Raw genomic sequence first — 54932 nt, 5'->3', positions numbered from 1 at the left:
CGCGCACTGGCGGCACGACCCGGAGGCCCTGGCGCCGCTGCTCCCCCGCGGCATCCGTCCCGACGTCGTGGACGGCAGCGCCTGGGCCGGGCTGTCCTCCTACGTCTTCCGGGAGACCGCGGTGCCGCCGTTCCCGCCGTCGCGTCGGCTCGGGTCGATGACCGAGGTGACGATCGAGGTCCTCACGGTCGACGACCGCGGTCGCCACGGCGTCGTCTACCGGACGGTCGACACGAACAACGTCCCGGCGATCGTCGCCGCGCACGCCCTGCTCGGCGTGCCGTACACGTTCTCCCGCGCCGGCGGTCGCCGCCGTGGCGACACGTTGGAGTACCGCTCGGTGCGGCACCCGGACCGGTGGCGCGGAGGCGTCCGGTCGGTCCAGTCGCTCGGCTCACTCCGGTCGCTCGGCTCGCTCGGCTCGCTCCGGTCGGGAGGCTCGGCACGGCCCCGTCTCGCCACCACCGTCCGTGTCGTGGCCGGAGAGGTCGACGACTCACCCCTCGCCACCGAGCTCACGACGCGTGCGGGCATCCACGCGAAGCTCCTCGCGCAGACGGTGTTCTGGCAGCGACAGCACCCGCCACTCGTCCTGCGCCGGGCCCGGCTCGAACGGCTCGAGGGCGACCTGCCTGACGCCGTCGGTCTGCCGGGGCTGTTCGACCGCGCGCCGGACTCGCTGCTCGTGCTCGACGACACGACGGTCCGGTACGGCTGGGGAGACGTGGTCCGGTGAGCGGCGCAGCCCGGCGCGACCCGTTCGACCTCGACCGCTTCGTGCAGGCGCAGGAGGGTGTGCACGAGGTCGCGCTGGCGGAGCTCCGTCGGGGCCGCAAGTCCTCGCACTGGATGTGGTTCGTGTTCCCGCAGCTCGCCGGGCTCGGGCGCAGCGCCACTGCCGAGCGCTACGCGGTCACCGGCATCGACGAGGCCCGCGCCTACCTCGCGCACCCCGTGCTGGGGATGCGGCTGCAGGAGGTCACCGACGCTGCCGCGACCGCACCGGCGTCGAGCGCGGTGGCCCTCATGGGCGGGATCGACGCGCTGAAGCTCCGCTCCTCCATGACGCTGTTCGCCGCCGTCGCGCCGGACCCCGAGCCCTTCCGCGCGGTGCTCGCGCGCTGGTGGGACGGGGCCGAGGACGACCGGACGCTGACACTGCTGCGCACCGCGACCTGACACTCCCGATCCGAGCGCAACGCCGTTCGCATATCAGGTATCGTGACCGATGCGTCCGCACAGATCCCTGGTCGAACCGGACGAACCCGACCCGAAGGAAACGACATGCCGGTCCCCACCAGCGCCCCGACCGAGCACCAGCTGCTCCGTGACACCGTCCGTCAGAAGATCCACGAGGCGATCATGGACGGCACGCTCGAGCCGGGTGAGCGACTCAACGACGACGAGCTCATCTCCTGGCTCGGTGTCTCCCGCACCCCGATCCGTGAAGCCCTCAGCCAGCTCGCCCGTGCCGGCCTGATCGAGATGGCGCCGAACCGCTACACGCGCGTGACGACGCCCGACCCGGCCGAGGTGATCGAGGCCATGCAGACCCTCGGCGTGCTGTTCGGCGGCGTCGTCCGGCTCGCGGTGCCCCGACTCACCGCGGCGTCCCGCAAGAAGATCCTCAGCGCGCTCGACCGCACCATCGGCGAGCTCGAGGCCCACGACGTCGCCGCGGTGAACACCGACGCCCTCGGGGTCTTCGCGCTCTACGTCGGCGAGTGCGGCAACCCGAACCTGCAGCGCGTGTGCATCGACACGATGGACGGCCTGGCGTTCCGGCTGCGCCTGCCGAACCTCGACCAGCTCGTCGACTGGGACCGGATGACCGAGGACTTCCGGGCACTCCGCGCCGCCACCGAGAGCGGGGACAACGTGGCCGCCGAGCTCGCGACCGAGGCCATCCACCAGCTGCCCGGTCAGAAGCGCTGAAGACGCTCGTTCCTGCGAACGCCTGAGCGTCCCCACAGGAACCGCCCGTCTCGAGCCGCGAGACGGGCGGTTCCTCGTTCCGCGCCGACGGCCTGACACCCCGCTCGAGGACTCCCAGCACGGCGCTGTGGGCAGCCGGTAGCATCGCGGGAACCCACCCGACGAGCACTCCCGGAGCAGCAGATGAGCACTCGGCAGACGGACCGCACCGAGGTCGCCGCACGCCTCGCCGGAGCGGTCGGACGGATCAACCGCCGCGCCCGCACCGACTCCGCCTCGCTGGGGTACGGCATCATCTCCGCACTCGCCACGGTCCAGGCCCACGGACCCCTGCGCCCCGGCGACCTGTCGCGGATCGAGGTGGTCACGAAGCCCACGATGACCCGCATCCTGACGGAGCTCGAGCAGCGCGGGTTCATCGCCCGGGAGGCCGACCCCACCGACGGCCGCGCGTTCATGGTGAGCGCCACCGACGCCGGCATCGCCGCGGTCGAGGAAGCCCGCTCCCGACGCACCGGACTGGTCGCCGAGCTGATCGAGGAACTGCCCGCCGAGGACGTCGCCGCGATCGCCCAGGCCCTCGACGCCCTCGAGCGCGTGGCGCAGGGTCGGACCGCTCAGGAGAGTGCCAGCTCGGACCGCTGATTCGGCCGTTACCGATCCGTTACCAGGCCTCCGAGAGCGTCCAGCGGGGGCCGGAACGGATCAACCGTTCAGGGTGACGAGTCATCGTTGCCGCTTCGCCACCGCGGCGGCCGCCCCACACGGCCACGCACCGGCGGACGGACGGGCCCCACACCACCGTCCGGTCTCCCCCGGCTCCCCGTGCCCGCGCGACGACGCAGCGCGCACGCACGGAGTCGCCTGACCACCGGAAACGATGACAGGACAGCACCCTCTCCCCCAGAGCACGAGCACGAGCACGAGCACCAGCACCAGCACCAGCACCAGCACGAGCACCACTCCCACCACCCGCCGGCAGGCGCTCGACACCCCGAGCCGCCGGTTCCGACGGGCCATGCGCCGTCGCGGGGTCCTCGCCGTCAGCGGCGCGGCGGTCCTCGCGGTCGCCGGCGGTGCCCTCGCGGTCGGCACGCAGCCGGCCATCGGTGAGGCACTCGGCGTCCCGACGGCCAGCGCCTCCGCGACCCCGGTGGCAGCACTCCACGGCACCGCCCTCGACCGGGCCCAGGCGGCGGCGACCATCGTCACCGCGCGCACGGTCGTCGCGGACGCCAACGACAAGACCGACACGACGGTGCTCGAGCGGCACATCTCGGCGCTGTCCGACTACCCGACGCTCTCGGGTGGCGCGCTGAGCGACCGGATCGAGTCGACCGTCGACACCGTGCAGGACGTCGCCCAGGCGAGCGCCGACCAGGACAAGCGCGACGCCGACGCTCGCGTCGCCGCTGCGAAGGCCCAGGCGGACGCCGCAGCAGCGAAGGCCGCGGCCGACGCAGCGGCAGCAGCAGCCGCGAAGGCCGCAGCACTCCAGGCGGCGGCGAACACCCCCGCCGGTGCCAAGGCGACCGCGAGCGCCATGGCGTCCTCGCGGTACGGCTGGGGTGCCGACCAGTTCCAGTGCCTGGACAATCTGTGGACCAAGGAGTCCGGCTGGAACTACCGCGCGTACAACGCGAACGGCGGTGCCACGGGGATCCCGCAGGCGCTGCCCGGGTCGAAGATGGGGACGGTCGCGGCCGACTGGCAGACCAACGCCACCACCCAGGTGACCTGGGGGCTGCAGTACATCGCCGCCGCGTACGGCACCCCGTGCGCCGCCTGGGGCCACTCGCAGGCGAACAACTTCTACTGAGCGAGCGACACGCACGGTCGACGGGTCCCGGGTTCCCCCGGGGCCCGTCGTCGTGTAAGCAGACCCCGTGACCCTCCTGACCGGACTGCGCCGCATGGCACCCCGCGACCCCGCCGAGGACCACCGCGCCGCGAGCCCGCTCGAGCTACTGTTCGACCTGGTGTTCGTCGTCGCGGTGGGCTTCGCCGCGATGAACCTGCACGAGATCGAGGCCGAGGGGCACGTCACCGCCGCGGTCCTCTCCTACGCGCTGGTCTTCTTCTCGATCTGGTGGGCCTGGATCAACTTCACGTGGTTCGCCACCTCGTTCGACACCGACGACTGGCTGTACCGCGTCACGACCTTCGTGCAGATGGCCGGCGTGCTGGTGCTCGCCGCAGGGGTCGGTCCGGCGATGCGGGACAACGACTTCACCGTCGTCGTCATCGGGTACGTGGTGATGCGCCTGGCCCTCGTCGCGCAGTGGATCCGCGCCGCCGCGTCCAGTCCGGCCTACCGGTCGAACGCGGTGCGCTACGCCGTGGGCATCGTCGTCGTGCAGGCCCTGTGGGTCCTGATGCTGATCCTGCCCGCCGGCGCCGTGCCGTTCGTGGCTCCGGTGCTCGTGCTGCTCGAGCTGGCCGTCCCGGTGTGGGCGGAGTCCGGCACCGCGACGACCCCCTGGCACCGACACCACATCGCCGAGCGCTACTCGCTGTTCACGCTGATCGTCCTCGGTGAGGGGCTCGTCGCCTCCGCGAACGCGGTCATCGACGGCCTGCACGACGCCGAACACCTGGCGCCGCTCCTGGTCCTCGCGGCCGGAGGGCTCGTCATCGTCGCCGGACTGTGGTGGATCTACTTCTCCCGCGAGCAGCACGAGCACATCCGCGGCCTGCCGAGTGCGCTCCTGTTCGGGTACGGGCACTACGTCGTGTTCGCAGCAGCTGCCGCCCTGCCCGCCGGCATCGAGGTCGCGGTGAGCGCCGACGCCGGCCACGCGGACCTGTCGCACGCCTCGGTCGCCGCCACCGTCGCGGTCCCCGTGGCGGTGTTCGTCACCGCCATCTGGGCGCTGGCCCTGCGGCCGTCGCTCACGGTCCGCGCGAACGTGACCGTCGTCGTCCTCACCGTCGCGATCGTCGCGAGCATCGCCGTGCCGGCTGCGTCACTCGTCGCGACGGCGCTGCTGGTGGCCGCGATCGTCGTGGTGCTCGAAGTCGCCGCCGTCCCCCTCCCCGCAGGCAGGACCCCGTGACTCCTGGCCCGGCCCGATGACGGACGGGAGGCTCGTGGCGGCGCCGCCACGAGCCTCCCGTCCGCTGCGGACGCCGTGTCCTGCGGTCAGACCGAACGGCCGTTGTGGTCGCGGTGGTCCTCGTCGTGGTCGGGCTTGCGCACGCCCGACTTCGCGATCCCGCGGCTGACGATGTAGGCGGCGGTCACGACGGCAACGTAGAGCCACGCGTGGTCCGCACCGAAGCGCTGTCCGTCGTCACCGTCGTCGGTCACGGCTGCCGCGATGAGGATCGCGATCGACACGACGAGCCAGGCGTAGAACTCCGTGGTCTTGAGGGCGGACTTGGTCTCGTTCCAGGTGCGACGGACGACGGTGTCGTGCCGTGCGGGGTTCCCTGAGGTGTTCGACATGGTCACTCCTTCTGATCTCCGCCACCGCGGGTCGGTGGCGTCGGGGAGTGACAGTTGTCTCACTCAGCTGATTACCAACCCAGTTCCGGGCCACAGGAGCATCATGGGACGTGCGTTTGTCCACATGACGAGGGGCTGAGACAGCATGAGCACCGACGAGACGATCCGCGAACGCTCTGACGGTGGCGGCCTGCAGCCGAGCACCCCGGAGGGCGCGGCCGCGATCGCGAGCCTGCAGGCTCTCAGCGACAGCGTCCACGACGCGGACGAACGAGCGCTGCGCGATCTGCAGATGCTGCCGGTCGACGCGCTCGCGCTCCGACACCTCGTGCAGGCCCACCAGGAGGGCCGCTCCGTGAACCCGACGGAGCTGGCGCGGACGCTCCGGCTCTCCACCGCGGGCATCACGAAGCTCGTCGACCGGCTCGTGCGGGACGGTCGGGCCGAGCGCCGACCGAACCCGAAGGACCGTCGCGGCATCGTCGTGCTCCCGTCGGGCACGGCCGTGGACGACCTGGCTCGCGCCTACGGACATCTGCGGTCGCCCGTCATCGCCGCGATCGACGCGCTCAGTGCGGCCGAAGCGGGGGCGGTCGAGCGGTTCGCGTCCCGTCTCGCGGCCGCGTTGCGGCACGAGCTCCTGGCATCGGGAGCAGACCCGGCTCCGTGAGTTCCACCGGCGGACAGGAGGCCCGTGGCGGCGCCGCCACGGGCCTCCCGTCCGCTCTGGGGTCGCGTCAGCCGATGCGGGCGATGCGGACGTCGACCCGCGAGAGCACGAGACGGTGTCGTGCAGCTTCGTCGAGGGCGGCGTCGTGCACGGCGCGGGCGACGGCCGGGGCCGGTGCGAAACCGTCGGTGCCGATCACGATGCGGAGCACGGCGCCGTCGAGCACCAGGCGGCTGACCGTCGGGGTGACGCCGACGCGGATCGCGGCGACGGCGCTCTGCACGGTCGGTCGGGCGCGGAAGACGTCGGCGACGCCGGGGACACCGAGGACGACGGCCTCGATCGCGGCGAGGGCCGTGGCCGACCACGTCGTGGGCTCGGTCGGGGTGGTGGCGGGGACCGGCGTGCCGGTGTCACGGGTGTCGTCGGTGTCGCTCATGCGTCGGCCTCCCCTGCGGTGCTGTCGGTGGTGTCGGTCGGGTCGACCGTGCGGGTGCGTCCGGAGGCGGCTTCGGTGACGGCTGCCGGGTCGACCAGGAGGTCGCGGACCAGCACGTCGACGGCCTCGACGACCAGGTCGGTCTGCTCCGCCAGCGCGACGCTCACGCCGGTGCGGACCAGCTCGGCCGTCGCGTGGATGGCGGGGCCGGCGATGATCGCGACCTCGACCGTCACGCGGACCGGTGCGGCGAAGACGGTGACGTCGCCGTCGATGGAGCACCGGGAGACGACGATGCCGGGGACGGCGTCACCGGCGCGACGGACGAGGGAGCGGATCGCACCCTCGGTCATCACGGGACGCTCGGTCTCGGACTCGGCGCGCAGGGGGACGTCGCGGCCGGCGCGGGCCTCGAGCGAGATGTTCGCCAGGACCCCGCCGATCCAGGACTCGTCCGCAGGGGCCTCGTGCTGGGCCGCCGTCTCGAGGGCGCTGAGCGAGGCGTTCCGCAGCCGGATGATGGCGGCGAGGGCGTTCTGGCAGGCCGGCGAGTCGTCGATGCTCGGGTCCGCCGGCTGCATGCCGGCGTCGAGGTAGTCGGCGAGCTCGTCGATCGAGTGCCCGTCGAGGTCCTCCGGTTCGAGGGCTGCGAGGACGCTCGGGTCCGTCTCGCGGGGGTCGGGTCCGGCGGTCATCGCCATCCCTCCATCAGACTGATCATGTTCTTCCGGGCTCGGGACAGCAGTCCCCGGACGGTGGAGAGCGGCACGTCGAGCTCCTCGGCGATCTCCTCGTACCGGTAGCCGAGGAGTTCCTTCATCACCCAGCACTGCCGCTGCGCCTCGGGCAGGGACGCCAGCGCGAGCTCGGCCGCGTGCTCCCGGTCCCGTGCCTCGGCGACCCGCTCGGGGGCGCCGTCGGTGGGGGCGGCGACCTCGAGTTCGGTGACGTCGTCGTGGTCCCGACGCGCACGGATGCGGTCGAGGCACTTCCGCGAGAGGATCCGCATCATCCACGCCCGGACGTGCGCGCGGTCCTCGAGGGCGTCGAGCTTGTCCCACGCGGTGATGAAGGTCTCCTGCACGACGTCGTCGAGCTCGTCGGTCGAGCCGAGCGTGCGCCGGGCGTAGGCCCTCAGCAGCGGCGTGTGCCGCCGGATCAGGACCTCGAACGCGCGGACGTCCCCGTCGGCCGATCGGCCGGCGAGGACGCCGTCGTCCAGGTCGACGAGGGCCGTCCCGGGAGGTTGGTGCTGCACCGTTACCTTCTACTGGTCAGTGATGGGGGAACGCCGTACGGGACGTCAGGCGACGCGGGTCGGCTGGTCGTCCTTCGCGTCGTCGTCCTCGCCCGGGATGAAGACGTCCTGCACCGTGACGTTCACCTCGGTGACGTCGAGCCCGACGAGCTGCTCGATCGCGCGGGTGACCGACGAGCGGACGGCTTCGGCGAGGTCCTGGAGCGCGACGGGGTACTCGGCGACGATGACGACGTCGGCGGCGACCTGGTGCTCGCCGACCTCGACCTTGACGCCCTGGCTGTGGTCGCGCTGGCCGATGGCGTCGCGGAGGGCGCCGATGGCACGGGCTGCGCCGCCGCCGAGGCCGTGGACGCCCGGGACCTCGCGCACGGCGATGCCGGCGACCTTCGAGACGACGGCGTCGTCGATGACGGTCGTGCCGGACGCGGTGGGGGTGGCGCTCGTGGCGCGGGTGATGTCGGTCATGGTCGTGCTCCTTCTGTCGCGGGTCGTGGTGTTCGTCGTTCACGGTGTTCGTCGTTCACGGATGGGACGGCGGGCCCGGGCGGATCGTCACGGGGTCCAGCCAACTGCCAGCTTCCGGTCGGGACCCGGGATGCGGCAGGGTGGACCCATGTCGACCGTGATCGCCGTCTGCCGCGTGGACCGCCTGCTGCCCGACTCCGGTGTCATCGGGGTCACGGCCATCGACAAACGTCCTGTCGACGGGCCCGTCCGCGTCCGCCCGCTCGGGTTGCACGCCGACGTGCAGGCCGACCGGAAGCACCACGGCGGCGAGGACCAGGCCGTGTACGCGTACGCCGACGAGGACGCCGAGCACTTCGCCGCGATGCTCGACCGCCCCGTGCCCGCCGGGCTCTTCGGCGAGAACCTCCGCACCTCCGGGGTCGAGGTCACCGGAGCGGTCATCGGGGAGCGCTGGCGCGTCGGCGAGACCCTGCTGCTCGAGGTGACGATCCCGCGCACACCCTGCGGCACCTTCGCCCGGCGGATGGGCGTCACGAAGTGGGTGAAGCGGTTCGCGGACGAGGGCCGCCCCGGCGCGTACCTCCGCGTGCTGAAGTCGGGACCGGTCGCCGCGGGTGACTCGATCACCGTCATCGACCGGCCCGCGCACGGCGTCACCATCGGCGACATGTTCGCCGGGCTCACGCAGGAGCAGGCGCAGGCCGTGCTCGACGTCGACCGGCCGGTCGCACCGAAGGTGGAGCGCGAGGCGCGCAAGGCGCTGGCGACGGGGCGGATCCGCGGGGGCGTCTAGGGGCGCTGGTCTGCTGGCCCTGGGGTCGGCGGGAGGACATCGCCCCGCGTGGGGTCGAGCGGCCGCCGCGCCCGCGGGAGACCGGCCACGACGAGGTCCCAGGCATTGGCGACCAGGTCCTCCACCAGGACCTCGTCGATGCCCGGCCCCGGCGACAGCGTGATCCAGTGCCGCTTGTCCATGTGCCACCCCGGCGTGACCTCGGCGAGGTCACGCACCAGCGCCGCACCGTGGGGCGGAGCGCACTTGAGGTTCACGATCGGGACGCCCCGCAGCTCGGTCGTCATCACGAACATCTTCCCGACGACCTTCACCACGATCGCGCCCTCACCGAAGGGCTGCGTCTCCTCGGTCGCGGGCAGCGCGAGGGCCGTCCGCAGTGCGACCTCGTGCAGGGCTTCCCCGTCCATCCCGCCAGCATGCCGCAGACGCACGACAACCCTTCCGCATTTCCTGAGGAATCCCTATGATCAGCGTGCCGCGTACCCGACGTGGCATCGACCTCCCGGGGGAATCCGTGCGCACCAACCGTGTCATCCGCACCATCGGCCTGTCCGCTGCCGCAGCCGTCCTGGCGACCACCGTGTCGCTCGGCGGAGCCGCTTCAGCCCAGGCCGCGCCGACCGTCTACAAGGACTGCGCCGCGATCAACAAGGTCTACTCCGGCGGCATCGCGAAGAAGTCGGTGACGCAGAACAAGGTCACGTCCGGCGGCAAGGTCACCTACCGGGCGCTCAAGGGCACCGTGAAGAAGGACGACGCGCTCTACAACGCGAACAAGAAGTCCGACCGCGACGCTGACGGCATCGCCTGCGAGAAGAGCTGACTCCGGCGCCCGGAACCAGCCGGGGCAGCGTCACCGTCAGAGCGCCGGCACACCCTCGCCGCCCGACCGCGGCCGGGCGGCGCCGGCGACACCGGTGACGACCGACCCCGCGGGAACGTCCTTCGTGACGACCGTGCCCGCGCCGACGACGGAGTCGTCCCCGACCGTGATCGCACCGATCAGGGACGACCCGGCGCCGAGCACCACCCGGTCCCCCACGGTCGGGTGCCGCTTGGCGCCAGGCCCGTGAGCACCGCCACGGCCGCCGAGCGTCACGCCGTGGAACATCAGCACGTCGTGCCCGACGACGGCGGTCTCGCCGATGACGACGCCCATGCCGTGGTCGATGAAGAACCGCGCGCCGATGCGGGCGCCGGGGTGGATCTCGATTCCGGTGAGCGCGCGGGCCGTCTGCGCGACGATGCGCGCGGCGAAGCGGGAGCCGGGCAGGCCCTGCGCCAGCCACAGCCGGTGCGACAGCCGGTAGGCCCAGATCGCGTGCAGTCCGGAGTAGACCACGGCGTTCTCAAGGTCCCCGCGTGCTGCCGGGTCACCTCGGCGTGCTGCGGCGAGGTCCTCCCGGATGGTGCGCAGCACGCCTCGTCGAGCTCGGGTCACGCAGTGAGCCCCTCGAACAGCACGGTCGACAGGTAGCGTTCGCCGGTGTCGCAGACGATCGCGACGATGCGCTTGCCGGCGTTCTCCGGTCGCGCCGCGATCACCAGGGCGGCGTGGATGATCGCGCCGGAGGAGATGCCGGCGAGGATCCCCTCGTCGGTCGCCAGGGCACGGGCCACGCGCAGGGCGTCGTCGAGCTCGACGTCGAAGACCTCGTCGATGACGGAGCGGTCGAGCACCTCGGGGACGAAGTTCGCGCCGATGCCGGCGATCTTGTGCGGTCCGGCCTTGCCCTGCGTCAGGAGCGGCGAGTCGGCGGGCTCAACGGCGACGATCTGCACGCCGGGCACGCGTTCCTTGAGCACCTGGCCGACTCCGGTGATGGTGCCGCCGGTGCCCACGCCCGCGATGAACACGTCCACGTGCTCCTCGGTGTCGCGGAGGATCTCCTCCGCCGTGGTCTTGCGGTGGATGGCGGCGTTCGCGGCCGTCTCGAACTGGTGCGCCAGGATCGCGCCGGGCGTCTCGTCCACGATCGCGGCGGCCCTCGCGACGGCGCCCTGCATGCCCTCGGCTCCCGGGGTCAGGACGATCTCGGCGCCGTACGCGCGCATCACGGCCCGGCGCTCGACGCTCATGGTCTCGGGCATGGTCACGATCACGTTGTAGCCGCGTGCGGCACCGACCAGGGCGAGCGCGATGCCGGTGTTGCCAGACGAGCCCTCCACGATGGTGCCGCCCGGCTTGAGCTCGCCGGACTCCTCGGCCGCGTCGATGATCGCGACGCCGAGGCGGTCCTTCACGCTGGCGCCAGGGTTGTAGAACTCGAGCTTCGCGAGGATCTCGGCCCCGCCCTCGGCAGGCAGCCGGTTCAGCCGCACGAGCGGGGTGTTCCCGAAGGCCTGCGAGATGTTGTCGTAGATGGTGCCGCTCATCGGTTCCGTCCTCACGTCGGTCGCGTCCGCGACCCATCCTGGAGGCGCGGTGTGCGCCTGTGATCCTAGCCACCGGACCCGACGTGGCCGTGTCTGTGACGCGCCCCGTCCGCCGGGAGCACCACGGGCCTCCCGTCCGCTGCCCGTGGCCCGCGGGCGGCCGCACCGAGGGAGGGCGGGCTCAGCGCACGAGGGCCGTGCGGGCGAAGCGGTCGTCCGTGGCCTCGAGCACGCGGAGCACGTTCCCGCTCGCCAGCGCCCCGAGGTCCGCGGCGCTCCACCCTCGGCGCTCGAGCTCGGCGGCGAGCACCGGGTACCGCGACACGTCGCGCAGGTCCGGCGGCAGCACCGGGGTGCCGTCGTAGTCCCCGCCGAGGCCGATGTGCGCGGCGCCGGCGACCTCCCGCGCGTGCTCGACGTGGTCCGCGACGTCCGACACGGTGACGAGCGGCCCCTCCCCTGGCGAGCCGGCCTCCTCCCAGTCCGCCCAGGCGCGCGACACGAACTTCGGCACGAACGTCAGCATCACGACGCCGCCGTTGTCGGCCAGGCGTCCGAGCACGTCGTCGGGGACGTTCCGCGGGTGGTCGTCGATCGCGATCGTGGACGAGTGGCTGAAGACGACCGGGCGCGTGGCGACGTCGAGCGTGTCGCGCATCGTGGCCGGGGCGGTGTGGGACAGGTCGACGAGCATGCCGATGCGCTCCATCTCCGCCACCACCTCTCGCCCCCGGTCCGTCAGACCGCCGTGCGCCCGGGCCCCGGTGGCCGAGTCGGCCCAGGGCGTGTCGTCGTTGTGCGTCAGGGTCATGTAGCGGACGCCGAGCCGCGCGAGGGTGCGGAGCACGGCGAGGTCGTTGCCGATCGAGTGCCCACCCTCGGCGCCGAGCAACGACGCGATGCGCCCGGATTCGACGGCCGCTCGGACCTCGGCGGCGGTCCTGGCGAGGGCGAGGTCGTCCGGGTACCGCTCGACCATCCGGTGCACGAGGTCGACCTGCTGCAGGGTCGTCCGCACGGGGTCGGGGTCGTCCGCGGGCACGAAGACCGACCAGAACTGCCCGACGACACCGCCGGCGCGGAGCTTCGGCAGGTCGGTGTGCAGGGAGTCCTGCTCGGTGTCGATGCCGTCGAGCCCGGAGTCGTGCGACTCGCGGCGCTCCCATGGCAGGTCGTTGTGTCCGTCGATCACCGGGAAGGGGGAGGTCATGCCTGCGACGCTACCGGTCAGCACGAACCGCTCAGAACGAGCCCGTGAGAGCCATCAGCCCGAGGCTCGACAGCGACACGACGACCCACAGCACGAGTCCGAGCACGAGCGGCCGGAACCCGGCGCGACGGAAGCCCGCGATGTCGGTGGACAGCCCGATCGCACTCAGCGCGACGGTGATGAGGAACGCGGCGACCGTGGCGATCGCCGGGTGCGCCGGGCCGGGGATGACGCCGGTGGAGTTGACCGCCGCGGCGACGACGAACCCGATGAGGAACCACGGGACGAGGCGGAACACGCGGCGAGGGGTCCAGCGGACGGCGGGCGTCGGCTCCGCACCGGCCTCCGACGCGGCGAGCGCGGCGGCGGCCTGCTCCCGACGCCCGACGATCCAGGCGAGCCCGAGCACGATCGGGATGATCATGAGCGTCCGGACGAGCTTCACGACGACGGCGAAGTTCGCGGCCTGCGTGCCGTACGTGCTCGCGGCTGCCACCACCGAGGACGTGTCGTTCACGGCGGTGCCGGCGAACAGCCCGAACGCGTGCTGGCTCATCCCGAGGGCGTGCCCGACGACCGGGAAGACGATCACCGCGGCGACGTTGAACAGGAAGATCGTGGAGACGGCGTAGGCGACCTCGACCGAGACCGCCCCGATGACCGGCGTGACCGCGGCGATCGCGGATGCCCCGCAGATGCCCGTCCCGACGCCGATCAGGGTGCGCAGGTTGCCGACCACGCCGAGCGCCCGCCCGACGAGCCACGCGGCCACCAGGCAGATGACGAGCGTGCCGAGCATCACGGGCAGCGACGCGACGCCGACCCGCGCGACTTCGAGGAGCGACAGCTGCGCACCGAGCAGCACCACCGCGAGCTGCAACACGAACTTGCTCGCGGCCGTGATGCCGGGCTTCAGCGCATCGGACGGGCGACGGACCAGACCGATCACCGCGCCGAGCACCACCCCGCTGACCGGCGCCCCGACGACGGGCAGGAACCGACCGATCACGGTGGCGACCACGGCGATCCCGGTGGCGAGTGCGAGGCCCGGGGCGAGCCTCCTGGCGGTCGTGATGGCGGACACGGCACCATCCTGCCGCCTGGGCGGCCAGGATCGGACCATGACTGTGACCTTCCGCATCGAGACCGAGCTGGATGCGTCGCCGGAGCAGGCCTTCGCGCTGTCGCTCGACATCGGCGCGCACGAGCGGTCCATGGCCGCCACCGGCGAGCAGGCGGTCGCCGGCACGACCACCGGCACGATCGGGCTCGGTGAGTCCGTCACGTGGCGGGCCCGCCACCTCGGTGTCGTCTGGCGGATGACGAGCCAGATCACCGCACTGGAGGCTCCCCACCGGTTCGTCGACGAACAGGTCCGTGGTCCGTTCGCCCGGTTCCGGCACGAGCACCGGTTCGCGCCGTCGGCTCGCGGCACGCGGATGGTCGACACCATCGAGTTCCGCGCGCCGCTCGGGCCGCTCGGGCGGATCGCCGAGGTCCTGGTGCTCCGGCGCCACCTGATGCGGCTGATCGCGGAGCGGAACCGCTCACTGGCCGCCGAGCTCGCTGCGGCGCGAGGGTCAGATCACGCGTAGGGAGCGAGAACGCGCGTAGGGGGTCAGAACTTCTGACCCCCTACGCGCGTTCCGACCTCCTACGCGCGTTCCGACTCACCGAGCGGGAGCGCGACCGAAGCGATCCGACTCAGGCCACGTACTTGTACATCGTCACGTAGTCGACGTAGAGGTGTCCCACGGCGCCCCAGTTGCCCACCTGGAACATGTACCGGTGCGGTGTCTTGGGCACGTTCTTCTTCACGACACCGATGACCTTGTTGTCGAGCAGGTAGGTCACGCGGTCGCCGGGGATCCACTCGATCGAGTAGGTGTGCCAGTCGCTCCACGACACCCGCGTGGACAGGCTCGTCGCGGCGGACTCCGTGCCGCGCACCATCGAGTGCTGGTGGAGCATCGGCGAGGACTCGAAGTTGGACTCGGGGTAGTCGATCTCGCCCTCCGACCACACGTTCGACGTCGGCCAGAGGATGAACGCGGCGCCGTTCCCGGTGCCGCCGGTGGCCCGCGCCCGGACGGTGAACTTGCCGCCGACGTTGCCCCAGGCGCCGCTCGGCGTGCCGAAGGTCCCGGCTGCGCCCCGCTTGCCGTCGAGCTTGACGTCCATGACACCGCCCGCCGTGCTGATCTGCGAGCCGGACCAGTAGGTGTTGCCCGTGGCGTCCGGGTAGGGCTGCCACGAGTTCGAGTAGGTCTTCGCCATCGTGCCGTTCGCTGCCGCGGACGTGGCGAAGTTCTCGGTGAAGGACTGCCGGAACTTGCCGATGTTGCCGACGGGTGCGTTGACCGGTGCCGTCGACGTCGCCGCCTCTGCCTGGATCGGCATCGCGACGAGGGCCGCGGAGATGAGCGCCGCGACGAGCACAGTGCGCTTCGTGGTGCGTTTCTGCATGAGCTGTCACTCCCTGATGTGACCACGACACCCCTGTCCCGAGGGGTGTCCGAGCGACCGCCTCTCAGCCGCTCGCGGTGGATGTTACGGGGCACGATCGGCCGGCGGAACGGGGTTGACAGGGCTTCCGTGCCCCCAGTAGGGGGTGCTTGTACCACGCGGGATCTCATGGCAGACACAGGTCATCCGGATCACGTCGGCATCGTCCGGATCGCGCTGACCGAAGGACGCCGGTCAGTCCTCGGTCGGGACCTGACCCGCGCGGAGCATGGCCTGCTGCAGGAGTTCGACGTCGATCCCGACGTGCTTCCTGGCGATGACGCCGGCGTCCGCGGCGCGTCCCTCGCACACGGCGTCGACCAGGGCCTCGTGGTCGTGGAGCGCCCGCTCCTCCATGACGGCCATCCCGTCGGCGGTGCCCCACAGGTGCGCGGGAGCGGCGATGGAGATCTGGGCCTCGAGACCGGCGAGCGCCGCGCGCAGGGCCTCGTTGCGGGCGGCCTCGATGATCGTGCGGTGCAGCACCGCGTCGGCCTGCTGCTTCTCGGCGCCGGACGCGGCGACGCGGAAGGCCTCGAGGCACTGTCGGATCGCCGCGGCCTCGGTCGGCGTGACCCGCTCGGCGGCGGCGGTCGCGAGGGCCCCGTGCAGCAGGGCGATGGCGTCGGCGCTGTCCTGGATCCCGGCCCAGCGGGCGAGCAGCACGCGGCCGACGGCCTCGGACGAGGAGTCCGGCCACTGCGTCCGGACGAAGGTGCCGCCGCCACGACCGCGTCGGGTCTCGAGCAGCCCGCGGTCGACCAGCCGGGCGATCGCACCGCGCACGGTGACCCGGGCGACGCCGAGCAGCGCGGCGAGCTCGCGTTCCGGCGGCAGCCCAGTGCCGGGCAGGTACTCCCCCACGGCGACGGCGGTGACGAGTCGGTCCTCGACCTCGTCGACGCGGGTCTCCGGCGCACGAACCGTCACGAGACCCCTCTCCGCCGCATTGCCCTGTTACGACCACGTTAAACGAGGAGAAAAGGTCTTGCCTGGGACCTTTCGCCCGTCCATGCTGACCGTCATGTCCCGCGTCAGCGAATCCACGATGCCGTTCCAGGACGGCGAGACCTGGTACCGGATCACCACTCCGGACCGGCCCGTCCCCGGCGCCCTGCCCCTCGTCGTGCTGCACGGCGGCCCCGGCATGGCCCACGACTACCTCCGGAACCTCGCCGCGCTGGCGGACGAGACCGGGCGCACCGTCGTCCACCACGACCAGTTCGGCTGCGGCCGCAGCTCCCACCGGCCGGACGCCCCGGTCGACTCCTGGCAGCCCCAGCTGTTCGTCGACGAGTACGCCGCGCTCGTCGAGCACCTGGGCCTCGGGGAGCACCACGTGCTCGGGCAGTCCTGGGGCGGCATGCTCGGCGCCGAGATCGCGGTGCGCCAGCCCGAGGGGCTCCGGTCGCTCATGATCTGCAACTCCCCCGCCTCGATGCAGCTCTGGGTCGAGGGCGCCGCCGAGCTCCGCGCGCAGCTGCCCGCCGACGTGCAGGAGACCCTGACCCGGCACGAGGAGGCCGGCACCACCGACGCCCCGGAGTACGTCGCCGCGACGCAGGTGTTCTACGAGCGCCACGTCTGCCGCGTCGTGCCCATGCCTCCGGACTTCGTCGACTCCGAAGCCCAGATGGAGGCCGAGCCGACCGTCTACCACACCATGAACGGCCCGAACGAGTTCCACGTCATCGGGACCCTGCGCGACTGGAGCGTCGTCGACCGGCTGGACCGCGTCGCCGTCCCCACCCTCGTCGTCGCCGGTGAGCACGACGAGGCGACCCCGGCCACATGGGCCCCCTTCGTCGAGCGCATCGCCGACGTCCGCCAGCACGTCTTCGCCGGCGCCAGCCACTGCAGCCACCTGGAACAGCCGGAGGAGTTCCGCCGCGTCGTCGCGGCCTTCCTGGCCGCACACGACGACGCCTGACCCGACCACGCCTGACCCGACCACCGCCGGACGGGAGGCTCCCCAGCAGCCCGCCCCGCGCCTCCCGTCCGCCGCTCCACCGCACCGCCCCCGCACCGTCCCGCAACCCGAAACGGAACCGACATCTCGCAGCAGCACACCGAGCTCTCCGCGCAGCAGCAGCTCGAGGCCTACGGCTACCAGCAGGAGCTGAAGCGCTCCGTCTCCACCACCGACCTGCTCATCTACGGGCTCGTCTTCATGGTGCCGATCGCCCCGTGGGCGATCTTCGGCACCGTCTACAACGCCTCGTCCGGCATGGTGCCGCTCGTGTACGTCGTCGGCCTCGTGGCGATGATCTTCACCGCCCTCGCCTACGCGCAGATGGCGAAGTCGATCCCGCTCGCCGGCAGCGTGTTCTCCTACGTCGGCCGGGGCATCCACCCCACCGCCGGGTTCCTCGCCGGGTGGGCGATCCTGCTCGACTACCTGCTCGTCCCGACGCTGCTCTACGTGTTCGCGGCGGAGAGCATGGTCGGCATCTTCCCCGGCACCCCGCGGTGGCTGTGGGCGCTCGTCTTCGTGGCGATCAACACGGTGATCAACCTGGCCGGGGTGTCGTCGCTCAAGCTCGCGAACCGCGTCTTCCTGCTCATCGAGCTCGTCTTCGTCGTGATCTTCGTCATCATCGCCGTGACCGCGCTCACGGGCGGCACGGTGCCGGACGCGTCGTTCAGCACCGACCAGATCTGGGACCCGGCCAAGGTGTCGGCACCCCTGATCGCGTCGGCGCTGTCGATCGCGGTGCTGAGCTTCCTCGGCTTCGACGGCATCTCGACCCTGTCCGAGGAGTCGACCGGTCGCCGCGGCGGGGCGGGCACGGCGATGATCCTGGCGCTCCTCATCGTCGCGTTCCTGTTCGTGCTGCAGACCTGGCTCGCCAGCGCGCTCGCCGGGGGTCGTGACGCGTTCCCGAAGAGCGAGGCCGGGAACGCCTTCTTCACGATCGTCGAGCAGGCGTCGTCGAGCGGCTGGGCGACGGCGTTCTTCGCCGTGAACGTGCTCGCTGTCGGCATCGCGAACGCCATGGCCGCGCAGGCCGCCACCAGCCGTCTGCTCTTCTCGATGAGCCGCGACCGGCAGCTGCCCGCCTTCCTGCACACGCTCAACGGCCGGAAGGTCCCGCAGAACGCGATCATCGTCGTGTCGGTGCTCTCCGCGATCCTGGTGCTGTTCTTCGTCGGGCAGATCGACACGATCTCGTCCCTGGTGAACTTCGGCGCGCTGTTCGGCTTCATGCTCCTGCACGTGTCGGTGTTCGTGCACCACATGGTCAAGGGGAAGTCCCGCAACTGGCTGCTGCACCTCGTCGTGCCGCTCATCGGCTTCCTGATCATCGGCTACGTCCTGCTGAACGCCGCCGTCGAGGCCAAGGTCGGCGGCATCATCTGGCTCGCCGTCGGCGCCCTCGTGTTCCTGTACTACCGCTTCACCGGCCGGTCCACCGAGGTCGGCGCCGAAGGAGAGATCCGATGACCCCCGACCACCTCCTGCCGAACACGCTCGGCCGCCCCGGCTTCGCGGCTGACCGGGAGCCCGTCCTGACGGTCCGGCCCGGCACCGGCGAGACGATCGGCTTCGAGACGACCGACGCCGTCTACGCCGAGCTCGACGACCACCACGACATGGCGCAGCTGCAGGCGCCGATCAACCCCGTCACCGGCCCGGTCTTCGTCGAGGGTGCCGAGCCGGGCGACACCCTCGCCGTGACCATCCACGCGATCGAGCTGACCACGCACGGCTGGTCGGTCTCGTTGCCGGGGTCCGGAGCGCTGCAGCACGTGATGGGCGACCGCGTCTCCGCCCGCCGCTGCCCGATCGAGGACGGGACCGTGCAGGTGACGGAACGGCACGCGTTCCCGGTGCGACCCATGATCGGCTGCATCGGCACGGCCCCGGCCGAGGGCGAGAACTCGACGATCATGCCGGCCCACCCCGAGGGCGGGAACATGGACGTCACCGAGGCCCGCCCCGGCTCCACCGTGTACCTGCCCGTCCGCGTGCCCGGGGCACTGCTGTCCATCGGGGACATCCACGCGCTGATGGCGGAGGGCGAGTCCTCCTTCGTCGCGATCGAGGCCCAGGGCACCGCCGTCGTGTCCGTCGACCTCGTCAAGGGCGGCCCGACACTGCGGGCACCGCGCATCGAGACGGCGGACGACTGGCTCTTCGTCGGTCTCGGCGAGCCCGTCCAGGAGAGCGTCCGCCGCGGCTACGAGGACGCCTTCGCCTTCCTGGTCGACGAGCACGGCTGGGACGCCGACGACGCCTACGCCGTCCTCAGCGCCGTCGGCGACTCCAAGCTCGGCGGGCCCACCGGCTCCGGGGCGCCGGACCCGCTCCACCCGTTCGCCGCGGTCGGGGCGGTGACGCTGCACCGGGTGCCGAAGTCGGTGCTCTGAGCAGACGACCGCCTGGAGGCCCGTCACCGGTCCGTCGGACCGGTGACGGGCCTCCAGGCGGCGCGGTTCGGATCTGCACGACTGGAACGTGCACAGGCGTGTGCAGGAAGATGGGGTCATGGACCAGAGCATCCGGTACGTCGCGATCGGCGACAGCTTCTCCGAGGGCATCGGCGACACGGGCCCCGTGCCCCTCCCTGGGTGGACGGGACGCCTCGCGAGCGGACTCGCCGCCCAGACCGGCGCGGAGATGCAGTACGCCAACCTCGCGGTCCGCGGCCGCCTGCTCGCCGGCGTCCTCGACGGGCAGCTCGACGCGGCACTGGCCCTCGACCCCGCGCCCACGCTCGTCACCTTCTGCGCCGGCGGGAACGACCTGCTCCGTCCGCGCTTCGACCCCGCCGCGCTGGCCGGACGACTCGAGCGGGAGATCGACCGCGTCCTCGCCCGCGGCATCCGGTTCGCCCTGCTGAGCCCGGCTGACCCGAGCGCGCGGATGCCCCTGGGCAGCCTGATCAACCACCGCGGGGACGCCTGGGCCGACGCCCTCGGCAAGCTCGCGGAGCGCCTCGACCTGCCGTTCGTGGACGTCTCCCGCGACGCCCACCTCGGCCGTGCGGAGTTCTGGTCCGACGACCGTCTGCACATGAACGCGACCGGGCACCAGCGGGTCGCTGACCTGGCATTGCACGCGATCGCCGACGGGCCAGCGCCGGTCGTCCCGACACCGCCCGGAGCCGCACGGACCCGGGTGTCCGAGGAGCTCCGGTACTACCGCCAGCACGTCCTGCCCTGGGTGGGGCGACGGGTGACCCGACGGTCCTCCGGCGACGGCCGGTCGGCGACGTTCCCCGCCTGGACGCCGGTGGCTCCGACGGCGTGACCGGCCCGTCGGAACTGGACGTCCGACCACGATGGGGGACCGCGATGCTGTGCATCCTGGCAGTCTCATGCGGGTTGCCGCAGCGATGACGCATCGCTCCCGTCCAGCCGGACGGGTGGTCCCGATCCGCTGCTAGAAATCACGAATGACCAGGGGAATCAGGATCGACCACGTGGGCGTCACGGTGCCGTGCATCGACGCAGCCACGATGTTCTTCATGGCGGCGCTCGACGCCGTCGTCCTGTACGACATCAGGCTCCGCGACGAGGCACCGAACGGCACGCCCGAGGCGCATCGGTACCTCGGCATGCCGTCCTCCATGGCGCAGGGAGCGATCCGCATGCTCGCGCTCCCCGAGGGTCCCGGGCTCGAGCTGTTCGAGTACCTGGGCCCGGACCAGCGCGACCCCGCCCATCCGTCCGACCTCGGCTGGCAGCACCTCGCCGTGTACGCGGACGACCTCGACGCGACCCTCGCCAAGGTGGAGGCCGCCGGTGGGCGACGCAACTCCGACCCGCGCGACCTGCGCGGTCCCGAGGCGGGCGCCGGCAACCGGTTCGTGTACACCCGCACCCCGTGGGGGTCGACGCTCGAGATCGTGAGCTATCCGACCCCGCAGCCGTACCTCGCGCACGCGCCGCGGCCCAAGTGGGCGCCGGTGTCGGAGACGGACAGGATCGCCTTCGCGATCTGACGCGTCGTGCGGACTTCGTGGGCGTCGCGGTGAGCACGGAGAACACGGAGAACACGATCTGATTCCGGGCCGCGACGGATCCGGTCCGCGAACCCCGGGGTTCGGGAACCAGATCCGTCAGGAGGCGGCGCGGCTCCCGTCGCCCAGGCTGCTCGACCTACACGACCCACACGACCCGCAGGATCCGCAGGATCAGGACTGGACGACGGTCAGCTCCGGCAGGGGGCGGTCGGAGTCGGCCACGCGGGTCATCTTCGCCGCGACCGGGGCCAACAGCTTCGACATCAGGACCTTGTCCGCGACCCGTCGGGCAGCCAGACCCAGCCGGGTCTGCGGGTAGGCGAAGTGCACGATGCCCTTCGGGATGCCCTGGATCTGGTCGACCAACGGCCGGAGCCAGTCGTCGAAGGACACGAACGCCGCGTCGAGGTCGCCCTGGGTGAGCGCGTCCCCGCGGTCCACCGCCTGCAGCGACGCGGCGAGCACGTAGCCGCTCGTGAGCGCGAGCGACGCACCGCCCCCACCCATCGGCGTGACGCACCAGGCAGCGTCGCCGATCACGCAGACGCGGCCACGCTGCCAGTGCGGCATCCGGATCTGGGTGAGCTCGTCGAGGTACACGTCGTCCGAGCCCGCGAACCCGTCGAGCACGCGCTCGGTCTGCCAGCCCGCGTCGGCGTACCGGTCCCGCAGCTTCGTGAGCATCGCCGCGCGGTCGAGCCCGACGAGGTCGTCGACACCGGCGTGGGCGAGGATCGCGCGGGTGGTGCCGTACGGGTCGGGGCGCAGGTGCACCTGGCGACCGCCGACCGCCGTGTACCAGCGCCAGCGGTCGTCGTCGGAGGGGATGCGCGGGATCGTCCCGAACACCATCGTGACGCCGAGGTCACGCTCGTCCACGTCGCCGTCCCCCGTGAAGACGCGGTCACGCGTCCGCGAGCGCACACCCTCGGCGATGACGAGCAGGTCGGCGTGCAGGACACGGCCGGCACTGGTCGTGATCGTCACGCGGTCCGACACCACGCTGGCGTCGCCGTCCTCGACGTCCTGGATCGTCTCGCCGTAGACGAACTGCACACCGTCGGGGAGGTCGTCGAGGACCACGCGCGCGAAGTCCCCGCGGAGCACCTCGAGCTCGGCGGTGGCCCCGTCCGGACCGTCCGACGGCAGCTCGGTGGTGACGCGACCGTCGCGGTCCACGAGCACGGTGCCCGTCTCCGTGGTGTTCACCGCCCGGATCGCGTCGACGAGACCCATCCGGTCGAGCACCTCGCGGGCGACGCCGCGGACGTCGACGTTCTGCCCACCGTCACGGAAGGCGGGGGCGCGCTCGACGACGGTGACCTCCCATCCGGTGTGACGGAGCCACCAGGCGGCCGAGAGGCCTGCGATGCTGGCTCCGGAGATCACTGCGTGTCGTGCGGTCATGCGCTGCTCCTCTGTGCGGGACGGGCGCAACGCTGTCTGCGCCGCCCGTCATGCTTTACAGTAAAGACACTACACAGCAAAGGAACCTGGATGCCCGGACTCGATCCCCTTGCCGTCGACTGGGACGACGACCAGGTCACGGTGATGCACCGACTCCGCGACTGGGCGGTGACCTTCGACGAGCTGAACCGGCACCTGTCCACGTGGATGGACCTGCCCGTCTCGGACGCGAACGCGCTCGGGCAGATCGTCTGGGCGGAGCAGGGCGGCGATCCCCTGTCGCCGGCGCGGCTCGCCCGGCTCATCGGCATGACGTCGGGAGCGACCTCGATCCTGATCGACCGACTCGAGGCAGCCGGGCACGTCGCCCGTCACCGGGAGAGCACCGACCGCCGCCGAGTCGCCCTCCGCCCCACGGACGCGGCACGAGCCGAGAGCGCCCGCTTCCTCGGCTTCGCCGGGTCGGAGATCGCGGAGACCGTGCAGGGCACCGACCCCGCGGAGACCCGGATCGCCATCGCGTTCCTCGCGCGGATGACCGCGGCGGCCGCAGCCGCGAACGCACGCCTCACCGCGCATCCCAGGCCGACGACCGAGGACCCCGACCCGGGTCAGACGACGACGTCAGTGCCGGCGGCGGGGGGCCCTGCTCACGCGCCCGGCGCCCAGGGCATGCCGACGACGTAGGTCGCGGTGCGCCTCCCGGTCAGCGCGTGCGGGAAGGTGACGCCGGTGGGACGGAAGCCGGCCGCCTCGTAGAGCCGCAGGGCCGGGAGGTTGTCGTCGAGCGCGTGCAGGACGACCGCGGGGTGCCCGGCGGCGCCCGCCGCCTCGACGGCCGCGACGAGGAGCGCGCGGCCGACCCCGCGGGCCTGCAGGTCGGGCCGGACGGCCAGGAGCGAGAGGTAGGCGGCGTCGGCCGGGTCCGTCGGCCGTCCGGTGCCGGGCTCCGTGACGAGCACGAACCCGTCGAACGGAGCCGATGCCCCCGCTGACGCCACCAGGCACGCCACCCGTGGGACTGCGAACTTCGCCTCGGCGCGGACCCGCACGGCGGAGTCCTCGGGCACGCCGTCCCGGGCAGCGACGGCGGCGGTCCAGACGTCGACGCAGGCGGGGTCCTCGTCCGGGGTGGCTGCACGCACGACCACGGACGACTCGATCACCCGGTCAGCCTACGGCCGCCCCGCTGCGCACCCGGAACCCCGCGCCGCGGTGCTCGTCGGGCAGGCGGTCGCCGCGTCCGTGCAGCTTGTGGCGCAGCGAGCCCTCGACGTACGCGTCGGGGTAGGCGCCCCGGGCGCGGAGCTCGGGCACGACGAACTCGATGACGTCCTCCCACGTGCCCGGCGTCACGGCGTAGGCGAGGTTGAACCCGTCGACGTCCGTCTGTTCCTGGATCTCCTGCAGCTGCGTGGCGATCGTCGCCCCGCCGCCGACGGCCACCGGGCCGAGCCCACCGATCGCGGTGTGCCGTGCGAGGTCGCGGATGGTCCACGTCGCTCCGTCCGAGCCCGTCGCCGCGGAGATGTTCGCCGCCGCGGACTGGATCGCGTTCGAGTCGACCTGGCCGAGGGGCTCGTCGAGGTCCCACTGCGACAGGTCGACGCCCATCCAGCCGGAGTTCAGCACGAGTGCGCCGAGCTCGGACGCGTAGGACAGGTAGTCCTCGTACTTCGCCTGCGCGAGCTCGTCGGTGGCGTCCGTGATCACCGTCAGCAGCGTGTAGACCTTCGCCGCGTACCGGTCCCGCCCGGCAGCTTCGAGGGCGTCCCGGATCTTCGTCACCGTCGCGGTGAGCTGGGGCAGGGTGGGCGCCCCGACGAAGACCGCCTCGGCGTTCTCGGCGGCGAACGCGATCCCCCGCGGCGAGGCACCGGCCTGGTAGATCACCGGCGTGCGCTGGACCGACGGCTCGGACAGGTGGATGCCCGGCACGTCGAAGTGCTCGCCGTGGTGCTCGATCGGGTGCACCTTCGACGGGTCGGTGAACACGCCGGTCTCGCGGTCCGCGACCACGGCGTCGTCCTCCCACGAGCCCTCCCACAGCTTGTAGAGCACCTCGAGGTACTCGTCGGCCACGTCGTACCGGTCGTCGTGGCTCAGCTGGTCGGTCTGCCCCATGTTCCGCGCGGCGCTCGGCAGGTAGCCGGTGACGACGTTCCAGCCGACGCGGCCCTTGGTCAGGTGGTCGAGCGTCGAGACCCGCCGCGCGAAGGGGTACGGGTGCTCGTAGGCCGTCCCGGCGGTGATGCCGAACCCGAGGTGCTCGGTCACCGACGCCATCGCGGACACGAGCAGGACGGGGTCGTTCACGGGCACCTGCGACCCGGTGCGGAGCGCGGCCTCGTTCGACCCGCCGTACACGTCGTACGTGCCGAGGACGTCGGCGATGAAGATCCCGTCGAACGCCCCGCGCTCCAGCGTCTTCGCCAGGTCCGTCCAGTACGTCAGGTCGCGGTAGTCCCGGGAGCGGTCGCGCGGGTGGCGCCACAGCCCGGAGGACTGGTGGGCGACGCAGTTCATGTCGAACGCGTTGAAGCGGATCTGCCGGGTGGGGTTCGTCGTGTCCGTCACGAGCGCGACGCTACGACCGCTCCCCGCGTCCGGCACCGAAGGTGACGAAGGATGACGGGAGGCTCGGGTCGCCTCCGCCACGAATTCGTCGCGACGAATCCCGCTGATCAGGCCTTTTCCGGTCGGAGGCCCGTCATCCGGATGGCAGGATCGTTGCGTCCCGAGACGCCGGTGTCTCCTCCCGCCCGTCTCGGAAGGTGTTCCCCATGTCGTTCTGGGCCCTGTTCCTCATCGCGCTCGGCGTCTCCGCCGACGCCTTCGCCGTCGCGCTCGGCAAGGGCCTGCACATGAAGCGGTTCAACGCCCGGCACGCGGTCGTCATCGCCGTCGCGTTCGGCGTCTTCCAGGCGGTCATGCCGCTCATCGGCTGGCTGCTCGGCACCACGTTCGCGCAGTACATCGCCGGCGTCGACCACTGGGTGGCGTTCGGGTTGCTCGCGCTCATCGGCGGCAAGATGCTGTGGGAGGCCGTCCGCGGCGGGCAGGACGACGCGGAGGACACCGACCGTCTGCAGGTGCGTGAGCTGCTCGTGCTGTCCCTGGCGACGAGCATCGACGCCCTCGCGGTCGGGGTGACGCTCGCGTTCCTGCCGGTCTCGATCGGCTGGGCGGTGCTGCTCATCGGCATCACGACCGCCGTGCTGTCCTTCGTCGGCGTGGTCGTCGGGCGTCGCGTCGGCGCGCGGTTCGGGCGGCCGGCCGAGATCGTCGGTGGCGTGATCCTGATCCTCATCGGCGTGCAGATCGTGCTCGAGCACACCGGCGTGCTCGGAGCAGTCGGGGCAGTCGGGGCCGCCGGCTGAGCAGCTGCCCGACGCGGCCCCCGCCTCAGACGGTCTCGGAGATCAGCACCCGGACACGGTCCCGGATGTCGTCACGGATCGGGCGGACCGCGTCGAGGTCGAGCCCCGCCGGGTCGGTCAGCTCCCAGTCCTCGTAGCGCTTCCCGGGGAACACCGGGCAGGCGTCGCCGCACCCCATCGTCACCACGACGTCCGCGGCGGCGACCGCGTCGGTGCTGAGCAGCGCCGGCTGTTCGTCGCGGATGTCGATGCCCTCCTCGAGCATGGCCTGCACCACGACGGGGTTCAGCTGGTCAGCCGGCTCGGACCCGGCGCTCCGCACGGCGATCCGGTCACCGGCGAGGTGCTGCAGGTACGCGGCGGCCATCTGGGAACGTCCGGCGTTGTGGACGCAGACGAACAGGACGGTGGGGACGGGTTCGGTCGACACGACAGCATGATCGCACCGATCCGACCCCGGTCGTGCGTCCCCCCACCGCCCGTCCCGTCCCGAGCGCCCATGTCCCGAGCGTGGCACGCTCGGACCGGACGACGACAGGAGCAGCGGATGCGCGCAGCGTGGTACGACCGGCAGGGTCTGGCAGCGGAGGTGCTCCAGGTGGGCGAGCGCCCCACACCGACGCCCGGCCCAGGAGAGGTCCGAGTCCGGGTCAGCCGCTCGGGTGTGAACCCCGGCGACACCAAGAAGCGCGAGGGCTGGCTCGGCTCGGCGATGCCGTACCCGCTGGTCATCCCCCACAGCGACGGCGCCGGCGTCGTCGACGCGTGCGGACCCGACGTCGACCCGGCCCTGGTCGGGCAGCGCGTGGCCGTGTACGGCGCGCAGTCGTACCGCCCGTCCGGCACGGCCGCCGAGTACGTCGTCGTCCCCCGGGCACTCGTCGTGCCGCTGCCGGACGCCGTCTCCGACGACGTCGGAGCATCACTCGGCATCCCCGGCATCACCGCACACCGGGCGGTGTTCGGCGACGGCGACGTCGCGGGGAAGGTCGTCCTCGTGCACGGCATCCGCGGCGGCGTGAGCAGCATCGCCGCGCAGCTCGCCACCTGGCGCGGCGCCACCGTGATCGGCACGGTCCGACGGACCTCCGACCTCGGCAGCCCCGACCTGCCGACGGTCGCCCACACGGTCGCCCTCGACGACGACCCGGCCGCCGCCGTTCGGCTGCTCGCACCGCAGGGCGTGGACCGGATCGTCGAGGTCGCCCTCGACGCGAACGCCGACCTGGACGCCGCCGTCATCGCGAACGACGGGGTCATCGCGACGTACTTCGCCCGGGGTGACCGCGTCTCGTTGCCGTTCCCGCCGCTCCTGTTCGCGAACGTGACGGTCCGGTTCCTCGGCAGCGACGACTTCCCCGCCGACGTCAAGCGCACGGCCATGGAGGACCTCGTCGCCGCGGTCGCCGCCGGGGCCCTCAGCATCCGCATCGGCGAGGTCCTCCCCCTCGACGACGTCGCCCGCGCACACGACGACGTCGACGGCGGTCGCTCCGGTCGCGTCGTCCTCACGGTCCCGTGACGCCGGGCGGGAGGCTCGTGGCGGGCCCGCCACGAGCCTCCCGTCCGCTGCTCACCGCCTGGGGAACCGGACCTCCGCCTGCGCGCCTCCGGTGGGCCGGTTCGTGAGCCGGGCGGACCCGCCGCCCCGCTCCGCCGTCGCGCGGACCAGGGCCAGGCCGAGCCCGCTGCCGCCCAGCCCGGACCGCCTGGCCGGGTCGGCGCGGGTGAACCGGTCGAAGGCCCGCGGGAGGAACGTCTCCGCGACGCCGGGGCCGTCGTCGACGACCCGCAGTACCAGGTCGTGCGCGTCGTCCTGCAGGAGCGTGATCCGCACGACGACGCGGCCGTCACCCGCCGCGACCGCGTTGGCGACGAGGTTGTCGACCACGCGGGCGAACGCGGCCGGTCCGACCGGGTACCGCGTGCCGAGCGCCGGGACCTCCACCACGAAGTCGATGTCCGCGCCGCGACCGGCGAGCGTGCGCATCCGGTCGACGGACCCCATCAGCTCCGTCACCAGGTCGGCGGCGGGTGTCTCCGGAGGTCTGCCACGCTCGTCGAGCCGACTGAGTTCGAGCATCGTGTTCGCCAGGGCGACGAGCCGACCGGCGTCGACCTCCGCCGCATCGAGTTCGCGCTCCAGCGCGTCGGCGTCGCCGGAGGCCCGGTGCGCGAGCTCGAGCCGCGCGGTGAGGGCCGCGAGCGGTGTCCGGAGCTCATGGCTCGCGTCGGCGATCATCCGGTGCTCGCGCTCAGTGTTCTCCCGCTGCCGGTCGATGAAGGCGTTCAGGGTGCGCGCGAGCTCGGCCACCTCGTCCTGGGACGACCCGATCGGCAGGTGACCGCCGACGGCGCCGGTGCTGAGCAGCTCCGCGGTGCGGCGCATCCGCGACACCGGCCGCAGCGCGAGCGTCGTCAGCAGCCACGCCGTCCCCGCGAAGGCGGCGAGCGCCAACAGCGCGCCGATCACCAGGGACCGGTCGACACTGTCGACCGTCTCCTCGCCGGCCCGACCGTCATGGGCTGCCCAGACGACGTACGTCCCGCGGTCGTTCGTCACCGGCGTGCCGATGACCGTCGCCACCCGGCGCTCCGTGTGCAGCCGCAGGGTGACCGTGTGGTCCGGGATGCCCGGTGGCAGCACGGGCCGCAGGTCCTCGGGCAGGGAGTCGGTGATCCAGTGCCCACCGTCGGTCCTGATGCCGACCAGGACGTCCGCGGCGGGGACGTCCGGCGGCTCCTCCGGGTCCTGGCGCAGGTCGGCGACGAAGGCCGCGGCGTCCCCGGCGGCGAGCGAGCGGTCCGCCTCGAGCGTCGCGTGTTCGATCTGCTCGTGCAGGACGAAGGCGACCCCGCTCAGGACGACCGCGCCGATCACGACGCTGCCGAGCGTGATCCGCGCCCGGATCGACAGCCACCGGAAGGGCGTCACGAGGTGGCCTCGACGTCGAGCGCGTACCCGACGCCACGGACCGTGCGGATGACGAGGTCCGCGCCGGAGGCCTGGAGCTTCTTCCGCACGTAGCTGACGTACTGGTCGACGATCGTCGGGTCGAAGTGCTCGGCGCTCCCCCAGACCTCCTCGAGGACCTCGGCGCGCGACCGGGGCTGCGGCGAGCCCTGGATGAGGAACCGCAGCAGGGAGAACTCCTTCACGCTGAGCGGCAGGTCCCGGCCGCGGACGGAGGCCCGGACCGCCACGACGTCGAGCCGGACGACGCCGGCCTGCACGACCGTGGCGGACCCGGCAGCACGCCGCCGGAGCTGGGCCCGGATCCGCGCGTTCAGCTCCGCGATGGCGAAGGGCTTGGTCAGGTAGTCGTCCGCGCCGGAGTCCAGGCCGAACACCCGGTCGTCGACGGCGTCCCTCGCGGTCACGAGGATCACGGGCAGGTCCTGTCCCGCCTCGCGGAGCCGGCGACAGACCTCGAACCCGGTCATGTCCGGCAGCATCACGTCGATCGCGGCGGCGTCGAAGAACCCCGTCCCGCCCTGCCGGAGCGCTGCAGCGCCGTCGGACACGAGGGTCACCGTGTGCCCCTCGATCGTCAGGCCACGCTCGACGAGGGCGCCCATCTCCGGGTCGTCCTCGACCACCAGGATCGCCGCCACGGTCAGGCCACCCAGCCCTGCGTCGGACGACTCGCGGGGGACGGTTCGGGTCGGGGCATCGGTTCAGCCAACCAGCATCGTGCCCCGGCGTTCGTGTGAACCTTCGAACGATGCCACCCCGGCCGGTCGTGCTCTGCGGGGTTACCGTCTGCCCCATGACCGTTCCCCCTCCCCGGGCCGCCGTCCGCCGCGACGTCGGAGTCGCCGCCGGACCTCGTCGCGCCTTCGCGGCCCTCGTGGGGCTGACCGTCCTGTTCGTGTTCCTGCAGTCGCTCACCGCTGGGGAGTTCATCTCCGACGGACTGTCCCAGGGGGCGAAGGAGGTCTGGACGGACGCGCACGGGCTCATCGCCTACCCGATCATGGTGTTCGCGCTCGCCGCCGCGGTCGTCGGTGCCCTCCGCCTGCGTGAGGCCCGGGGCGTCGTGGTGGGCGCTGCGGCCCTGTTCGTCCTCGCCGTCGTGCAGTGGCTGCTCGGCCACTGCATCACCACGCTCGGCTGGGACTGGGTCACCCCGTGGCACGTCGTGCTCGCCTTCGTCGTGTACGGACTCTCGATCTGGCTCTCGGTGCGCTCCGCAGCGCTCCGACGAGGCCGCTAGAACCCGCGGTGCCCGAGCGCGTTCCCCCCTCTCGCTCGGGCACCGTGTGGTCCGCACCCGCTCTGACCTAGCAGGACGGTGTGCGCGAGCCGGTGGGGCGGAGGACCTGACCCCGCTCCACCGGCACAGCACGGATGCCGTCCGCCCCTGGTACGTTCCGGGCAACAGGAGGCGTCATGCACATCCTCATCGTCATCGCCAGGGCCGTCGCGGCCGCGCTGGTGTCCGCAGCGAAGACCATCGGGGCCATGGGTGGCGCGCACACCCACGACCTGGAGTCCCAGCGGGCGCTGTACCACCAGCGGCGGGACGAGTACCGCCCGTAGCCGAGGGCTCCGTGCTGAGGTCCGGGCGTCCGGGCGCTGCCCGTCCCGAGACACCGGCGTCTCGCGGGCAGGGCCGGCACGGCTCGCGAGACACCGGCGTCTCGAAGTGACACACCGGCGTCAGCGCGGGACACCCCATCGCACGCGAGACACCGCCGTTTCCTGCGGCGTCTCGAGCACCTCGAGGCGTCTCGCCAAGACACCGGCGTCTCCCGGGCAAGGCCCACACGGCTCGCGAGACACCGGCGTCTCGAAGTGACACACCGGCGTCATCGCGAAACACCCCATCGCACGCGAGACACCGCCATTTCCTGCGGCGTCTCGAGCACCTCGAGGCGTCTCGCCAAGACACCGGCGTCTCCCGGGCAAGGCCCGCACGGCTCGCGCGACACCGGCGTCTCGAAGTGACACGCCGGCGTCTCGCTCGCAAGTCCGCATGAGCACACACGAAACCGCGCACCCCACCGCACCCCAGCACACGCACGCACGGCGCTCCGTGACGCCCGGTGACACGCGCCGCGACGGCCGCCCCACCGCGTGCCTAGGCTCCCGTTCATCGGCGGCCATCGTCGATCCCGAACCCAGGAGGACCGGCATGCCAGGACCGTCCATCGCCGACCAGGTCGACACCTTCAACGACGGCTTCACCGCACAGATCGGCCCGGACCTGTCTGCCGTGTTCGACGCGGAGCAGTCCGCGCTCCGATCGGCGGGCGTGCCGTCGTCCGTCGTGGGCGTCGGCGACCAGGTCCCCGACGCCGACCTCCTCACGCCGACCGGCGCGGCCACCACCCTCGTCAGCGAACTCGGCGGAGCACCGGCCGTCGTGGTCTTCTACCGGGGCGCCTGGTGCCCGTACTGCAACCTCACGCTCCGCACGTACCAGCAGGAGCTGCTCCCCGAGCTCCTGGCTCGGGGGACGCGCCTCATCGCCGTCTCGCCGCAGACCCCCGAGGGCTCGGAGCAGGCCGTCGCGAACGGGGCGCTCGAGTTCCCCGTACTGTCCGACCCCGAGAACGCCCTCGCGGGACGCCTCGGGATCGTGACCGCACCGAGCGCCGAGGCACGAGCGGCGCACACCGAACTCGGCTTCGACGTCGCGGACAGCAACGCGGACCACACCGCGCAGATCCCGTTCCCCTCGGTCGTCGTGGTCGACGCAGCGGGCGTCGTGCGGTTCGTCGACGTCAAGGTCGACTACACCGAACGCACCGAGGTGGCGACGGTCCTGGCGGCGGTCGACCGGGTCCCGGTCAGCTGACCGGGAAGCGCTCCGCCCCCGCCTGCGCCGACGTCACCAGGTCGTCACCGGCGAGGGGCTGATCCGTCCCGAGCACGGCGACCCAGCGGTCGGTCGTCGCGACGGAGGCGAAGTTGGAGTGCAGCACCGCCATGAGCGTGCGGTGGACCGTCTCCGCGTCGGCCTGCCCCGCGGCGTTCGCGATGCTGATCGCGCCCGTGGCGTCCGAGAGCACCTCGACCGCGATGGCGTGGGTCTCGGCCTCGGCCGCGCTCGCGATGATGCAGTTGTTCGTCATGTAGCCGACCAGGGTGATCGTGTCGACGTCCCGCTCCCGCAACCACGCGAGCAGGTCGGTGCCGGCGAACACCGAACCGAACTGCTTCGTGACCCGCTTCCAGTCGTCCTGTCGGCGGGACTGCACGTCGGGGTGCAGCGCGTACTCGGGGGTCGTGGGGTTGAACACCGGCGCGGTGGCACCCCCGGAGTGCTGCACGACGACGACGGGGACGCCGGCCTCGGTCGCGGCGTCGATGGCCGCCGTGATCCGGGGCAGGGAGTCGGTGTGGGCGGGGTACTGGATCTCGAGGGGGCCGGAGAAGTACTGCTGCTGGACGTCGACGAGGACGAGGGCGCGGTTCGGGGTGGTCATGCCACCAGCCTGCACCCCGGACGGGAGGCGCGTGGCGGCGCCGCCACGAGCCTCCTGTCCGGCACCGGGTCGCGTCAGCGGGCCGCGCTCGCCTCGCGCACGGCGGCCTCCGCCGCCACCCAGGCGAGCATCCCGCACTTCACGCGCATGACGAACTTCGAGACGCCGTGGAAGGCGACGAGGTCCTCGAGGACGTCCTCGTCGGGCTCGCCGACACCGCGGGACCGCATCATCGTGCGGAACGCCTCGGTCAGCGTGAGCAGCTCCGGCACGGTCCGGCCGACGGCCATGTCGGTGAGCACGGACGCCGAGGCCATCGAGATCGAGCAGCCGTCCCCCTGCCAGGCGAGCCCGGCGATGCGGTCGGTGCCGGGCTCGAGGCGGACGCTGACCGTGATCTCGTCGCCGCAGGTCGGGTTCCGCTCGAAGTGCGACGCGTCGGCGTCGGGCAGGTCGCGGTCGCCGTGCCGGGCCTTGGCGTGGTCGAGGATGACCTGCTGGTACAGGCTGTCGAGGCTGTTCACGCGGTGGCTCCGAAGTAGGCGCGGATCTCGCTGACCGCCTGCACGAAGCGGTCGACGTCCTGGTCGGTCGTGTAGACGTAGGTGCTCGCGCGGCTGGTGGCGGTCAGGCCGAGTCGCCGGTGCAGCGGCTGGGCGCAGTGGTGACCCGAGCGGACGGCGATGCCCTGCGCGTCGAGGTACTGCGCCACGTCGTGCGCGTGCACCCCGTCGACGTCGAACGACACCAAGCCGGAGCGCGGGACCCCGGCGGCGGGACCGACGACGGAGATGCCGGGCACGGCGGCCAGGCCCGTGAGCATGCGCTCGGCGAGGTGCTCCTCGTGCACGCGGACGCGCTCCATGCCGATGCCCTGCAGGTAGCGGACGGCCTCGGCGAGCGCCACGGCCTGGGACACGGGCTGGGTGCCGGCCTCGAAGCGCTCGGGGGCCGGCATGAACTCGGTGTGCTCCATCGTCACCGTGGTGATCATCGAGCCGCCGGTGCGGAACGGGGGCAGCGCGTCGAGGAGCTCCTGGCGCCCCCAGAGCACGCCGATGCCGTTCGGGCCGAGCATCTTGTGCCCGGAGAACGCGGCGAAGTCGACCCCGAGCTGCTGCACGTCGACGGGGCGGTGCGGCGCCGACTGGCAGGCGTCGAGGACGACGAGGGCGCCGTGGGCGTGTGCGGCGGCCACGACCTCGGCCACCGGCGCGATCATGCCGGTGACGTTCGACACGTGGGCGAAGGCGACGACGGCGGTGCGGTCGGAGATCAGCGCGGTCGCGTCGTCGGCGCTCCAGCAGCCGTGGTCGTCGACCGGCACGAAGCGGAGGGTCGCACCGGTGGCAGCGGCGAGCTCCTGCCACGGCACGAGGTTGGCGTGGTGCTCGGCCTCGGTGACCAGGACCTCGTCGCCGGGGCCGATGCGGAAGCGCTCGGCGGCGACTCCCCCGCGCCCGCGGCTGGCGTTCGCGATGCCGTACGACACCAGGTTGAGCGCGTCCGTCGCGTTCGCGGTCCAGACGACCTCGCTCGGGCTCGACGCGTTGACGAACCCGGCGACGGTGGCGCGGGCGTCCTCGTACGCGTCGGTGCTCAGCGCGGCGAGGGTGTGCGCTCCCCGGTGCACGGCGGCGTTGTCGTGCTCGAGGAAGCGCCGTTCGGCGTCGAGCACCTGGCGCGGGCGTTCGGCCGTGGCGCCGGAGTCGAGGTACGCGAGCGGGTGGCCGTTCACCTCCTGCTGCAGGATCGGGAAGTCGGCCTTGATCCGCTCGACCTCGTCGGTGGTGAGCGGTTGGTCTGGTGCCTCGATCGTCACGGCGCTGGTTCCTCCTGCTGTCGTCGGGGACAACCGACCCATCGTCCCCGTTGTTCCACCAGGAGTCCAGCCGGACGCCCGGCAGCACGGCATCGGTGCCCCGACGCAGGACGGCCCCGGTCCGCGTCTGCGGTCCGGGGCCGTCCGTGACGACGGGCGGGGTCACTCGTTCCCGAGGTGCTTGTCCGCCGTGTCGCGCGCGCCCTCGATCTTGTCGTCGTACTTGCCGCCGGTGGCCTTCTTCACGGCGTCGGCGACGCCCTCGAGCACCTTGTCGCTGATGCCCTCGGCCTTCTCGCTCTTCAGGGCGTCCTGGACCTTGCCGTCCTTGAGGAACTCCTGAGCCTTCTTGGTGATGTCGTCGAACCCCGCCATGTCGGTGCCTCTCGTGTCAGGCGGGACTCCGTGCCCCGCCGCGTGCAGCCGATGCTAGGCCGGTCGTCCGGGTCACGTCCCGCCGACCGACCCGCTCAGACCATCTGGGCGCTGCGCCGGCGGGCGAGCACGTAGCTGACCGCGACCGAACCGCTGACCGCGAGCAGCGACGGGATCAGGATGTCCGTGCCCTGCTGGGTGAACTCGACGACGAGCACCAGCGCCGTGAAGGGCGCGCGCATCGTGGTGGCGAGGAAGGCCGCTGCGCCGATGAACGCGAACGACACCAGGCTCGGGCCGTCGGCCGGCCACAGCATCGCCCACGCCCCGCCGAGGAACCCGCCGAACGCGGCACCGATGGCGATCGACGGCGTCAGGGTGCCACCGACCGCTCCGGCACCGATCGTCGCCGCCGTGGTGATGGTCCGCACGATGCCGAGGACGAGCAGCAGCACGATGGGCACCATCCCGATCACGGTGCCGTCGTCGAGCCCGGTGTTCATCGCCGTCACCGCGAGGGCACGACCGTTGCCGAGGATCTCCGGGAAGGGCACGGCGATCAGCCCGACCATCGCGAACACGAGCGGCAGCAGCACGAGCAGGTGCCAGCCCTTCGGCGCGATGCCCTGCAGCCGGTTCGTCAGCTTCACGAACCCCACCCCCGCGAACCCGAGCACGGGGCCGACCACCACCGCCCAGACGAGCAGCGACGGCGAGAGGTGCGTGGCGGGCACGTGGTAGAGCACCTCGTCCGGGATCACCAGGCGTGCCACACCGGCCGCGACGGCACTCGTGACGAAAGCCGGCAGCGCGGTCGCGAACGTGAGTTCACCGAGCAGGACCTCGACGGCGAACAGCGCGCCGCCGAGCGGGACGTCGTAGACCGCGGCGAGGCCGGCGGCGGCACCGCAGGCGACGAGGATCTTGGTCTCGCGCGCGGACAGCCCGGCGCGGGCCGTCACGACCTGGGCGAGCCAGGCACCGACCTCGCGCGGTGCGACTTCCTTGCCGATCGAGGCACCGAGCCCGACGGCGAGGATCTGGACGCCGGCGTTCGCCAGCGTCGCGAGCGCGGGCATCCGCTTCCCGCCCACCGCCGCTGGCACCGACACGATCGGGCGTCCCCACCGACGGAGCGCCCACCAGGCGAACGCCGTGAGGAGGCCCGCCGAGGTGATCGCGACGAACCGGGTCAGCGCCGAGGGGACGTCGGCGGCCTCGTGGTGCCCACCGAAGGCGTACCCGAAGGCGACGAACTGGATCAGCTGCAGGGCGAGCCACACGGCGATCCCGGCGACACCGCCGCCGAGGCCGACGAGTGCGGTGACGACCGCGAGCTTGAGTGCCCAGCCGGACGTCGTACGAGCGGTGTTCGGCATGGCAACGACCCTATCGGCCACCCGCGCCGGCCCGGCGTCTGCGGGGCGACGCGCCCCGCCGCGCCTAGGCTGACGGGGTGAGCGACACACCCGACCCCGCGCCGGTCCCGACGGCCGTGCAGCGCGGCTGGGAACCCCTCGCGGGCAGTGCGCAGTCGGTCGTGCTCGAGGTCCTCCGCGCCGGCCCCCGCCCCCGCACCGAGCTCGCCGAGCGCCTGGGGCTGTCCGGCCCGAGCCTGTCGCGCATCACCCGCCCGCTGCTCGAGGCCGGGATCCTCGTCGAGCGCGACGTCGTGCAGCCCACCACCACCGGACGTCCGTCGATCCCGCTCGACATCGACCAGGACGCCCACCACTTCGTCGGCGTGAAGCTCACCGGCGACGGGCTCTTCGCCGTGGCGACCGACCACCGCGGACGGGTCCTCACCGAGCGCGAGGAGCCCCTGTCGGCCACCGACGTCCCCGCCGTCGTCGCCCGGATCACGGAGGTCGTCCGCGCACTGACCGCCGAGGACGACCGGGTCCGCGGGGTCTGCGTCGCGCTCGGCGGCGCCACCGTCGGTCGCCGCGAGGTCCGCCGCGCCCCGTTCCTCGGCTGGGAGGACGTCCCCCTCGCCGCCCTGCTCACCGAGGCGACCGGCCTGCCGTGCTCGGTCGAGAACGACGTCCGGGCGCTCACCCACGCGGAGCACTGGTTCGGCGAGGGCCGCGACCACCGCTCGTTCGCCCTGTTGACGATCGGCGCCGGGATCGGCCTCGGGCTGGTCCTCGGCGGGACCGTCGTCGCCGGCGCGCACTCCACCGCGGGCAGCATCGGCCACCAGCGACTGGGCGGCGCGGTCGCCGAGTCCGACGTGCGCTGCGAGTTCGGGCACCGTGGATGCGCCCGATCCGTCCTCAGCGAACGGGCCGTCAGCCGCGCGGGCAGTGCCGCGCTCGGTCGCGAGGTCACCGCCGCCGAGCTGCTCGACGCCGCCCGCGACGGTGACGCCGCCGCCCGCGCCGTCGTCGACCACGCGGCCGAGGCCCTCGGGCTCCTCGTCGCGGACGTCGTCAACGTCGTCGACCCCGAGGCCGTCCTGCTCTCCGGCGAGCTCGTCGGCCTCGCCGAGACCGGCCGGGCAGCGCTCGACCGCTCGATCGAGGCCGCCCGCCACTGGTCGACCCCCGCCCCGACCGTGGTCGTCCAGCCGTTCCGCTTCAACGAGTGGGCGCGCGGCGCCGCCGCCGTCGCCATCCAGATGCACGCGCTCGGCGCCTGAGCACGCCGCCTCGGCACGCACCACCCACCACGCACCGGACGGGAGGCTCGCCACCGGTCTGGTGGCGAGCCTCCCGTCCGGCCCTGGTCGCGACCCGCGGCACTACGTGAGCTGCAGGAGCGTGTTCACCTGGTCGTTCATCCCGGTCAGCGTGCTGACCGGCTTGCCGTTGGCGTAGATGTCGTCGAACGCGGGCTGCACCAGCGCCTGCACGTCCCCGGGGTTCCGCGTGACCGGGAACAGGAACGTGGTCTTGTCCTCGACCTGGTCGGTGAACGCCGACACGTCGAAGCCCTTCTCGCGGAACGCGGCGACGGCGGCCTCGGTGCCCTCCGGACGCGCCGGGAACACGATGCCGGCGCGGCCGACGATCTGCTGCGCGGTCGCTCCCCCGAGGAAGGCGACCCACTTCGCGGCGGCCTCCGGGTTCCTCGCCTGCTTCGTGATCGAGTCACCGAGCCCGTTGAACATCGAGGCGCGATGTCCGACGGGACCGATCGGCGTCGGTGCGATGCCGACCTCCATGTCCGGCAGGTTGCCGTACGCGCCGATCATCCACGAGCCGTTGAACGACAGCGCGACCTTCTTCGCACCGAGCTGCACGTCCGGACCGGTCGTCGTCGAGAAGACGCCGTACTTCGGCATGTACCCCTTGTCCGCCAGGCCGAAGTACCAGGAGATCGTCTTCTGGAACCCGGCGTCGTCGTACCGGAACCGGTTCCCCCACGGGTTGGCGTTCGTGTAGAACCAGTCGGTCGAGCCGGTGAACGGTGACCACTGCGTCTGGCCGAAGCCGTCACCGCCGCTGCCGTTCGAGCTCATCCCGTAGACGGCCACGTCGGTCTTGTCGAAGCCCGGCTCGTCCCCGCGGCGGCCCCTGCCGTCGATGGTGAGGTGGGCGAGCATCCGCTCGAACGTGCCGCCGTCGTCGGGGTTCCACTCCAGGGCGGCGAGCTGCTCCGGGGTGACACCGGCCTTCTGCATGACCGCCTCGTCGTAGAACATCGCGATGGTGTCCCAGTCCTTCGGGGACCCGTAGCGGTGCCCGTTCCGGCCCTTCCACAGCTCCGCGAGCCCGGACTGGTAGTCGGCGTCGCGGATGCCGGCGGTGGCCTCGAGCTCGTCGAGTTCGTACAGCACGTCGAGGTCGGCGTACTGCGGGAACTTCGTCAGGTGGTCGGTGAACACGTCGGGCGCGGTGCCGGCGATGAACCCGGCGGTGAGCTTCGTCCAGTAGTCGTTCCAGCCGAGCTGCGTGATCTTGATCCGGATGTCGGGGTTCTCGCGCTCGAAGGCCTTCGCGACGGCCTGGTACGCGGGCAGCTGGTTCGAGTCCCAGAGCCAGTACGACACGGTGCCGGTCGCGCCGCCCGTCGAGCTGGCCCGTCCCGGCGACGAGCACGCGGCGAGGGCACCGAGGGCCAGGGCGGAGGCGCCGCCGGCGAACAGGGCGCGGCGGGTGATGGAGTTCGTCATGGGAGCGTCCCTACTTGATGCCGGAGAAGCCGATGGAGTTGACGATGCGCTTGGCGAAGAGGCCGAACAGCACGATCATCGGGAGCGCCGCCACGAGCGTCGCGGCCATCAGGCCCGACCAGTCGGTGCCGGACTGCGGTGCCTGCGACTTGAAGACGCCGAGGGCCACGGTGAGCACGCGCGAACTGTCGGTGTACGACACCATGAGTGGCCAGAAGTAGTCGTTCCAGGCGGTGATGTACGTCAGCACGGCGAGCGTCGCGATCGGTGCCGAGGCCATCGGCAGGATGAGCCGGAAGAACACGCGGACCTTGCCGGCGCCGTCGATGAGCGCCGCCTCCTCGACCTCCTTCGAGATGCCGAGGAAGAACTGCCGCAGGAAGAACACCGCGAACGGGGTCATCAGCATCGACGGCAGTGAGATCCCGAGCAGCGTGTCGACGAGCCCGAGCGACTTGATGAGCGCGAAGTTCGGCAGCAGCGTGAAGATCGTCGGGACCATCAGGCCGGCGAGGAACACCCCGAAGACCTTGTCGCGTCCGGGCCAGCGGAGCCGGGCGAAGGCGTAGGCGGCAGCTGCCGAGAAGAACACCTGCCCGACGGTGATCATCGTGGCGGTCAGGACGGAGTTGAGCAGGTACTGCCAGAAGTTCAGCGTCGCGCCGGAGCCGCCCTGCGACAGCGCCTCCTTCGTCGTCTGCAGGCCGAAGACCCGCTCGAACCCGCCGAGGCTGAACCCGGTCGGCAGCAGCGAGGTCGGGTCGGCGGAGATCGCACCGTTCGACGACAGTGCCGTGCGGAGGATCCAGTAGAAGGGGAACAGGGTCACGACGATCACGGCGATCATCGCGATCCAGGCGGCGACGCGGCCGACGGACGGACGGGGACGGGCGGGCTTGCTGCCGGCGGTGGTGACGGCGCGGGTGGTGACGGGGTCGACCACGGGCGGGAGGGTGCTGGTCATCTTCGACTCGCTTTCGGTTCTGCTGCGTGGCCGCGTCAGTCCAGGTCGCTCTCGCCGGAACGCGAGAGTCGGTACTGGATGAACGTGATGACGCTGAGGACGATGAGGAGGGCCACCGAGACGGCGGACGCGTAGCCGAACTGGAACCGGCCGAAGGCCAGGTTGTAGATGTAGTTCTGCACGACGTTCGTGGCGTTCGCCGGACCACCCTGGGTGGTGACGGCGACGGTGTCGAACACCTGGAACGAGCCGATGATCGTGATGATGAGCACGAGCGACAGGATCGGGCGGAGCAGCGGGACCGTGATCCCCCAGAACATCTTCCACTCGCTCGCCCCGTCGATGCGGCCGGCCTCGTACACCTGCTCGGGCAGCGCCTGCAGGCCCGCGAAGATGAGCAGCGCCGTGTAGCCGACGTTCCGCCAGACGTTGATGAACGCGATCGTCGGGATGCCCCACACGTCGCTCTGCAGGAACGGGATCCGCCCGATGCCGAGCGCCGACAGCACCTCGTTGCCGATGCCGAGCTGCGTGTCGAGGATCCACAGCCAGATGAGCGCCGCGACCACGTTCGACACCAGGTACGGCGCCAGGACGATCCCGCGGACGAACGTCGACTTCGTGAGCCGGTGCATCATCACGGCGATGAACAGCGCGAGGACCGTCTGGAACCCGATGTTCAGCAGGACGTACTCGACCGTGACGAGCATCGAGTGCCAGAAGATCGAGTCCTGCACGAGCCGCTCGTAGTTCTGCAGGCCCGTGAACACCGGCGGCGTGAGCAGGTTGTACGACGTGAAGGACAGGTAGATCCCGCGGACGGTCGGCCACAGCAGGAACAGCGCGAACCCGATCGCCGCCGGGGCGATGAACACGAGCGCGAGCCGCAGGTCGTTCGGCGGGCGACGTCGCCGCGGCGCCGGGATCCCAGAGCCGGCACGCGCCTCCACCGGGCGGCTGGGCCGGTCAGCGGTCACCGTCAGGGGTGAGGGCAGTGGTGTTTCGGTGGCCATCGTGACTCCTTCGTCGCGTCGGTTCCGTCCGGCAACGCTGCCGGTCGGGTTTAGTGTCGCTGCAAAAGAAACGGCTTGTCAAGACATCAGTCGGGACTGCTCGAGTCGCGTCCCCCGACGACGGACGGGAGGCTCGGTGCCAGCTGGCCACGAGCCTCCCGTCCGTCCCGTGGTGGCGTCAGATCGCGGTGAGGCGGAACGGCACCACGCGCTCGGCGTACGTCGACGGGGCCTCGAGGCCCACCGTCTCGAGGACGCGGCCGGAGAAGACCCGCTCCCCCGACCACCAGACCGGCTCGCGCACGCCGTCGCTCCCGCTGCCGATGAGCACCGGGTCCACGCGGTAGCGCGTCTCGGGGTCGAGGTCGCGGAAGGTGATGCGTCCGCGCAGGCTGACCTCGGGAGCCGCGAGGGAGGCCAGGAAGAACATCGCCTCGCGCCGGTCGGACGACACCGCGCCGTACACGGCGAGCGTCTCGTCGACCTGGTCCACCCGGACCACGTCCCCGCTGTGCAGGAGCCCGCGGACGTCCTTGTACAGGGCGATCCACTCGGCGAGGTCGCGCTCCTCGGCCTCCGTCGCAGTGGCCAGGTCCCACTCGATGCCGAGGTGCCCGAACAGGGCCGTGCCCGCGCGGAAGGACAGGTCGTGCCAGCGCCCGGTCGTGTGGTTCACCCCGCTGGCGATGTGCGAGCCGAGCATCTCCGGCGGCAGCAGCTGCATGGTCCAGCGGTTCATCTGCTGGCGCTCGAGCGGGTCGATGCAGTCCGACACCCACACGCGGTCGGTGTGCTCGATGACGCCGAGGTCGACGCGGGAGCCACCGGAGGAGCACGACTCGATCTCGAACCCGGGGAAGCGGTCCTTGAGCGCCGCCATCAGCCGGTAGGCCGCCAGGGTCTGCTCGTGCACGGCCGCGCCGCCGTCCCGGTGCCCGGCCTCGACCAGGTCGCGGTTGTGGTCCCACTTGACGTAGTCGATCCGGTACTCGTCGATGATCGCGACCATGCGGTCGAGGACGTACTCGTACGCCTCCGGGATCGCGAGGTTCAGGACCTGCTGGTGGCGGGAGCGGACCGGCAGGCGCCCGTCGGCCTGCATGACCCAGTCCGGGTGCGCCCGCGCCAGGTCGCTGTCCTCGTTCACCATCTCCGGCTCGAACCACAGCCCGAACTGCATGCCGGCGGCTCGGACGTGGTCGACGAGCGGGCCGAGGCCGTCGGGCCACACCGTCTCGTCGACGAACCAGTCGCCGAGGCCCGCGAAGTCGTTGCGGCGGTGGCGGAACCAGCCGTCGTCGAGGACGAAGCGCTCCACGCCGAGGCGGGCGGACCGGTCGGCGAGGTCCTTCAGGCGGTCCAGGTCGTGATCGAAGTAGACGGCCTCCCAGACGTTGATCGTCATCGGGCGGACGCTCGTCGGGTGCTGCGGGCGGCTGCGCAGGTGCCGGTGGAACCGGCGCGCCTGCTCGTCGAGGCCGGTGGCGTACGCGCCGTAGAGCCACGGCCCCTCGTACGACTCCCCGGTGCCGAGCCGGATCTCGCCGGGCAGCAGGAGCTCCCCGCCACCGAGGACCTGGCGGCCGTTGAACAGGCGTTCGGCGTGGTGGCGGTGGTTGCCGCTCCACGCGGTGTGGACGCCCCAGACCTCACCGTGCGCGAAGCCGAAGCCCGGCACGCCGACGCTCAGGACGGTGGCGGCGTCGGCGCCCGTCCGGCCCTTGCGCCCCTCGCGCTCGTGGATGCCGACGACGAGTTCGCGGCGCTGCGGGACGCGCTCCTTGCCCCAGCGTCCGGCGAAGTCGAGGATCTCCCGCGCGCGGGTCGGGATCGGCAGGGCGACGGTGAGCTCGTCGACCGTGTAGGTCCCCGCGCCGGTGTTCGTGACGGCGGCGCGGGTGCGGACCAGGCCGGCGGGGAGCAGCTCGATCTCGAGTCGGACGGCGAGCTGGGCGGTGTCGTCGGTGGCCTCGACGACGAGGCGGGCGGCTCCGGTGTCGACGAGGACGGGGGTCGCTTCCGTCTCGTCCGGCCCAGGTGCGGTTTCGTGGGCTTCACCGATGACGTCGAGGCTCGTCACGATGAAACGGGGCGACCAGTCGTGCCCGTCGCGGTGTCCGGACAGACCGGGCTTGCCCGACCACCCGGCGTGCGGCTCGGGCAGCACGGCCAGGCGGATCGGCTCGTCGATCGCGTTCGAGACGATCGGTTCGAGCCCGGCCTCGACGAGCGCGAGCAGGTCGTCGGTGGACTGCGCGCCCAGCGCTGCGCCCCAGTGCACGACGGACGGCAACCGACCCCGCGTGCAGTCGAGGACCAGGGAGACCCCGGCGGTGGACAGGTGGACGAGGGCGTGCGGGAGGTGCGTCATCGGAACTCCTGGGTCTTTTCTTCCGCCGTGCAACTAAGTACGCGGCCAGTATGTCAGAACCAGCGCTTGACCTTGAAGACGACGAACAGCGCCGCGGCGAAGACGACCATCGCGAGGACCGCCAGCGGGTACCCCCACGTCCACGTGAGTTCGGGCATGTGGGTGAAGTTCATGCCGTAGATCGCGGCGATGAGCGTCGGTGCGAACAGGATCGCCGCCCAGCCGGAGATCTTCTTCGTGTCGTCGTTCTGCTTCTGCGCCGCCAGGGTCGCGTCGACCGTCAGGGCGTTCTGCAGCAGCTGGCGGAAGGTGTCCACCCGCTCCACCGTGCGGATCGCGTGGTCGAGCACGTCCCGGTAGCGCCGCTGCATCTCCACGGGCAGGTGGTACTTCTCGGCGCCGCGGTGGATGTTCTCGATCATGTGGATGAGCGGCCGTGCTGCCCGCTGGAAGTCGACGACCTCGCCGAACAGCTCGTAGATGCGACGGGACACCCCGGGGACACCGGCGAAGAGCTGGTCCTCGATCTGGTTGATGTCCTCCTCGAGCCCCTCGGTGACCGGTCGGTAGTCGTCGACGATCGTGTCCATGAGCGCCCAGAGCTGCGCCTGCGAGCCCGCCGTCACCAGGCCCGGCTTGCCGCTCATCCGCTGCAGGGCCCGCGGGACGACGTTCCGACCGCGCGGGTCGGCCTGCACGACGGCGAGGAAGAAGTCGTCGCCGACGAAGGCGTGCACCTCGCCGAACTCGACCTCCTCGCGGCGGTCGTTGTACAGCGCCGGCTTGAGGACCGCGAACAGCGTCGACCCGTAGCGCTCGAGCTTCGGCCGCTGGTGCCCCTCGGCGGAGTCCTCGACGGCGAGCTCGTGCAGCCCCAGGGCGACGGCGACGTCCCCGAGCTCGACCGGATCGGGCTGGTACAGGACGATGCACACGGTGGCCCCCTGCTCCCGCATCATCCGGAAGCTGTCGTCGAGTGAGGGACTCGCGATCGGGGCGATGCGGTCGATGTACACGGTGTTGAGCTCGACGGTCACGTGCCCAACCTACGCACCCGCGGCGGGTGCTCCCGCGCTCAGGCGGTCGGATCGCGCGTCGAGAGGGTGAACGTCCGACCAGCAACGCACGTTCGCGCTTCCCCGAGCACCCGATGTGGGTGGGAACGGACGTGGCGGACGTGTGCCGAGCCTCCCGGCCGTCCCCTGCTGTCTGGACGTCGGCTGCGCGTCGGAGCCGACCACGGGCCTAGCGTGCAGGTCGACAGCATGCTGACGAAAGGGAAGACGCCATGCGATGGTTCCGGAAGATCGTGATCGCGGCCAGTGCCGTCATCGCCGTGGTCGGCTCGTTCATCGGGTCGGGCGCCGCCGGTGGCACGCCGATCCAGGACGCGGCCGGTGGGGCGCTGTCGGCGTCCTCGACCGCCATCGCCCCCGGTGGGCCGGCCTTCGGCATCTGGAGCGTCATCTACGTCGGGCTCATCGCGTTCGCGGTGTGGCAGTTCCTGCCCCGCCGTGCCGACCAGGCCCGCCACGGCCGGCTCGCCGTGCCCGCGACGCTGTCCCTGCTGCTCAACGCGGCGTGGATCCTGTCCGTGCAGTTCGGGTTCCTCTGGGCGAGCGAGCCGATCATCGTCGCGCTGCTCGGGGTGCTCGTCTGGGCGTTCGTGGTCCTGCGGCGCACGAAGCCGTCCGGCATCGTCGAGGCGGTCATCACCGACGGCACGTTCGGCCTCTACCTCGGGTGGGTGTGCGTGGCGACGGCGGCGAACACGGCCGCGGTGCTGACGGCGGCGGGCTTCCGCGGCTTCGGGCTGGGCCAGGACGTCTGGGGCGTCGGCGTGGCAGCGGTCGCCGGGCTCGTCGGGGTCCTCGTGGCGATCGGCGGCCGAGGCCGGCTCTCCCCGGTCGTCTCCCTCGGCTGGGGTCTGGCGTGGGTCGCGGTCGCACGGCTCGACGGGCCCCTCGTCTCCGTGCCGACGGCCGTCGCGGCGATCGTGGCCGCGGCAGCCGCGGTGGTCGTCACCCTCGTGGTGCGGGCCCGCGCGGGCTGGTCCGCCGCGCGCTCGAGCAGCGCCGCCGCCGGCGCGAGCTGACGTCGGCGCGGGCTGGTTGCTTGCGCGCCCGCCCGCGTGCGGCCGGCCGCGTGCGCCTGCCCGCGCGCCCGAGTCTCGGCCCCGCGGACACTCCGCGGGGCCTTCGGCGCGCAGGGTGTCCGGCTGAGCGAGACTCGGCAGCGCACCGCCCGCTCGCGCACCCGCACGCACTCGGCGAAAGCGACACCGAGCGTGCGGAAGCGCCGCGCACTCCCCCGGCCCATGTCGCTCGGTGCGCGCGCATGGAGCCGCCCGCGACGAAAGCGACACCGGGCGTGCGGAAGCGCCGCGCGATCGCACCGACGGTGTCGCTTCCGCCGGCCCGCCGTGCCTCCGCAGCCGGCCGTCCTACGCCCCCGAGACTCGGCGCCGCGGACACTCTGCGCGGCGTTCGGCGCGCAGAGTGTCCGGCTGAGCGAGACTCGGCAGCGCACCGCCCGCTCGCGCACCCGTACGCACCCGGCGGAAGCGACACCGGGCGTGCGGAAGCGCCGCGCGATCGCACCGACGGTGTCGCTTCCGCCGGGCCGCCGTGCCTCCGCAGCCGGCCGTCCTGCGCACCCGAGACTCGGCGACGCGGACATCCTGCGCGGCGTTCGGCGCGCAGGATGTCCGGCTGAGCGAGACTCGGCAGCGCACCAGCCGGCGCAGCCGCCCGCCGGCGCGCGGCTAGCGCGCGCAGCGGCTAGCGCGCGGACGCGACCAGGCCGTGCGCGGCAGCGACGGCCTCGTTCGTGACGCGGCCGTCGTGCACGTTGAGCCCGCGGGCGAGGGCCGCGTCGGACTCCATCGCCGCCGCCCACCCCTGGTCGGCGATCGCGAGGGCGTAGGGCAGCGTCGCGTTCGTCAGCGCGATCGTCGAGGTGCGCGGGACGGCTCCGGGCATGTTCGCCACGCAGTAGTACACGGTGTCGTGCACGGCGAAGGTGGGGTCGTCGTGCGTGGTCGGCCGCGAGCCCTCGAAGCACCCGCCCTGGTCGATCGCGATGTCGACGAGCACCGAACCCGGACGCATGTCGGCGACCATCGCGTCGGTGACGAGCTTCGGCGCCGAGGCACCGGGGATGAGCACGGACCCGATCACCAGGTCGGCCTCACGCAACGCCGACGCGATCGCGTGGGACGAGGACCGCAGCGTCGTGATGCGGCCGTCGAACCGGGCGTCGAGGGCCCGAAGCCGCGGCAGGCTGATGTCGAACACGGTGACCTCTGCGCCGAGCCCGAGTGCCATCGCCGCAGCGTGCTCGCCGGCGACACCGCCACCGATGACCACGACGCGGCCCTTCGGCGTGCCGGGGACCCCGCCGAGCAGCAGCCCGCGGCCGCCGTTCGCGCGCAGGAGGTGGTTCGCGCCGACCTGGGCGGACAGCCGCCCGGCGATCTCCGACATCGGGGACAGTAGCGGCAGCGACCGGTCGGGCAGCTGCACGGTCTCGTACGCGATGGCAGTCGCGCCGGAGTCCGTCAGGGCGGTGGTCAGCGCACGGTCGGCGGCGAGGTGCAGGTAGGTGAAGAGCACCTGGCCGGGGCGGATCGCGTCGTACTCGGACGCGACCGGCTCCTTCACCTTGAGGACGAGCTCGGCGTCCGCCCAGACCTCCGCCGCGCTCGGCACGATCGTGGCCCCCGCAGCGACGTACTCGGCGTCGGGGAAGGACGAGCCGTCGCCGGCACCGGCCTGCACGAGCACCTGGTGTCCGTGGGTGGTGAGCTCACCGACACCCGCCGGGGTGGCGGCGACGCGGAACTCGTTGTTCTTGATCTCGGTGGGGACGCCGATGCGCATGGCGGACTCCTTCGTGGGCGGTGCGCGGGGTGTCCGCGCTGACCCGACCATCCAGCCACTCACGTGTGTCCGGCGTGTGTCAGCCGAACATCTGGATGATCCTGGGCCGATCCGTGCAGCACGATTCGGTCAGCGCCGGGAGATCGTCGGTGCGGTCAGCCCCTGCTGCGGAGGGACTCGCTCGGCAGTTCACCGAAGCGGACGCGGTACGCGGCGGAGAACCGACCGAGGTGCCCGAAGCCCCACGCCCGCGCGATCTCGGCGACCGAGACCTCGTCACGGTCGGCACGTCGGAGTTCCGCGTGGGCGCCGTCGAGCCGCACCTGCCGCAGCAGTTCCCCCGGCGTCTGGTCGAGATGCCGACGCAGGGACTGCTGCAGCCCCCGCGGGCTGAGGCCGGCCGCCGACGCGATCTCCGGCGTGCCGATGGCCTCTGCTGCGTGGGCGTGCACGAACTCGAGCGCACGCCGGAGCCGCTCGTGCTCCGGCCCGGTGCCGTCCACCGACGCCCGCCAGACCTCGCGCCGGGGGAAGGCACTCAGCGCCGCGCGGGCGAAGGACTCGGCGATGTCGCGGCGTGCGACGGTGCTGAGATCGGTGCCGCGGTCGAGCCAGGTCGACGAGTTGCGACGGACGACGTCCTGCCACACGCGGACGCCTTCGGTCGACGGCCGCTGCAGGGGCTCGAACGCGAAGTCCGGGTCGCCGGTGAGGGCCGACACGAACCGGCGGTCGAGCTGGACGATGTTCATGGCGATGTCGCGGTGGTGCATCTCCCACGTGTCACCGATCGGCAGCACGACCGGCACGCCCGGCTGGAGTTCGACGTGCTCGCCACGGTGCGAGAACGACGTGGAGCCGGACCGCAGCCAGACCACGTGGAACTCGTCGTCGGTGCGGCACTCGCCGCGGAAGTCGACGGCGGCACGGGCGGTCCGCAGGGACATCCGCTCGTCGCCGACGCCGGAGAAGTCCCACGGCGTGTGCCGCGAGGTGCGGCGGACGACCGGCGAGCGGAGGTCGTAGCCCTCGGAGAAGAAGGCGACCGCGTGGTCGATGTCGGTGCCCTTGATCCGACGGAACCAGCGCGCGCCCGGGCGCTCCGGACCACCGGCCACCGGCGACGTGGAAGGGGTGCCGAGCGTCGTGGTCGACGGCCGGGTTTCCGTGGAGAGCACCATGGTCGAGAACGTATCGACGGCCACCGACAAACGAGCACCCGGACCGCCCGCACCACCAGCGTCAGTTCTGCAGGATCGCCTGCCCGATGCTCTCGTCGAGGATCAGGTCCGTCACGAGCCCGGCTGCCAGCGCCCCGCGGAGCGACGCCGCCTTGCCCCGCCCGGCGACCACGCAGATCCGCCGCGGCGCCCGCTTGATGATGTCCAGGTCGGGGCCACCGGCGCGGGCGTTCAGCCCGATGTCCCGCCACGACCCGTCCGCGCGGTAGAACACCGTCGACACGTCGCCGACGACGCCGGCGCGGGCGAGCTCCTCGCGGTCGGCGGGGTCGAGGTACCCGCCGGAGTACACGTGCGAGGGAACCGGAGCCTGCGGCGCACCGACCCCGAACACCACGACGTCCATCCGCTCGTGCAGGTCCAGCACGCGGCGGATCGACCGCTCGCGGAACAGGGCCTCCTTCGTCGCGGGGTCGTCGAAGAACGCGGGCACGGGGAACTGCTGGACGAGGGCGCCGTACGCCTCGCCGAACCGCCGGAGGATCTCGGACGCGTAGACGATGCCGGTCGTGCGGGTGTTCGCGGCGCCGTTCACCTGCACGACCGTCGACCCGTGGGTGGTCTTCGGCACGAGGAACCGGCTGACGGCACTCACCGTCGAGCCCCACGACAGGCCGATCACCATGTTCGACTCGATGTACTGCGTCAGGATCCGCGCCGCCGACAGCGCGACCCGCTCCAGGCGGTCGACGTCGCTCGTGTGGTCCGGCACCGGCACCACGTGCGCGTGCACCCCGAACCGTGCGCGGATGTTCCGGCTGAGCGCCGCGGCCTGGTCCAGGGGCGACCGGATCTGGATGTCGACGAGCCCGGTGTCCCTGGCGTGCTTGAGCAGCCGGGAGACCGACGACCGGGACGTGCCGAGCTCGTCGGCGATGGCGTCCATCGTCAGGTCCTGCAGGTAGTACAGGTGTGCGGCGCGCAGCGCCTGCTGCGTCCGCATCGGCTGCGCTGCATCGCTCACCAGGTCCACCCTGCAAGGGAACTCGCGGGACCTGCGCTCGTGTTCATGGAGCCAACCATGCACGGACGTGCACGGCCTCTGCAACCTCGGTCGAGCCTCCAGTCCGTGTCGCGGGACGTGCCCACAGACGTGCTGCACGTTCGTGCACGCAAGTTGCCACGACTTCTCAGCGGGCGCACGATCGATGGAGACCCACCAGAACCGACCCCAGAAAGCGACGCGTACGCACATGTCGAAGACGACGCAGCCCCGACGCACGGTGACCGACCTCACCGAGCGCCCGAACGCACAGGTCCTCATCGTGGGTGGCGGCATCAACGGCATCGCCACCTTCCGCGACCTCGCCCTGCAGGGCGTCGACGTCGCGCTCGTCGAGCGCGGCGACTACGCATCCGGCGCCTCTGCGGCGTCGAGCCACATGATCCACGGCGGCATCCGCTACCTCGAGAACGGCGAGTTCCGCCTCGTCCGCGAGAGCGTGCAGGAGCGCAACGGCCTGATCCGCATCGCCCCGCACTACGTCAAGCCGCTGCAGACGACGATGCCGATCTTCTCGACGTTCTCCGGCATCATGAACGCCCCGCTCCGCATGCTGACGCACAAGCAGCGCTCCACGAAGGAGCGCGGCGCGATGCTCATCAAGATCGGCATGACGATCTACGACTCCTTCTCCCGCGACGGCGGCTCGGTCCCCAAGCACGTCTTCCGCACGAAGAAGGCGGCGCTGGCGGACATGCCCGCGCTCAACAAGGACCTGAAGTACACGGGCACCTACTACGACGCATCGGTGCACGAGCCGGAGCGTCTGGCGCTCGACGTCCTCAAGGACGGCCTGGCCGCCGGCACCGGGACCGGCTCCGCCGCGACCGCCCGTGCGACCAACTACGTCGAGGCCGCTGGCACCCGCGACGGCGGCGTCCTGCTCCGCGACCGCGAGACCGGCGAGGAGTTCGCCTTCCAGGCGGACGTCGTGATCAACGCCTCCGGGCCGTGGACCGACCTCACGAACCAGGCGTTCGGCGGCGAGACGAAGTTCATGGGCGGCACCAAGGGCTCGCACATCGTCGTGCACAACGACGAGCTCCTCGAGGCCACCAAGGGCCGCGAGCTGTTCTTCGAGAACGACGACGGACGCATCGTCCTGATCTACCCGCTCAAGGGCCGGGTCCTCATCGGCACCACCGACATCGACGCCGACCCGTCGAAGCCGGTCGTGACCACCGACGAGGAGATCGACTACTTCTTCGGGCTCGTGAAGCACGTGTTCCCGCAGATCGACGTCACCCGCGACCACATCGTCTACAGCTACTCCGGCATCCGGCCGCTCCCCCGTCACGAGGACACCGCCCCCGGCTTCGTCTCCCGCGACTACCGCATCGTGGACACCACGATCCCGGGGCTCGGGAAGACGACCGTGCTGTCGCTCGTCGGCGGCAAGTGGACCACCTTCCGCGCCCTCGCCGCGCACCTGTCGACCGAGGCCACGCAGAAGCTCGGCATGGCCCGCAAGGTCGACACGACCGGCATGCCGATCGGCGGTGGCAAGGAGTTTCCGATCACGGACGCCCAGCGCGCCCTGTGGATCAAGTCGCACCGTGACGGCCTGGACGCCGAGCTCGTCGAGGGGCTGCTGCAGCGCTACGGCACCCGTGCCGCGGAGGTCGTGGACGTCCTCACCGACGGCCCCGTCGAGCCGCTCGAGTCCGACGCCGGGCTCACCCGCGCCGAGGTCGCCTACTTCGCCCAGCACGAGCACGCCGTGCACCTGATCGACGTGGTGCTGCGTCGCACGAACCTCGCGTTCGTCGGCGGCGTCACGATCGACCTGCTCGACGAGCTGGCCGACGTCCTCGCCGGTGTCCTCGGCTGGGACGCCGAGCAGCGCGCGGACGAGGTCCAGCACACGCTCGACGTCCTGCGCGAGTCGCACGGCGTGGTCGTGCCGCTGACCGCGTCGGCGGCGCACGCCTGATCACGGCCCCCTGACGGACGGGAGGCCCGGTACCAGCTGGTACCGGGCCTCCTGCGCGCGCTCCGCTCGGAGCGACGCGCCAGCGGCGCGCGGCGCCAGCGCCGACCGAGCCTGCGAGGTCGGTTGACGGGATCTCGCGTCGCGAACGCTCGCCGCTGGCTAGAACTGCTCGCCGGTCGGGTCCTGCGCGGTCCGGTCGATGAGGTCATCGCCGCCGAGCGGTTCCCCCTCCCAGTCGACCAGGCGCCAGCCGTCGGCCGTGGAGCCCTCGAGCTCGACGACGCCGGTGTTCTCCAGGTGCCGCCGCGAGCCGAGGTCGTTCGGTACGTTCTGCGCCGTCGTCGCGGCCCAGATCCGGATCGCGGCCCCGTGGCTGAACACGGCGACGACGTCCGCGCCGCTCGCCTCGACCTGCGCGATCGCGTCGTCGTAGCGGTCGAAGAAGTCCTCGCCGGTCTCGGCGCCGGCCATCCGGGCCTCGCGCTCCCCGGACGCCCAGGCGTAGCACGTGGCGAGGTAGCGCTGCACGGAGGTCTGGTCGCGCTTGCCCTGCAGGTCGCCGGCCTCGATCTCGCGGAGGCCCGGCAGCACCCCGGGCTCGAGGCCGAGCGCCTCCGCCAACGGCGCCGCGGTCAGCTGCGTCCGGAGCATCGACGACACGAAGACCCGCTCGATGCCGCGCTGGGCGAGGGCTGCCGGCAGCGCCTCGGCCTGCTGCTGCCCGAGCTCGGTGAGTCCGGGGCCTGGGACCTCGGCGTCGAGGACGCCGGTCACGTTGGCGGGGGTCTGGCCGTGTCGGATCAGCAGCAGTCGCATGCAGCCACCCTACGGAGGCGCGTGTGTCGGTGCCGCCCGGCCACCCGGACGCGCCCCCACCGGCCGCCCCCGCCCACGCTCCCGCCCCCTCCCGACTCGGAACGACAACATCGCTGTCGTACGACTTCGATGTTGTCGCAGGCACGGCAGGCCCGAGCCCGGCGCGACAAAGTCGACGTCGTACGACCTCGACGTTGTCGCGGACACGTGCGGCCCGAGCGCGGCGCGACAAGGTCGACGTCGAACGACAACGACGATGTCGCACGAGTCGAGCCGCCCGGACGCGCCCCCACCGGCCGCCCCCTACGATCGGGCCATGGCGATCGAACCCGACACGAAGAACTGGACCTGGGTCATCGAGACCCCGTGCGACGACTGCGGCTACGACGGCAGCGCGACGACGATCCGCGACGTGCCCGGCATCATCGAGGCGAACGCCACCGGCTGGCCAGGCGCACTGCTCCGCGAGGACGCCCGCCAGCGCCCGGACGAGGACACCTGGTCCACGCTCGAGTACGGCGCCCACGTGCGCGACGTCCACGCGAAGATGACCGAGCGGCTCACGCTCATGCTCACCGAGGACGCGCCGACCTTCCCGAACTGGGACCAGGACGCCACCGCGCTCGAGGACCGCTACGCCGAACAGGACCCGGCCACCGTCGCCCGCGAGCTCGGCGCTGCCGCCCACCGTGCCGCCAAGGCCTTCGACGAGGTCCGCGATGACCAGCTCGAGCGCACCGGGCTCCGCTCGGACGGCAGCACCTTCACGGTCGCGACGCTCGCGGTGTACTACGCCCACGACCCGGTGCACCACCTCTGGGACGTCCGTCGGACCCACACCGACCAGATGTAGGCCGGAGCGCCGACCGAGTGCAGGCCAGCGCGCCGCCGCGTCGAGCCGCCGCGTCAGGCCAGCGCGTCGAGCAGGGCCCGCGCGGTCGCCGCGTCGGAGACCAGTTCGTTGACGAGCCCCCCGCGGACGGCACCGATGATGCTCGGCACCTTGGCCTCGCCCACGGCCACGCCCACCGCGTGCGGGACCGCCGCCAGCACCTCCCGCGAGGTCCGCACCATCCGGTCGCTCCCCGGGAACTCGATCGGGGACCCGTCGGGCGCGTAGAAGTTCAGGCAGACGTCGCCGGCGGCCAGGTCGAAGGCCCTGTCCTCCACCGGGATGCCCCGCGCCAGGGCGTCCCGCGTCGGGGTCGGCGCACCGATGCCGAGCACGGCGCCCTTCGCCCGACCCCACAGGCCGATGACGTGCTGGAACGCGGGGTCCTCGTCGAGGGAGGCACGCATCGCCTCGGACGGGAGCGCCTGCGCGAAGAGGAACGCCGGGATCGCGCCCGAGTGCTCCGCGGCCGTCCTGGTGATCTCGTTCGTCTGGAACCACGGCATCGGGTCCGCCTGACCGCCGACGGTCGGGACGAGCTGCACGCCCGGCAGCTGCGGCATCCCGCCGCGGGCGACGTCGTACACCGTCCTGCCCGAGGACATCAGCACCGCGTCACCGGGCACCAGCGCCATGTCGTCCAGTGCGGCGGCGAGCGGCACGGCGAGGTCCGCACCGAGCGTCGTGGTGTGGGTCACCGCGGCGAGGTGCACCGCGTGCAGACCGAGCACGACCTGCAGGCGTTCGGCCAGTGCGACGGTCTCGTCCTGGAACGGGTCGACGACCTCGATGCGCACGAGTCCGGCGCGGCGGGCCTCGGCGACGAGCCGGGACACCGTCGGGCGGGAGACCCCGAGCCGAGCGGCGATCTCGACCTGGGTGGCGTCCTCGAGGTAGTACATGCGCGCGGCCTGGTAGACGGTGTCGAGCGGGAAGCGACTGCGCGCGGAGTCCGGTGCGGGCATCTCGTCGGACATGCTGCGATCGTAACGCCCTCTCCGTTCAGAAATTGTGTTCTGTACATTTGTTCTGTGCGGTGTACAGTCGTGGTCGAACCACTGCTGACCAACGGAGGACACAGCGCATGTCGACGACGACGGACACCACCACCCCGACGGACACCACCACGGCGGAGATCCCTGCGACGATGCGGGCGGTCGTCGTGCACGGCCCCGGCGACTACCGCCTCGAGACCCGACCCGTCCCCACCCCGGGACCCGGGGAACTGCTGCTCCGCACCGACGCCGTCGGGATCTGCGCCTCGGACCTGAAGTGCTACCACGGCGCCGCGAAGTTCTGGGGGGACGAGAACCGTCCGGCATGGGCCGAGACGAACCGGATCCCCGGACACGAGTTCGTCGGCACCGTCATCGCCGGCGACGACACCACCCTCACGAAGCGGAAACTCAGCCTCGGGGACCGGATCGCGTGCGAGCAGATCGTGCCCTGCTGGGAATGCCGCTACTGCCTCGAAGGCGCCTACTGGATGTGCGCCGTGCACGACATGTTCGGCTTCAAGGGCTACGACGGCGCCATGGCCGAGTACGTCCTCGTCCCCGCCAAGGCCCTCACCCACCCCGTCTCCACCGACCTCCCCGGACAGGTCGCCGCGTTCGCCGAGCCCCTCTCCTGCGCCTTCCACGCCGTCGAACGCGCCGAGATCAAATTCAACGACACCGTCGTCATCGCCGGCGCCGGACCCATCGGCCTCTCCGCCATCGCCGGAGCCCGCCAGAAGAACCCCCTGCGGATCATCGCCCTCGACGTCCTCGACACCAAACTCGACCTCGCGAAGGCCGTCGGCGCCGACCTCACCATCAACATCGCCACCGAAGACGCCGTCCAGATCATCAAGGACCTCACCGACGGGTACGGCGCCGACGTCTACATCGAAGCCACCGGCCACCCCTCCGCCGTCCCCCAGGGCCTGAACCTGCTCCGCAAACTCGGCACGTTCGTGGAGTACTCCGTCTTCAAGGACGCCGTCTCCGTCGACTGGTCCATCATCAGCGACGACAAGGAACTCGACATCCGCGGCGCCCACCTCGGCCCCCACACCTGGCCCGCCGCCATCAAGCTCCTCGAAGCCCAGACCCTCCCCATGGACCGGATCTGCACCCACCAGTTCCCCCTCGAAGCCTTCCAAGAAGCCCTCGACCTCGTCGGCGACTCCGCCGGCGCCTCCGTCAAGGTCTCCATCATCCC

The 54932-nt window shown here is 71.9% G+C and carries 59 protein-coding genes (1 of these 59 running past the window's edge); 26 read left to right on the top strand and 33 right to left on the bottom strand.

Features of this window, described 5'->3' with window-relative positions:
* The 6 genes from OXR63_RS07665 to OXR63_RS07640 all read left to right on the top strand — a co-directional run.
* Positions 1-736, top strand: partial view of a DUF2071 domain-containing protein gene (locus OXR63_RS07665; protein ID WP_267421580.1) — the 3' portion only. It extends 32 nt beyond the left edge of the window; only the last 736 of its 768 coding nucleotides appear in the window; its start codon lies off the left edge, out of view; the stop codon is at positions 734-736.
* On the top strand, positions 733-1179 hold the full coding sequence (locus tag OXR63_RS07660) for a DUF1810 domain-containing protein (protein ID WP_267421578.1): 447 nt from the start codon (positions 733-735) through the stop codon (positions 1177-1179). The genes OXR63_RS07665 and OXR63_RS07660 overlap by 4 nt, the downstream gene beginning before the upstream one ends.
* A gap of 105 nt (positions 1180-1284) precedes the next feature.
* On the top strand, positions 1285-1935 hold the full coding sequence (locus OXR63_RS07655; protein ID WP_267421576.1) for a GntR family transcriptional regulator: 651 nt from the start codon (positions 1285-1287) through the stop codon (positions 1933-1935).
* A gap of 183 nt (positions 1936-2118) precedes the next feature.
* Positions 2119-2580 (top strand): MarR family winged helix-turn-helix transcriptional regulator, encoded by a 462-nt coding sequence (locus OXR63_RS07650; protein ID WP_267421574.1) that lies wholly within the window; start codon positions 2119-2121, stop codon positions 2578-2580.
* A 235-nt stretch (positions 2581-2815) separates the two neighbouring features.
* Positions 2816-3754, top strand: coding sequence for a phospholipase (locus OXR63_RS07645; protein WP_267421572.1), 939 nt, complete (start codon positions 2816-2818; stop codon positions 3752-3754).
* 67 nt (positions 3755-3821) lie between these two features.
* A complete protein-coding gene (locus tag OXR63_RS07640) occupies positions 3822-4991 on the top strand; it encodes a low temperature requirement protein A (RefSeq protein ID WP_267421570.1) in 1170 nt (389 codons plus the stop codon).
* Between the two features lie 86 nt (positions 4992-5077).
* On the opposite strand, the gene OXR63_RS07635 is transcribed toward OXR63_RS07640, so the two are convergent.
* A complete protein-coding gene (locus OXR63_RS07635) occupies positions 5078-5383 on the bottom strand; it encodes a hypothetical protein (protein WP_267421568.1) in 306 nt (101 codons plus the stop codon).
* A 145-nt stretch (positions 5384-5528) separates the two neighbouring features.
* On the opposite strand from OXR63_RS07635, the gene OXR63_RS07630 reads away from it, so the two are divergent.
* Positions 5529-6053, top strand: a complete 525-nt coding sequence (locus OXR63_RS07630) for a MarR family winged helix-turn-helix transcriptional regulator (RefSeq protein WP_267421566.1) — start codon at positions 5529-5531, stop codon at positions 6051-6053.
* A gap of 67 nt (positions 6054-6120) precedes the next feature.
* Here OXR63_RS07630 and OXR63_RS07625 read toward each other — a convergent pair whose 3' ends face one another.
* The 4 genes from OXR63_RS07625 to OXR63_RS07610 are packed head-to-tail and all read right to left on the bottom strand — an operon-like array spanning position 6121 to position 8218.
* Positions 6121-6492, bottom strand: a complete 372-nt coding sequence (locus tag OXR63_RS07625) for a hypothetical protein (RefSeq protein ID WP_267421564.1) — start codon at positions 6490-6492, stop codon at positions 6121-6123.
* Entirely contained in the window at positions 6489-7187 is a 699-nt protein-coding gene (locus tag OXR63_RS07620) for a hypothetical protein (RefSeq protein WP_267421562.1), read from the bottom strand. The genes OXR63_RS07625 and OXR63_RS07620 overlap by 4 nt, the downstream gene beginning before the upstream one ends.
* Positions 7184-7750, bottom strand: coding sequence for an RNA polymerase sigma factor (locus OXR63_RS07615; protein WP_267421560.1), 567 nt, complete (start codon positions 7748-7750; stop codon positions 7184-7186). The genes OXR63_RS07620 and OXR63_RS07615 overlap by 4 nt, the downstream gene beginning before the upstream one ends.
* 45 nt (positions 7751-7795) lie before the next feature.
* Positions 7796-8218: an Asp23/Gls24 family envelope stress response protein gene (locus OXR63_RS07610; protein ID WP_267421558.1), complete on the bottom strand. Its 423-nt coding sequence runs from the start codon at positions 8216-8218 to the stop codon at positions 7796-7798.
* Between the two features lie 148 nt (positions 8219-8366).
* Between OXR63_RS07610 and OXR63_RS07605 the strand changes: the two genes are divergently transcribed.
* Complete coding sequence (locus OXR63_RS07605; RefSeq protein ID WP_267421556.1) at positions 8367-9014, top strand: MOSC domain-containing protein; 648 nt, start codon at positions 8367-8369, stop codon at positions 9012-9014.
* Here OXR63_RS07605 and OXR63_RS07600 read toward each other — a convergent pair.
* The gene (locus OXR63_RS07600; RefSeq protein ID WP_267421554.1) at positions 9011-9424 is read right to left on the bottom strand and encodes an MmcQ/YjbR family DNA-binding protein; all 414 of its coding nucleotides are present in this window, start codon (positions 9422-9424) and stop codon (positions 9011-9013) included. The two genes, OXR63_RS07605 and OXR63_RS07600, sit on opposite strands and share 4 nt — an antisense overlap.
* Positions 9425-9531: 107 nt before the next feature.
* Here OXR63_RS07600 and OXR63_RS07595 point away from each other — a divergent pair, with 107 nt between their 5' ends.
* Complete coding sequence (locus tag OXR63_RS07595; protein WP_267421552.1) at positions 9532-9840, top strand: excalibur calcium-binding domain-containing protein; 309 nt, start codon at positions 9532-9534, stop codon at positions 9838-9840.
* A 36-nt stretch (positions 9841-9876) separates the two neighbouring features.
* On the opposite strand, the gene epsC is transcribed toward OXR63_RS07595, so the two are convergent.
* The 4 genes from epsC to OXR63_RS07575 form a co-directional block, all read right to left on the bottom strand.
* Positions 9877-10437 (bottom strand): serine O-acetyltransferase EpsC, encoded by a 561-nt coding sequence (gene epsC / locus OXR63_RS07590; RefSeq protein WP_267421551.1) that lies wholly within the window; start codon positions 10435-10437, stop codon positions 9877-9879.
* A gap of 17 nt (positions 10438-10454) precedes the next feature.
* Positions 10455-11393, bottom strand: a complete 939-nt coding sequence (cysK, locus tag OXR63_RS07585; RefSeq protein ID WP_267421550.1) for a cysteine synthase A — start codon at positions 11391-11393, stop codon at positions 10455-10457.
* A gap of 181 nt (positions 11394-11574) precedes the next feature.
* Positions 11575-12603: a dipeptidase gene (locus OXR63_RS07580; RefSeq protein ID WP_267421548.1), complete on the bottom strand. Its 1029-nt coding sequence runs from the start codon at positions 12601-12603 to the stop codon at positions 11575-11577.
* Between the two features lie 31 nt (positions 12604-12634).
* Positions 12635-13687: a YeiH family protein gene (locus OXR63_RS07575; protein WP_267421546.1), complete on the bottom strand. Its 1053-nt coding sequence runs from the start codon at positions 13685-13687 to the stop codon at positions 12635-12637.
* A 37-nt stretch (positions 13688-13724) separates the two neighbouring features.
* Between OXR63_RS07575 and OXR63_RS07570 the strand changes: the two genes are divergently transcribed.
* Positions 13725-14198 (top strand): SRPBCC family protein, encoded by a 474-nt coding sequence (locus OXR63_RS07570; protein WP_267421544.1) that lies wholly within the window; start codon positions 13725-13727, stop codon positions 14196-14198.
* 109 nt (positions 14199-14307) lie between these two features.
* Here the strand turns inward: OXR63_RS07570 and OXR63_RS07565 are convergent, their stop codons facing one another.
* Positions 14308-15069: a glycoside hydrolase family 16 protein gene (locus tag OXR63_RS07565; protein ID WP_267421543.1), complete on the bottom strand. Its 762-nt coding sequence runs from the start codon at positions 15067-15069 to the stop codon at positions 14308-14310.
* A gap of 234 nt (positions 15070-15303) precedes the next feature.
* Positions 15304-16038, bottom strand: coding sequence for a FadR/GntR family transcriptional regulator (locus tag OXR63_RS18380; RefSeq protein ID WP_267421542.1), 735 nt, complete (start codon positions 16036-16038; stop codon positions 15304-15306).
* A gap of 94 nt (positions 16039-16132) precedes the next feature.
* Between OXR63_RS18380 and OXR63_RS07555 the strand changes: the two genes are divergently transcribed.
* The 5 genes from OXR63_RS07555 (at position 16133) to OXR63_RS07535 (ending at position 21056) form a co-directional block, all read left to right on the top strand.
* Positions 16133-17038 (top strand): proline iminopeptidase-family hydrolase, encoded by a 906-nt coding sequence (locus OXR63_RS07555; RefSeq protein ID WP_267421541.1) that lies wholly within the window; start codon positions 16133-16135, stop codon positions 17036-17038.
* A 123-nt stretch (positions 17039-17161) separates the two neighbouring features.
* A complete protein-coding gene (locus OXR63_RS07550) occupies positions 17162-18553 on the top strand; it encodes an APC family permease (protein WP_267421683.1) in 1392 nt (463 codons plus the stop codon).
* A complete protein-coding gene (locus OXR63_RS07545; RefSeq protein ID WP_267421539.1) occupies positions 18550-19479 on the top strand; it encodes an acetamidase/formamidase family protein in 930 nt (309 codons plus the stop codon). The genes OXR63_RS07550 and OXR63_RS07545 overlap by 4 nt, the downstream gene beginning before the upstream one ends.
* Positions 19480-19597: 118 nt before the next feature.
* A complete protein-coding gene (locus OXR63_RS07540; RefSeq protein WP_267421537.1) occupies positions 19598-20362 on the top strand; it encodes an SGNH/GDSL hydrolase family protein in 765 nt (254 codons plus the stop codon).
* A gap of 145 nt (positions 20363-20507) precedes the next feature.
* Positions 20508-21056 (top strand): VOC family protein, encoded by a 549-nt coding sequence (locus OXR63_RS07535; RefSeq protein WP_267421536.1) that lies wholly within the window; start codon positions 20508-20510, stop codon positions 21054-21056.
* A 192-nt stretch (positions 21057-21248) separates the two neighbouring features.
* Here OXR63_RS07535 and OXR63_RS07530 read toward each other — a convergent pair whose 3' ends face one another.
* Positions 21249-22484 carry an FAD-dependent monooxygenase gene (locus tag OXR63_RS07530; RefSeq protein WP_267421535.1) on the bottom strand — a complete coding sequence of 412 codons (1236 nt, stop codon included), beginning with the start codon at positions 22482-22484 and terminating at the stop codon, positions 21249-21251.
* A 90-nt stretch (positions 22485-22574) separates the two neighbouring features.
* Between OXR63_RS07530 and OXR63_RS07525 the strand changes: the two genes are divergently transcribed.
* Positions 22575-23171 (top strand): MarR family winged helix-turn-helix transcriptional regulator, encoded by a 597-nt coding sequence (locus OXR63_RS07525; protein WP_267421533.1) that lies wholly within the window; start codon positions 22575-22577, stop codon positions 23169-23171.
* Here the strand turns inward: OXR63_RS07525 and OXR63_RS07520 are convergent.
* Both OXR63_RS07520 and OXR63_RS07515 read right to left on the bottom strand, forming a co-directional pair.
* On the bottom strand, positions 23135-23650 hold the full coding sequence (locus OXR63_RS07520; protein ID WP_267421530.1) for a GNAT family N-acetyltransferase: 516 nt from the start codon (positions 23648-23650) through the stop codon (positions 23135-23137). The genes OXR63_RS07525 and OXR63_RS07520 overlap by 37 nt on opposite strands.
* A 4-nt stretch (positions 23651-23654) precedes the next feature.
* Positions 23655-25061, bottom strand: a complete 1407-nt coding sequence (locus OXR63_RS07515; protein ID WP_267421527.1) for an LLM class flavin-dependent oxidoreductase — start codon at positions 25059-25061, stop codon at positions 23655-23657.
* A 206-nt stretch (positions 25062-25267) separates the two neighbouring features.
* On the opposite strand from OXR63_RS07515, the gene OXR63_RS07510 reads away from it, so the two are divergent.
* On the top strand, positions 25268-25864 hold the full coding sequence (locus OXR63_RS07510) for a manganese efflux pump MntP (protein ID WP_267421525.1): 597 nt from the start codon (positions 25268-25270) through the stop codon (positions 25862-25864).
* Between the two features lie 25 nt (positions 25865-25889).
* Here OXR63_RS07510 and OXR63_RS07505 read toward each other — a convergent pair whose 3' ends face one another.
* Positions 25890-26294, bottom strand: coding sequence for an arsenate reductase ArsC (locus OXR63_RS07505; RefSeq protein ID WP_267421523.1), 405 nt, complete (start codon positions 26292-26294; stop codon positions 25890-25892).
* A 117-nt stretch (positions 26295-26411) separates the two neighbouring features.
* Between OXR63_RS07505 and OXR63_RS07500 the strand changes: the two genes are divergently transcribed.
* Positions 26412-27386 carry an NADPH:quinone reductase gene (locus OXR63_RS07500; RefSeq protein WP_267421521.1) on the top strand — a complete coding sequence of 325 codons (975 nt, stop codon included), beginning with the start codon at positions 26412-26414 and terminating at the stop codon, positions 27384-27386.
* A gap of 51 nt (positions 27387-27437) precedes the next feature.
* Here the strand turns inward: OXR63_RS07500 and OXR63_RS18375 are convergent, their stop codons facing one another.
* Together OXR63_RS18375 and OXR63_RS07490 are read right to left on the bottom strand one after the other, a co-directional pair.
* The gene (locus tag OXR63_RS18375; protein ID WP_267421519.1) at positions 27438-28799 is read right to left on the bottom strand and encodes a sensor histidine kinase; all 1362 of its coding nucleotides are present in this window, start codon (positions 28797-28799) and stop codon (positions 27438-27440) included.
* Entirely contained in the window at positions 28796-29479 is a 684-nt protein-coding gene (locus tag OXR63_RS07490; RefSeq protein ID WP_267421517.1) for a response regulator transcription factor, read from the bottom strand. The genes OXR63_RS18375 and OXR63_RS07490 overlap by 4 nt, the downstream gene beginning before the upstream one ends.
* A gap of 155 nt (positions 29480-29634) precedes the next feature.
* Here OXR63_RS07490 and OXR63_RS07485 point away from each other — a divergent pair, with 155 nt between their 5' ends.
* From OXR63_RS07485 to OXR63_RS07475, 3 genes are all read left to right on the top strand, one after another.
* Positions 29635-30081 carry a hypothetical protein gene (locus tag OXR63_RS07485; RefSeq protein WP_267421514.1) on the top strand — a complete coding sequence of 149 codons (447 nt, stop codon included), beginning with the start codon at positions 29635-29637 and terminating at the stop codon, positions 30079-30081.
* A 176-nt stretch (positions 30082-30257) separates the two neighbouring features.
* A complete protein-coding gene (locus OXR63_RS07480; RefSeq protein WP_267421512.1) occupies positions 30258-30407 on the top strand; it encodes a hypothetical protein in 150 nt (49 codons plus the stop codon).
* Positions 30408-31002: 595 nt separating this feature from the next.
* On the top strand, positions 31003-31668 hold the full coding sequence (locus tag OXR63_RS07475; RefSeq protein ID WP_267421509.1) for a peroxiredoxin-like family protein: 666 nt from the start codon (positions 31003-31005) through the stop codon (positions 31666-31668).
* Here OXR63_RS07475 and OXR63_RS07470 read toward each other — a convergent pair.
* The 5 genes from OXR63_RS07470 to OXR63_RS07450 all read right to left on the bottom strand — a co-directional run bounded on the left by OXR63_RS07470 (position 31661) and on the right by OXR63_RS07450 (position 35875).
* Positions 31661-32299, bottom strand: a complete 639-nt coding sequence (locus OXR63_RS07470; RefSeq protein WP_267421506.1) for an isochorismatase family protein — start codon at positions 32297-32299, stop codon at positions 31661-31663. The two genes, OXR63_RS07475 and OXR63_RS07470, sit on opposite strands and share 8 nt — an antisense overlap.
* A gap of 74 nt (positions 32300-32373) precedes the next feature.
* Positions 32374-32823 carry a Fe-S cluster assembly sulfur transfer protein SufU gene (gene sufU / locus OXR63_RS07465; protein WP_267421503.1) on the bottom strand — a complete coding sequence of 150 codons (450 nt, stop codon included), beginning with the start codon at positions 32821-32823 and terminating at the stop codon, positions 32374-32376.
* The gene (locus tag OXR63_RS07460; protein WP_374116089.1) at positions 32820-34163 is read right to left on the bottom strand and encodes a SufS family cysteine desulfurase; all 1344 of its coding nucleotides are present in this window, start codon (positions 34161-34163) and stop codon (positions 32820-32822) included. The genes sufU and OXR63_RS07460 overlap by 4 nt, the downstream gene beginning before the upstream one ends.
* A 120-nt stretch (positions 34164-34283) precedes the next feature.
* On the bottom strand, positions 34284-34496 hold the full coding sequence (locus tag OXR63_RS07455) for an Rv0909 family putative TA system antitoxin (protein WP_267421499.1): 213 nt from the start codon (positions 34494-34496) through the stop codon (positions 34284-34286).
* A 95-nt stretch (positions 34497-34591) separates the two neighbouring features.
* Positions 34592-35875 (bottom strand): chloride channel protein, encoded by a 1284-nt coding sequence (locus OXR63_RS07450; protein WP_267421498.1) that lies wholly within the window; start codon positions 35873-35875, stop codon positions 34592-34594.
* A gap of 77 nt (positions 35876-35952) precedes the next feature.
* On the opposite strand from OXR63_RS07450, the gene OXR63_RS07445 reads away from it, so the two are divergent.
* Positions 35953-37137, top strand: coding sequence for an ROK family transcriptional regulator (locus OXR63_RS07445; protein ID WP_267421496.1), 1185 nt, complete (start codon positions 35953-35955; stop codon positions 37135-37137).
* A gap of 102 nt (positions 37138-37239) precedes the next feature.
* On the opposite strand, the gene OXR63_RS07440 is transcribed toward OXR63_RS07445, so the two are convergent.
* The 5 genes from OXR63_RS07440 to OXR63_RS07420 all read right to left on the bottom strand — a co-directional run bounded on the left by OXR63_RS07440 (position 37240) and on the right by OXR63_RS07420 (position 43998).
* On the bottom strand, positions 37240-38613 hold the full coding sequence (locus tag OXR63_RS07440; protein ID WP_267421494.1) for an ABC transporter substrate-binding protein: 1374 nt from the start codon (positions 38611-38613) through the stop codon (positions 37240-37242).
* A gap of 10 nt (positions 38614-38623) precedes the next feature.
* Entirely contained in the window at positions 38624-39577 is a 954-nt protein-coding gene (locus tag OXR63_RS07435; protein WP_194662450.1) for a carbohydrate ABC transporter permease, read from the bottom strand.
* 35 nt (positions 39578-39612) lie between these two features.
* Entirely contained in the window at positions 39613-40590 is a 978-nt protein-coding gene (locus tag OXR63_RS07430; protein WP_267421485.1) for a carbohydrate ABC transporter permease, read from the bottom strand.
* Between the two features lie 178 nt (positions 40591-40768).
* Entirely contained in the window at positions 40769-42961 is a 2193-nt protein-coding gene (locus OXR63_RS07425; RefSeq protein WP_267421484.1) for an alpha-galactosidase, read from the bottom strand.
* Positions 42962-43014: 53 nt separating this feature from the next.
* Positions 43015-43998 (bottom strand): magnesium and cobalt transport protein CorA, encoded by a 984-nt coding sequence (locus tag OXR63_RS07420; protein WP_071269702.1) that lies wholly within the window; start codon positions 43996-43998, stop codon positions 43015-43017.
* A 251-nt stretch (positions 43999-44249) separates the two neighbouring features.
* Between OXR63_RS07420 and OXR63_RS07415 the strand changes: the two genes are divergently transcribed.
* Entirely contained in the window at positions 44250-45056 is an 807-nt protein-coding gene (locus tag OXR63_RS07415) for a tryptophan-rich sensory protein (RefSeq protein WP_267421478.1), read from the top strand.
* A 685-nt stretch (positions 45057-45741) separates the two neighbouring features.
* Here the strand turns inward: OXR63_RS07415 and ald are convergent.
* From ald to OXR63_RS07400, 3 genes are all read right to left on the bottom strand, one after another.
* Positions 45742-46842, bottom strand: coding sequence for an alanine dehydrogenase (ald, locus tag OXR63_RS07410; RefSeq protein WP_267421475.1), 1101 nt, complete (start codon positions 46840-46842; stop codon positions 45742-45744).
* Positions 46843-46997: 155 nt separating this feature from the next.
* The gene (locus OXR63_RS07405; protein WP_276585183.1) at positions 46998-48023 is read right to left on the bottom strand and encodes an AraC family transcriptional regulator; all 1026 of its coding nucleotides are present in this window, start codon (positions 48021-48023) and stop codon (positions 46998-47000) included.
* A gap of 61 nt (positions 48024-48084) precedes the next feature.
* Positions 48085-49026, bottom strand: a complete 942-nt coding sequence (locus OXR63_RS07400; RefSeq protein WP_267421676.1) for a sugar-binding transcriptional regulator — start codon at positions 49024-49026, stop codon at positions 48085-48087.
* A 250-nt stretch (positions 49027-49276) separates the two neighbouring features.
* Between OXR63_RS07400 and OXR63_RS07395 the strand changes: the two genes are divergently transcribed.
* Complete coding sequence (locus OXR63_RS07395; protein WP_267421472.1) at positions 49277-51019, top strand: glycerol-3-phosphate dehydrogenase/oxidase; 1743 nt, start codon at positions 49277-49279, stop codon at positions 51017-51019.
* Between the two features lie 159 nt (positions 51020-51178).
* Here OXR63_RS07395 and OXR63_RS07390 read toward each other — a convergent pair whose 3' ends face one another.
* Positions 51179-51835 (bottom strand): histidine phosphatase family protein, encoded by a 657-nt coding sequence (locus OXR63_RS07390; RefSeq protein ID WP_267421470.1) that lies wholly within the window; start codon positions 51833-51835, stop codon positions 51179-51181.
* A gap of 316 nt (positions 51836-52151) precedes the next feature.
* Between OXR63_RS07390 and OXR63_RS07385 the strand changes: the two genes are divergently transcribed.
* Positions 52152-52688, top strand: a complete 537-nt coding sequence (locus tag OXR63_RS07385) for a DinB family protein (protein ID WP_267421468.1) — start codon at positions 52152-52154, stop codon at positions 52686-52688.
* A gap of 53 nt (positions 52689-52741) precedes the next feature.
* Here the strand turns inward: OXR63_RS07385 and OXR63_RS07380 are convergent, their stop codons facing one another.
* Positions 52742-53704: a sugar-binding transcriptional regulator gene (locus OXR63_RS07380; RefSeq protein ID WP_267421466.1), complete on the bottom strand. Its 963-nt coding sequence runs from the start codon at positions 53702-53704 to the stop codon at positions 52742-52744.
* A gap of 107 nt (positions 53705-53811) precedes the next feature.
* Between OXR63_RS07380 and OXR63_RS07375 the strand changes: the two genes are divergently transcribed.
* The coding region (locus OXR63_RS07375) for a zinc-binding dehydrogenase (protein ID WP_267421464.1) at positions 53812-54932 on the top strand (1121 nt) is incomplete at its 3' end.

Origin of the sequence: Curtobacterium sp. GC_Cur_3 (genome assembly GCF_026544205.1) — a bacterium.
Taxonomy (GTDB): domain Bacteria; phylum Actinomycetota; class Actinomycetes; order Actinomycetales; family Microbacteriaceae; genus Curtobacterium.
This window is presented reverse-complemented; position numbering and strand designations above follow the sequence as displayed.

What these genes read in the sequence shown, in the direction of transcription:
- OXR63_RS07655 (WP_267421576.1), top strand. Translation starts at nt 1,285, where the DNA reads ATGCCGGTCCCCACCAGCGCCCCGACCGAGCACCAGCTGCTCCGTGAC.
- OXR63_RS07650 (WP_267421574.1), top strand. Translation starts at nt 2,119, where the DNA reads ATGAGCACTCGGCAGACGGACCGCACCGAGGTCGCCGCACGCCTCGCC.
- OXR63_RS07645 (WP_267421572.1), top strand. Translation starts at nt 2,816, where the DNA reads ATGACAGGACAGCACCCTCTCCCCCAGAGCACGAGCACGAGCACGAGC.
- OXR63_RS07635 (WP_267421568.1), bottom strand. Translation starts at nt 5,383, where the DNA reads ATGTCGAACACCTCAGGGAACCCCGCACGGCACGACACCGTCGTCCGT.
- OXR63_RS07630 (WP_267421566.1), top strand. Translation starts at nt 5,529, where the DNA reads ATGAGCACCGACGAGACGATCCGCGAACGCTCTGACGGTGGCGGCCTG.
- OXR63_RS07625 (WP_267421564.1), bottom strand. Translation starts at nt 6,492, where the DNA reads ATGAGCGACACCGACGACACCCGTGACACCGGCACGCCGGTCCCCGCC.
- OXR63_RS07620 (WP_267421562.1), bottom strand. Translation starts at nt 7,187, where the DNA reads ATGACCGCCGGACCCGACCCCCGCGAGACGGACCCGAGCGTCCTCGCA.
- OXR63_RS07610 (WP_267421558.1), bottom strand. Translation starts at nt 8,218, where the DNA reads ATGACCGACATCACCCGCGCCACGAGCGCCACCCCCACCGCGTCCGGC.
- OXR63_RS07605 (WP_267421556.1), top strand. Translation starts at nt 8,367, where the DNA reads ATGTCGACCGTGATCGCCGTCTGCCGCGTGGACCGCCTGCTGCCCGAC.
- OXR63_RS07600 (WP_267421554.1), bottom strand. Translation starts at nt 9,424, where the DNA reads ATGGACGGGGAAGCCCTGCACGAGGTCGCACTGCGGACGGCCCTCGCG.
- cysK (WP_267421550.1), bottom strand. Translation starts at nt 11,393, where the DNA reads ATGAGCGGCACCATCTACGACAACATCTCGCAGGCCTTCGGGAACACC.
- OXR63_RS07580 (WP_267421548.1), bottom strand. Translation starts at nt 12,603, where the DNA reads ATGACCTCCCCCTTCCCGGTGATCGACGGACACAACGACCTGCCATGG.
- OXR63_RS07570 (WP_267421544.1), top strand. Translation starts at nt 13,725, where the DNA reads ATGACTGTGACCTTCCGCATCGAGACCGAGCTGGATGCGTCGCCGGAG.
- OXR63_RS07565 (WP_267421543.1), bottom strand. Translation starts at nt 15,069, where the DNA reads ATGCAGAAACGCACCACGAAGCGCACTGTGCTCGTCGCGGCGCTCATC.
- OXR63_RS07555 (WP_267421541.1), top strand. Translation starts at nt 16,133, where the DNA reads ATGTCCCGCGTCAGCGAATCCACGATGCCGTTCCAGGACGGCGAGACC.
- OXR63_RS07545 (WP_267421539.1), top strand. Translation starts at nt 18,550, where the DNA reads ATGACCCCCGACCACCTCCTGCCGAACACGCTCGGCCGCCCCGGCTTC.
- OXR63_RS07540 (WP_267421537.1), top strand. Translation starts at nt 19,598, where the DNA reads ATGGACCAGAGCATCCGGTACGTCGCGATCGGCGACAGCTTCTCCGAG.
- OXR63_RS07535 (WP_267421536.1), top strand. Translation starts at nt 20,508, where the DNA reads ATGACCAGGGGAATCAGGATCGACCACGTGGGCGTCACGGTGCCGTGC.
- OXR63_RS07530 (WP_267421535.1), bottom strand. Translation starts at nt 22,484, where the DNA reads ATGACCGCACGACACGCAGTGATCTCCGGAGCCAGCATCGCAGGCCTC.
- OXR63_RS07525 (WP_267421533.1), top strand. Translation starts at nt 22,575, where the DNA reads ATGCCCGGACTCGATCCCCTTGCCGTCGACTGGGACGACGACCAGGTC.
- OXR63_RS07510 (WP_267421525.1), top strand. Translation starts at nt 25,268, where the DNA reads ATGTCGTTCTGGGCCCTGTTCCTCATCGCGCTCGGCGTCTCCGCCGAC.
- OXR63_RS07500 (WP_267421521.1), top strand. Translation starts at nt 26,412, where the DNA reads ATGCGCGCAGCGTGGTACGACCGGCAGGGTCTGGCAGCGGAGGTGCTC.
- OXR63_RS07485 (WP_267421514.1), top strand. Translation starts at nt 29,635, where the DNA reads ATGACCGTTCCCCCTCCCCGGGCCGCCGTCCGCCGCGACGTCGGAGTC.
- OXR63_RS07480 (WP_267421512.1), top strand. Translation starts at nt 30,258, where the DNA reads ATGCACATCCTCATCGTCATCGCCAGGGCCGTCGCGGCCGCGCTGGTG.
- OXR63_RS07475 (WP_267421509.1), top strand. Translation starts at nt 31,003, where the DNA reads ATGCCAGGACCGTCCATCGCCGACCAGGTCGACACCTTCAACGACGGC.
- OXR63_RS07470 (WP_267421506.1), bottom strand. Translation starts at nt 32,299, where the DNA reads ATGACCACCCCGAACCGCGCCCTCGTCCTCGTCGACGTCCAGCAGCAG.
- OXR63_RS07460 (WP_374116089.1), bottom strand. Translation starts at nt 34,163, where the DNA reads ATGGGTCGGTTGTCCCCGACGACAGCAGGAGGAACCAGCGCCGTGACG.
- OXR63_RS07455 (WP_267421499.1), bottom strand. Translation starts at nt 34,496, where the DNA reads ATGGCGGGGTTCGACGACATCACCAAGAAGGCTCAGGAGTTCCTCAAG.
- OXR63_RS07450 (WP_267421498.1), bottom strand. Translation starts at nt 35,875, where the DNA reads ATGCCGAACACCGCTCGTACGACGTCCGGCTGGGCACTCAAGCTCGCG.
- OXR63_RS07440 (WP_267421494.1), bottom strand. Translation starts at nt 38,613, where the DNA reads ATGACGAACTCCATCACCCGCCGCGCCCTGTTCGCCGGCGGCGCCTCC.
- OXR63_RS07435 (WP_194662450.1), bottom strand. Translation starts at nt 39,577, where the DNA reads ATGACCAGCACCCTCCCGCCCGTGGTCGACCCCGTCACCACCCGCGCC.
- OXR63_RS07430 (WP_267421485.1), bottom strand. Translation starts at nt 40,590, where the DNA reads ATGGCCACCGAAACACCACTGCCCTCACCCCTGACGGTGACCGCTGAC.
- OXR63_RS07425 (WP_267421484.1), bottom strand. Translation starts at nt 42,961, where the DNA reads ATGACGCACCTCCCGCACGCCCTCGTCCACCTGTCCACCGCCGGGGTC.
- OXR63_RS07415 (WP_267421478.1), top strand. Translation starts at nt 44,250, where the DNA reads ATGCGATGGTTCCGGAAGATCGTGATCGCGGCCAGTGCCGTCATCGCC.
- ald (WP_267421475.1), bottom strand. Translation starts at nt 46,842, where the DNA reads ATGCGCATCGGCGTCCCCACCGAGATCAAGAACAACGAGTTCCGCGTC.
- OXR63_RS07405 (WP_276585183.1), bottom strand. Translation starts at nt 48,023, where the DNA reads ATGGTGCTCTCCACGGAAACCCGGCCGTCGACCACGACGCTCGGCACC.
- OXR63_RS07400 (WP_267421676.1), bottom strand. Translation starts at nt 49,026, where the DNA reads ATGCGGACGCAGCAGGCGCTGCGCGCCGCACACCTGTACTACCTGCAG.
- OXR63_RS07395 (WP_267421472.1), top strand. Translation starts at nt 49,277, where the DNA reads ATGTCGAAGACGACGCAGCCCCGACGCACGGTGACCGACCTCACCGAG.
- OXR63_RS07390 (WP_267421470.1), bottom strand. Translation starts at nt 51,835, where the DNA reads ATGCGACTGCTGCTGATCCGACACGGCCAGACCCCCGCCAACGTGACC.
- OXR63_RS07385 (WP_267421468.1), top strand. Translation starts at nt 52,152, where the DNA reads ATGGCGATCGAACCCGACACGAAGAACTGGACCTGGGTCATCGAGACC.
- OXR63_RS07380 (WP_267421466.1), bottom strand. Translation starts at nt 53,704, where the DNA reads ATGTCCGACGAGATGCCCGCACCGGACTCCGCGCGCAGTCGCTTCCCG.